Origin of the sequence: Aliivibrio sifiae (assembly GCF_002954715.1) — a bacterium.
GTDB classification, from domain to species: Bacteria; Pseudomonadota; Gammaproteobacteria; order Enterobacterales; family Vibrionaceae; genus Aliivibrio; species Aliivibrio sifiae.
This window is the reverse complement of sequence record NZ_MSCP01000003.1, coordinates 223,390-281,060: the sequence shown is the minus strand read 5'-3', so window position 1 is coordinate 281,060 and position 57,671 is coordinate 223,390. Positions and strand designations below refer to the sequence as shown.

The 57,671-nt window shown below is 39.8% G+C and carries 48 protein-coding genes (1 of these 48 running past the window's edge); 27 read left to right on the top strand and 21 right to left on the bottom strand.

Annotated elements, in window-relative coordinates; all coding sequences use genetic code 11:
- The 4 genes from BTO23_RS19665 to fre form a co-directional block, all read left to right on the top strand.
- On the top strand, positions 1-485 hold the end of the coding sequence (locus BTO23_RS19665) for a hypothetical protein (protein ID WP_105064383.1). The gene continues 511 nt to the left of window position 1, outside the view; the window shows 485 of its 996 coding nt (coding positions 512-996); its start codon lies off the left edge, out of view; it ends in the stop codon at positions 483-485.
- 99 nt (positions 486-584) lie between these two features.
- Entirely contained in the window at positions 585-2,426 is a 1,842-nt protein-coding gene (gene ubiD, locus BTO23_RS19660) for a 4-hydroxy-3-polyprenylbenzoate decarboxylase (protein WP_105064382.1), read from the top strand.
- The gene (locus tag BTO23_RS19655) at positions 2,423-2,686 is read left to right on the top strand and encodes a 2Fe-2S iron-sulfur cluster-binding protein (protein WP_060993413.1); all 264 of its coding nucleotides are present in this window, start codon (positions 2,423-2,425) and stop codon (positions 2,684-2,686) included. The genes ubiD and BTO23_RS19655 overlap by 4 nt, the downstream gene beginning before the upstream one ends.
- Before the next feature lie 98 nt (positions 2,687-2,784).
- Complete coding sequence (gene fre, locus BTO23_RS19650) at positions 2,785-3,495, top strand: NAD(P)H-flavin reductase (protein ID WP_105064381.1); 711 nt, start codon at positions 2,785-2,787, stop codon at positions 3,493-3,495.
- A gap of 88 nt (positions 3,496-3,583) precedes the next feature.
- On the opposite strand, the gene BTO23_RS19645 is transcribed toward fre, so the two are convergent.
- Genes BTO23_RS19645 through hemC form a run of 4 tightly spaced genes read right to left on the bottom strand, consistent with a single transcriptional unit; the run spans position 3,584 to position 7,683 of the window.
- Positions 3,584-4,768, bottom strand: a complete 1,185-nt coding sequence (locus BTO23_RS19645) for a heme biosynthesis HemY N-terminal domain-containing protein (RefSeq protein ID WP_105064380.1) — start codon at positions 4,766-4,768, stop codon at positions 3,584-3,586.
- Entirely contained in the window at positions 4,765-5,988 is a 1,224-nt protein-coding gene (locus BTO23_RS19640) for a uroporphyrinogen-III C-methyltransferase (RefSeq protein ID WP_105064379.1), read from the bottom strand. The genes BTO23_RS19645 and BTO23_RS19640 overlap by 4 nt, the downstream gene beginning before the upstream one ends.
- Entirely contained in the window at positions 5,985-6,746 is a 762-nt protein-coding gene (locus BTO23_RS19635; RefSeq protein ID WP_061013277.1) for a uroporphyrinogen-III synthase, read from the bottom strand. The genes BTO23_RS19640 and BTO23_RS19635 overlap by 4 nt, the downstream gene beginning before the upstream one ends.
- 1 nt (position 6,747) lies before the next feature.
- Positions 6,748-7,683 (bottom strand): hydroxymethylbilane synthase, encoded by a 936-nt coding sequence (gene hemC, locus BTO23_RS19630; protein WP_061004992.1) that lies wholly within the window; start codon positions 7,681-7,683, stop codon positions 6,748-6,750.
- 257 nt (positions 7,684-7,940) lie between these two features.
- On the opposite strand from hemC, the gene BTO23_RS19625 reads away from it, so the two are divergent.
- Both BTO23_RS19625 and uvrD read left to right on the top strand, forming a co-directional pair.
- On the top strand, positions 7,941-10,463 hold the full coding sequence (locus BTO23_RS19625; RefSeq protein WP_061005097.1) for a class I adenylate cyclase: 2,523 nt from the start codon (positions 7,941-7,943) through the stop codon (positions 10,461-10,463).
- A gap of 151 nt (positions 10,464-10,614) precedes the next feature.
- The gene (uvrD, locus tag BTO23_RS19620) at positions 10,615-12,819 is read left to right on the top strand and encodes a DNA helicase II (RefSeq protein WP_105064377.1); all 2,205 of its coding nucleotides are present in this window, start codon (positions 10,615-10,617) and stop codon (positions 12,817-12,819) included.
- Positions 12,820-13,223: 404 nt separating this feature from the next.
- Here uvrD and rarD read toward each other — a convergent pair whose 3' ends face one another.
- On the bottom strand, positions 13,224-14,138 hold the full coding sequence (gene rarD, locus BTO23_RS19615) for an EamA family transporter RarD (RefSeq protein WP_105064376.1): 915 nt from the start codon (positions 14,136-14,138) through the stop codon (positions 13,224-13,226).
- Positions 14,139-14,319: 181 nt separating this feature from the next.
- On the opposite strand from rarD, the gene recQ reads away from it, so the two are divergent.
- The 5 genes from recQ (at position 14,320) to spfP (ending at position 21,049) form a co-directional block, all read left to right on the top strand.
- Positions 14,320-16,155 (top strand): ATP-dependent DNA helicase RecQ, encoded by a 1,836-nt coding sequence (recQ, locus tag BTO23_RS19610; protein WP_060993405.1) that lies wholly within the window; start codon positions 14,320-14,322, stop codon positions 16,153-16,155.
- Positions 16,156-16,158: 3 nt separating this feature from the next.
- Positions 16,159-16,449 carry a DUF3630 family protein gene (locus BTO23_RS19605; RefSeq protein ID WP_060993404.1) on the top strand — a complete coding sequence of 97 codons (291 nt, stop codon included), beginning with the start codon at positions 16,159-16,161 and terminating at the stop codon, positions 16,447-16,449.
- A 138-nt stretch (positions 16,450-16,587) separates the two neighbouring features.
- A complete protein-coding gene (locus tag BTO23_RS19600; RefSeq protein WP_060993403.1) occupies positions 16,588-17,259 on the top strand; it encodes a 7-cyano-7-deazaguanine/7-aminomethyl-7-deazaguanine transporter in 672 nt (223 codons plus the stop codon).
- Positions 17,260-17,958: 699 nt separating this feature from the next.
- A complete protein-coding gene (polA, locus tag BTO23_RS19595) occupies positions 17,959-20,763 on the top strand; it encodes a DNA polymerase I (RefSeq protein WP_061013324.1) in 2,805 nt (934 codons plus the stop codon).
- A 238-nt stretch (positions 20,764-21,001) separates the two neighbouring features.
- On the top strand, positions 21,002-21,049 hold the full coding sequence (gene spfP / locus BTO23_RS21675) for a small protein SpfP (RefSeq protein WP_438616993.1): 48 nt from the start codon (positions 21,002-21,004) through the stop codon (positions 21,047-21,049).
- Between the two features lie 435 nt (positions 21,050-21,484).
- Here spfP and yihA read toward each other — a convergent pair whose 3' ends face one another.
- Positions 21,485-22,132 (bottom strand): ribosome biogenesis GTP-binding protein YihA/YsxC, encoded by a 648-nt coding sequence (yihA, locus tag BTO23_RS19590; RefSeq protein ID WP_060993402.1) that lies wholly within the window; start codon positions 22,130-22,132, stop codon positions 21,485-21,487.
- Positions 22,133-22,420: 288 nt separating this feature from the next.
- Here yihA and BTO23_RS19585 point away from each other — a divergent pair, with 288 nt between their 5' ends.
- From BTO23_RS19585 to hemN, 5 genes are all read left to right on the top strand, one after another.
- Positions 22,421-23,038, top strand: coding sequence for a c-type cytochrome (locus BTO23_RS19585; RefSeq protein ID WP_060993401.1), 618 nt, complete (start codon positions 22,421-22,423; stop codon positions 23,036-23,038).
- A 153-nt stretch (positions 23,039-23,191) separates the two neighbouring features.
- Entirely contained in the window at positions 23,192-23,833 is a 642-nt protein-coding gene (locus tag BTO23_RS19580; RefSeq protein WP_060993400.1) for a class I SAM-dependent methyltransferase, read from the top strand.
- Entirely contained in the window at positions 23,833-24,387 is a 555-nt protein-coding gene (gene yihI, locus BTO23_RS19575; RefSeq protein ID WP_061004986.1) for a Der GTPase-activating protein YihI, read from the top strand. Before BTO23_RS19580 ends, yihI begins: the two co-directional genes overlap by 1 nt.
- A 2-nt stretch (positions 24,388-24,389) precedes the next feature.
- Entirely contained in the window at positions 24,390-24,881 is a 492-nt protein-coding gene (locus tag BTO23_RS19570; protein WP_061004984.1) for a DUF2489 domain-containing protein, read from the top strand.
- A gap of 94 nt (positions 24,882-24,975) precedes the next feature.
- Positions 24,976-26,361: an oxygen-independent coproporphyrinogen III oxidase gene (hemN, locus tag BTO23_RS19565; protein WP_172795091.1), complete on the top strand. Its 1,386-nt coding sequence runs from the start codon at positions 24,976-24,978 to the stop codon at positions 26,359-26,361.
- 465 nt (positions 26,362-26,826) lie between these two features.
- Here hemN and asnC read toward each other — a convergent pair whose 3' ends face one another.
- A complete protein-coding gene (gene asnC, locus BTO23_RS19560; protein WP_060993396.1) occupies positions 26,827-27,288 on the bottom strand; it encodes a transcriptional regulator AsnC in 462 nt (153 codons plus the stop codon).
- Between the two features lie 152 nt (positions 27,289-27,440).
- On the opposite strand from asnC, the gene BTO23_RS19555 reads away from it, so the two are divergent.
- Positions 27,441-28,223: a class I SAM-dependent methyltransferase gene (locus BTO23_RS19555; protein ID WP_060993395.1), complete on the top strand. Its 783-nt coding sequence runs from the start codon at positions 27,441-27,443 to the stop codon at positions 28,221-28,223.
- Here the strand turns inward: BTO23_RS19555 and BTO23_RS19550 are convergent.
- Positions 28,220-28,645 carry a universal stress protein gene (locus tag BTO23_RS19550; protein ID WP_060993394.1) on the bottom strand — a complete coding sequence of 142 codons (426 nt, stop codon included), beginning with the start codon at positions 28,643-28,645 and terminating at the stop codon, positions 28,220-28,222. The genes BTO23_RS19555 and BTO23_RS19550 overlap by 4 nt on opposite strands.
- A gap of 182 nt (positions 28,646-28,827) precedes the next feature.
- Here BTO23_RS19550 and ftnA point away from each other — a divergent pair, with 182 nt between their 5' ends.
- The 4 genes from ftnA to BTO23_RS19530 all read left to right on the top strand — a co-directional run bounded on the left by ftnA (position 28,828) and on the right by BTO23_RS19530 (position 33,638).
- On the top strand, positions 28,828-29,355 hold the full coding sequence (gene ftnA / locus BTO23_RS19545) for a non-heme ferritin (RefSeq protein WP_060993393.1): 528 nt from the start codon (positions 28,828-28,830) through the stop codon (positions 29,353-29,355).
- A gap of 103 nt (positions 29,356-29,458) precedes the next feature.
- The gene (uspB, locus tag BTO23_RS19540) at positions 29,459-29,797 is read left to right on the top strand and encodes a universal stress protein UspB (protein ID WP_060993392.1); all 339 of its coding nucleotides are present in this window, start codon (positions 29,459-29,461) and stop codon (positions 29,795-29,797) included.
- Between the two features lie 50 nt (positions 29,798-29,847).
- Complete coding sequence (locus BTO23_RS19535) at positions 29,848-31,032, top strand: BaiN/RdsA family NAD(P)/FAD-dependent oxidoreductase (protein WP_060993391.1); 1,185 nt, start codon at positions 29,848-29,850, stop codon at positions 31,030-31,032.
- A gap of 119 nt (positions 31,033-31,151) precedes the next feature.
- Positions 31,152-33,638 carry a bifunctional diguanylate cyclase/phosphodiesterase gene (locus BTO23_RS19530; protein ID WP_060993390.1) on the top strand — a complete coding sequence of 829 codons (2,487 nt, stop codon included), beginning with the start codon at positions 31,152-31,154 and terminating at the stop codon, positions 33,636-33,638.
- A 36-nt stretch (positions 33,639-33,674) separates the two neighbouring features.
- Here BTO23_RS19530 and BTO23_RS19525 read toward each other — a convergent pair whose 3' ends face one another.
- Both BTO23_RS19525 and BTO23_RS19520 read right to left on the bottom strand, forming a co-directional pair.
- Complete coding sequence (locus tag BTO23_RS19525; protein WP_060993389.1) at positions 33,675-34,268, bottom strand: tRNA-uridine aminocarboxypropyltransferase; 594 nt, start codon at positions 34,266-34,268, stop codon at positions 33,675-33,677.
- Between the two features lie 2 nt (positions 34,269-34,270).
- Positions 34,271-35,284, bottom strand: coding sequence for a COG3650 family protein (locus BTO23_RS19520; protein WP_105064375.1), 1,014 nt, complete (start codon positions 35,282-35,284; stop codon positions 34,271-34,273).
- A gap of 146 nt (positions 35,285-35,430) precedes the next feature.
- Here BTO23_RS19520 and BTO23_RS19515 point away from each other — a divergent pair, with 146 nt between their 5' ends.
- Positions 35,431-36,066, top strand: a complete 636-nt coding sequence (locus BTO23_RS19515; RefSeq protein ID WP_061004979.1) for a bifunctional 4-hydroxy-2-oxoglutarate aldolase/2-dehydro-3-deoxy-phosphogluconate aldolase — start codon at positions 35,431-35,433, stop codon at positions 36,064-36,066.
- A gap of 60 nt (positions 36,067-36,126) precedes the next feature.
- Here BTO23_RS19515 and BTO23_RS19510 read toward each other — a convergent pair whose 3' ends face one another.
- The 7 genes from BTO23_RS19510 to glnA all read right to left on the bottom strand — a co-directional run bounded on the left by BTO23_RS19510 (position 36,127) and on the right by glnA (position 47,707).
- Entirely contained in the window at positions 36,127-38,670 is a 2,544-nt protein-coding gene (locus BTO23_RS19510) for a bifunctional diguanylate cyclase/phosphodiesterase (RefSeq protein ID WP_105064374.1), read from the bottom strand.
- 195 nt (positions 38,671-38,865) lie between these two features.
- Entirely contained in the window at positions 38,866-39,867 is a 1,002-nt protein-coding gene (add, locus tag BTO23_RS19505; RefSeq protein ID WP_060993385.1) for an adenosine deaminase, read from the bottom strand.
- A gap of 134 nt (positions 39,868-40,001) precedes the next feature.
- On the bottom strand, positions 40,002-42,554 hold the full coding sequence (gene gepA / locus BTO23_RS19500) for a phosphodiesterase GepA (protein ID WP_060993384.1): 2,553 nt from the start codon (positions 42,552-42,554) through the stop codon (positions 40,002-40,004).
- 206 nt (positions 42,555-42,760) lie between these two features.
- Positions 42,761-44,158 carry a nitrogen regulation protein NR(I) gene (glnG, locus tag BTO23_RS19495; protein WP_061004975.1) on the bottom strand — a complete coding sequence of 466 codons (1,398 nt, stop codon included), beginning with the start codon at positions 44,156-44,158 and terminating at the stop codon, positions 42,761-42,763.
- Positions 44,159-44,214: 56 nt separating this feature from the next.
- A complete protein-coding gene (glnL, locus tag BTO23_RS19490; protein ID WP_060993382.1) occupies positions 44,215-45,258 on the bottom strand; it encodes a nitrogen regulation protein NR(II) in 1,044 nt (347 codons plus the stop codon).
- Between the two features lie 120 nt (positions 45,259-45,378).
- The gene (locus BTO23_RS19485; RefSeq protein WP_061013266.1) at positions 45,379-45,918 is read right to left on the bottom strand and encodes a DUF4124 domain-containing protein; all 540 of its coding nucleotides are present in this window, start codon (positions 45,916-45,918) and stop codon (positions 45,379-45,381) included.
- A 379-nt stretch (positions 45,919-46,297) separates the two neighbouring features.
- A complete protein-coding gene (gene glnA, locus BTO23_RS19480; RefSeq protein ID WP_060993380.1) occupies positions 46,298-47,707 on the bottom strand; it encodes a glutamate--ammonia ligase in 1,410 nt (469 codons plus the stop codon).
- A gap of 558 nt (positions 47,708-48,265) precedes the next feature.
- Between glnA and typA the strand changes: the two genes are divergently transcribed.
- From typA to BTO23_RS19460, 4 genes are all read left to right on the top strand, one after another.
- A complete protein-coding gene (gene typA, locus BTO23_RS19475; protein ID WP_060993512.1) occupies positions 48,266-50,101 on the top strand; it encodes a translational GTPase TypA in 1,836 nt (611 codons plus the stop codon).
- Positions 50,102-50,236: 135 nt separating this feature from the next.
- Complete coding sequence (locus BTO23_RS19470) at positions 50,237-51,169, top strand: virulence factor BrkB family protein (protein ID WP_060993379.1); 933 nt, start codon at positions 50,237-50,239, stop codon at positions 51,167-51,169.
- Complete coding sequence (dtd, locus tag BTO23_RS19465; RefSeq protein ID WP_105064373.1) at positions 51,141-51,575, top strand: D-aminoacyl-tRNA deacylase; 435 nt, start codon at positions 51,141-51,143, stop codon at positions 51,573-51,575. The genes BTO23_RS19470 and dtd overlap by 29 nt, the downstream gene beginning before the upstream one ends.
- Before the next feature lie 150 nt (positions 51,576-51,725).
- Positions 51,726-52,625: a bifunctional GNAT family N-acetyltransferase/hotdog fold thioesterase gene (locus BTO23_RS19460; protein ID WP_105064372.1), complete on the top strand. Its 900-nt coding sequence runs from the start codon at positions 51,726-51,728 to the stop codon at positions 52,623-52,625.
- A gap of 308 nt (positions 52,626-52,933) precedes the next feature.
- On the opposite strand, the gene trmH is transcribed toward BTO23_RS19460, so the two are convergent.
- From trmH to gmk, 4 genes are all read right to left on the bottom strand, one after another.
- On the bottom strand, positions 52,934-53,623 hold the full coding sequence (gene trmH, locus BTO23_RS19455; RefSeq protein ID WP_060993376.1) for a tRNA (guanosine(18)-2'-O)-methyltransferase TrmH: 690 nt from the start codon (positions 53,621-53,623) through the stop codon (positions 52,934-52,936).
- Between the two features lie 186 nt (positions 53,624-53,809).
- Positions 53,810-55,936: a bifunctional GTP diphosphokinase/guanosine-3',5'-bis pyrophosphate 3'-pyrophosphohydrolase gene (spoT, locus tag BTO23_RS19450; RefSeq protein ID WP_060993375.1), complete on the bottom strand. Its 2,127-nt coding sequence runs from the start codon at positions 55,934-55,936 to the stop codon at positions 53,810-53,812.
- 53 nt (positions 55,937-55,989) lie between these two features.
- Complete coding sequence (rpoZ, locus tag BTO23_RS19445; protein WP_060993374.1) at positions 55,990-56,262, bottom strand: DNA-directed RNA polymerase subunit omega; 273 nt, start codon at positions 56,260-56,262, stop codon at positions 55,990-55,992.
- Between the two features lie 108 nt (positions 56,263-56,370).
- Positions 56,371-56,994 carry a guanylate kinase gene (gene gmk / locus BTO23_RS19440; RefSeq protein ID WP_060993373.1) on the bottom strand — a complete coding sequence of 208 codons (624 nt, stop codon included), beginning with the start codon at positions 56,992-56,994 and terminating at the stop codon, positions 56,371-56,373.
- Positions 56,995-57,224: 230 nt separating this feature from the next.
- On the opposite strand from gmk, the gene BTO23_RS19435 reads away from it, so the two are divergent.
- Positions 57,225-57,653 carry a phosphate-starvation-inducible protein PsiE gene (locus tag BTO23_RS19435; RefSeq protein WP_060993372.1) on the top strand — a complete coding sequence of 143 codons (429 nt, stop codon included), beginning with the start codon at positions 57,225-57,227 and terminating at the stop codon, positions 57,651-57,653.
- Positions 57,654-57,671: the final 18 nt, after the last annotated feature.

The following is a 57,671-nucleotide window of genomic DNA, read 5'->3' as shown; positions in this document are numbered from 1 at the left end:
CGATTGTTCTTGCTGAATTAGACAGTTTAACGCCAGAAGCGTTAGATTATTTGGTTTCTCAAATTACGAACGATCCATTATCGGTATGGTTACCAACGACTGAAGTTATGGTTCGTTTAGCGCAGTTATCTAAAAATAGTGATATGTATAAAATCTTATGGAAAATGCGTACAGATCAATACAGCATGGCTGAGTTGGAACGATTATCGAATATAGCTCCTGAGCCATTTGCGACTCAGCAGTTAATGGCTGCAACAAATAATCCTTCTCTAAAGCAGAATGCGTTTGCTTCACTCGCGCAACTACATCCACTTCCTCAAGAGGTTCAAACCTTTTTATTAGCTAAGATTGATCATATTCAAGATGGCGGTGCGGTTGCTATGCATCTGGCTAATTATGGTCATGCTTCATGGTTAGAAAGTTTATCGACAGCGAGAAACAAAGTACGCCAACAACATGTACGTTTGGCATTGTCGCAACGTTAGCGTAATTAGACTTAACTCCAGTTAATGGCTGTGAAGTAGGTTGGGGATATGAGGCAGTTTGGGTATAATCTATTCAAACTTCACTACATGTAGATAGCGATGCAATATAAGGATTTACGCGATTTTCTTGACCACTTGGAAAAGATAGGACAGTTAAAACGCATTTCACACCCCATTGACCCTCATTATGAAATGACTGAGATCAGCGATCGGACTTTACGTGCGGGTGGTCCAGCATTGTTGTTTGAAAATCCTATTGGTTATGATATTCCCGTATTAACAAATTTATTTGGTACTGCAGAACGTGTTGCGATTGGTATGGGGCGTAATGACGTTCTTGAACTGCGCGAAGTGGGCAAGTTATTAGCGTATTTAAAGGAACCAGAACCACCAAAAGGCTTTAAAGATGCATTGGATAAATTGCCAGTATTCAAACAAGTGTTAAACATGCCAACTAAAAAAATTCGTAAAGCGGCGTGTCAGCAGATTGTTTGGCAAGGTGATGAGGTTGATTTAGATAAAATTCCAGTAATGAGTTGTTGGGCCGATGATGTTGCCCCTTTATTAACTTGGGGATTAACTATCACCAAAGGGCCAAATAAAAAACGTCAGAATTTAGGTATCTATCGTCAACAGAAATTAAGTAAGAATAAAGTGATTATGCGTTGGCTTGCTCATCGTGGTGGCGCTTTAGATTTACGAGATTGGATGGAAACTAACCCTGGTGAACCTTTCCCTATTTCTGTTGCTTTTGGTGCTGATCCTGCCACGATTCTTGGTGCGGTGACACCTGTGCCTGACACCTTATCTGAATATGCTTTTGCTGGTCTTTTACGAGGCAGCAGAACTGAAATTACTAAATCCATTAGTAATGACTTAGAAGTCCCTGCGAGTGCTGAAATTGTACTTGAAGGCTATATTGATCCAACAGAATTTGCTGATGAAGGGCCTTATGGTGATCACACTGGGTACTATAATGAAGTTGAAAAACATCATGTATTTACTATTACTCATATTACGATGCGTAAAGACCCAATTTACCACAGCACCTATACTGGTCGTCCGCCAGATGAACCCGCGGTATTAGGTGTGGCATTAAATGAAGTGTTTGTCCCTATTCTACAAAAGCAATTTCCTGAGATTATCGACTTTTATCTTCCTCCTGAAGGGTGTTCGTATCGCATGGCGGTAGTGACGATGAAGAAGCAATATCCAGGACATGCAAAACGCGTCATGATGGGTGTGTGGTCTTTTTTACGTCAGTTTATGTATACTAAATTTGTGTTGGTATGCGAAGAAGATGTGAATGCTCGAGACTGGTCACAAGTGACTGCTGCCATGGCTCAGTATATGGATCCATCACGTGATAGTTTGATGATAGAGAACACACCAATTGATTCATTAGATTTTGCTTCGCCAGTCGTTGGGTTAGGCTCAAAAATGGGCTTGGATATCACGAAAAAATGGGATGCAGAGTTAGCCTTGTCACCCGATGTTGAATCACTATCAACAGATAGAGAAAATATTGAAGGCTGCTTAGCTGAGATAACAAAAGAATGTCCTGAAATTATCGATATCCATTTACAAAACGACAATGCCAGAATGGTTGTGGTATCTATTGATAAACAAGTTTCAGGTAATGGTAAGAAAATCATGGAGGCTGTTTGGTCTCAGTTTGATGAGAACAAGTTTGTTATTGTGTGTGATGGTGATGTCGATGTCAGTGACTGGAATGACATTATTTGGGCAGTGACAACACGAATGGACCCGGCAAGGGATACGCTATTTTTACAAAATGAAACGGGTCACTCAAAAATGGGTCTAGACGCGACCAATAAATTGGAAGATGAGTGTCTTCGTGAATGGGGAACACCAATCAAAAAAGATCCTGACGTTGTCGCGAAAATAGATGCTATTTGGGATGAGTTGGCTATCTTTTGAAAAAAATAACCTTACTACCACAACAAAAAGAGTTCTGCATTGAAGAGGGGCAAACCATCTTAGATGCAGCATTAGAAGCGGGAATTAATTACCCGAATCGATGCCAAGTAGGTGCATGTGCTATGTGCCTATGTAAAAAGTTAGAAGGGGAGATTGACTACGATTTAGAGCCGCTTCTAACCGATAAAGAACAACAAGAAGGGTGGATATTTGCGTGTCAGGCTACAGCAAAAAGTGATTTAGTGCTGTTGTTAGAATAAATCCTCCCCGTATAATTAGAGTTTACTGCTCAATACTCATAATAATTACAGCGTATAAATATCATTTAAAAATAGATATCAGCTGAAAAAGGAAAGTCATGCCAATCAATTGCAAAGTAAAGTCTATCGAGCCGTTGGCTTGTAATACTTTTCAAATATTACTTCATCCAGAACAACCAGTAGAGTTTAAAGCTGGTCAATACTTAATGGTTGTAATGGGAGAGAAAGACAAACGTCCATTCTCAATCGCAAGCAGCCCTTGCCGTCATGAGGGTGAAATCGAACTTCATATCGGCGCAGCTGAGCATAATGCTTATGCGGGCGAAGTGGTTGAATTAATGAAAGCGGCACTAGAAAACGGGGGAGATATCCAAATTGATGCTCCTCATGGTGAAGCGTGGATCCGTGAAAATAGCGAGCGTTCAATGTTGTTGATTGCTGGTGGTACAGGATTTAGCTACGTACGTTCAATACTGGATCACTGCATCAGCCAACAGATTCAAAAACCAATTTATCTTTACTGGGGTGGTCGTGATGAGCGTCAGCTGTATGCAAAAGCAGAGATAGAAGCCATAGCAGCAGCACATGAGCATATTACGTTTGTACCAGTAGTCGAGCAAACAGAAGGCTGGACAGGTAAAACGGGTAATGTACTTGAAGCGGTAAAAGCCGACTTTAACTCATTAGCAGAAGTGGATATTTACATTGCAGGTCGCTTTGAAATGGCAGGCGCAGCTCGTGAGCAATTCATCACTGAAAAACAAGCAAAGAAAGATCAGTTGTTTGGTGATGCATTCGCATTTATCTAATCTAGAGCTTTAGTTACATTGGAATTAATACCAATAAAAATGCCACTTCAAAAGAGTGGCATTTTTTATGATATTTAATAGCTCAGGGTTAAGCTTGGTTATCTACCATAGTCAACGCTTTACGAGACAGATCCGCCGCCGCTTGTTTACGGTTTTGTTTCTCTAAAACGCGCGCAAGATAAGCATAATCAGACATGTTTTCACGAATAGCTAACGCCGCTTCAAAGTGGTCGCGTGCTGGCTGCCACTTTTCAGTGCGCATATACAGCTGAGCTAACGTACTTTGAATCACAGGGTTACGAACATCGTAATTTGCCATGCCTTCCAACAGTACCGTTGCTGGGTGATAATCTGCTAGGTTTAAGGTTGGTAATAGCTCTACCAAGCGATCATCGCTGCGCTTTTTCAAGTTATCACGTAAGAGAATGTAGGCTTCAGAATCCGCTTTACGTGCGTGTAGTTGCTTGATTAAACAAACCAATACAGGAACGTGCTTTTGTAGCTTCTTAGGTAAAGAATTCCAATGATCTAATAACCCTGCAGTGCCCTTATTTGTCGCTATAAACGCCATTAATCCACATTCTGCTTTTTCTTCTAATTCCAACGCCTGCTGCTCTGAAATAAGGTTTGCTTTAGTGAGAGGGTGAATAATGTTTTTCAGTGGTTGCCATTCATTTAGGGCTAAATAACATTCTTTTAGTAGCTCAAGCAATACAGGGTTGCGAGGATAATCAACTTTTACAGACTGAAGCGTAGCAAGAGCTAATTCATATTGCTCTTCGCGCATTTGCAGTTTTGCGCTAGTGAGTGCAACCGCAAGCGTACTCTCTGCTTGCTCTGATGCCAATTGTAGATAGCGGTCACGTTGTTCTATTTGTTGGCGGCCTTGTGCTGCTTCTGCTGCCGCAAGGTAATTAAGTAATGGAAAGTCGTTATGACGGCCGCCTTTTGTGATTAGACGCTCTGCTTCTTTCCATTCACCTTCATGCAGTTTAATCATTCCTTTAAACGTGTTGTAGCGTGCTTTGCGTAAATGACGCGCACTAAACCAACCACGGGTAAAATTACTGACAGAGAGAATACGTTTAACCACAATCTCTAATAAGAATAACCCAGCGATCAGCGCACCGATAAAGAGAACTAATGTTGTTAAGCTCATTTCAATCGTTGTATTTGAGACTGAAATTAATACATAACCTTGTTGATCGGCAAACGTCGTTCCTACGATTAATCCACCGACTAAGACGATTGCCAGAAGCAGTAATCGGATCATGACTTACCTCCTTCAACCGTTTCAGTTTTCTTTATTGGCGCTGCTTTTACTGGAGCTGTGCCAACGGCTTGAACATTTCGGCGCAAACGTTCAGAAATGAAGTCTGATAATAAAGCCTGTGTTTCCATTTTTTGTGGGTAGCGAACATCCACTTTGAATTTTGCTAGTGAATCTAATTGAGCCATGAAACTCTTAACAGCAGGGTCATCTTGTTGGAAGTATTGAGAAGACCATAACTTCGCACTTTCTAATGAGGTTGCATACACTTCGCTTTGTTCACGATATAAGGCTTTAGAAGCAAGAAGTAGCTTACCTTTGATGTTCTCTTTTAGGTAAAAATGCTGTTCGGGACTAAGCAAAGGAATGACATTGCCTTCACGTACTCGGTAAGTAATGAAATGACCTGCAAAGTCATCCAAAGACTGCATTAAGTTTGATTGCCAATCATTAATGTTAGTTGATACTTTCTTCTGTTCTACTGCATCAGCTTCAGGAAGTACCGCACTAGCAAGAGGCAATTTATTAATTTGTTGTTCTAGGCTGTTTAGTTTAAGAACTAAGCCATCACGATCAATTAATGGAATGGCTTTCAATGTGGCAATGTCATCTGCCATGGCGCGACGAAGAGGGGTTAAACTTGGGTCATTAAGTGCAGAGATACGTTGGTCGGCATTTTCCATTAAACGTGTAGCACTAACTACATCATGTTCAAGCCATAATTTACGACCTGCCATTTTTACTAAATAATCAGCTTCTGCCAATAGCCAATCATTAGGGCGACGACCTTTAACATCGGCAATTGCCAGTTGAAGGCTTGCAATGCTTTTATCTTGCTGTTGCATTAATACTGTAGCTTTACGAACAATCTCATCTGCTTTATCTGTAATGCGTTGTTCTGCTGTGACTAATTTTGCGTCAAAAGTACTGTCGGCACTTTTTAATTGTTGTTCAAGTTGAGCTATTTTTATTTGTTGCTGAGTTACTTGCTGTTGCGACGCTAAAAAAGCCCCGCCACTTAATAGAATAGAAATAATAATCGCGACAGTGCCTAAACGACGGCCTTTTTTATCGACAAGCTCTTCTTGTTTTTTCGATGTTGTAGCAGAAGTTGAATGCGTAGTTTGATTTGTTTTTTTCTGCTCTTGTGTTACCAAAGACGGTGCGATAACAGATGCTGCGTTTTCTTCGGCAGACTGTGGCTTATTGTTATTTTTTGTCATTTGAAAGTCCCATCATGATGATGCTCACTGAGATAGTGCAGCAAGTCGGAATTAGAGGCTCCGCCAACCGTTTCAATATGTTGATAACCAAGTTGTTGTCCAATTTGGTTAATTCGTTCGCTAGGCACTAATAATCGACATGTTAATACCCAATCTAAATCTGTGCTGGTAAATTGCGAGGTGAAAAAAACAAGTTGTTCACCGCTGGTTACCACCAGTGTATCTACGTTTTGTGCTTGCCATTCTTCGGCTTTTATTGAACCATTAAACGACGTCGACTGTCGCTGATAGGTTTCACAATAAGTGACCTTTACCCCAAGGTCTTCGAGTGCTTGATAAATAAGATCTCGTCCGCCATTACCTCTTAGAATTATAGCTCTTTTTCCAGCAACGTTTTTTAAGACAGGAAGTGCGAGTAAATGTTCACTGTCGCTCGGTGTGGGAAAGTGTACTGGATCTGAGATATAGGTTTTGAGGTGTTGAGCGCTCTTTTGACCAACCGCTATATAATTAACGCCTTTTTTCCACTCTTTTCGCTGTTTTTCAAGGTAGCTTTGTGCATGTTCTACGGCGTGTTGACTGACAGAGATGATAAAGTCACCATCAGATAAAGACGAAAAAAGAGAAGGAAGTAGAGAGAGTTCTCGGCCTGGATGTATGGTTAACAAAGGGTGAGAAATAGCGTGATGCCCCATTTGATATAAGGCATCACAGAGTGCTTGGCTCTCTTGCTCTGGGCGAGTCACCAATATGGTCATATTATGCGTCTGCGTATAGGCGATCTAAAATGTCTTTCGCACCGTCATTAAGCAATTGTTCTGCTAATTGTGTACCTAGTGCTTCTGCATCAGATACTGAACCTGAAATTTCACCACGAACCATAATTGAACCATCAGGCTCTCCAACAAGAGCGCGTAACCAAATTTTGTCGCCGTCAATTAATGAATAGCTTCCGATTGGCACCTGACAACCACCTTCAAGACGGTTGTTCATTGCTCGTTCACATAGAACTCGATGTGCTGTTTCTGGATGGTTTAATGGCGCAAGTAAAGCTCGGATACGATCGTCATTCAGACGAGTTTCAATACCTACTGCGCCTTGACCTACTGCAGGTAAAGATTGTTCTGGTTCAATTGAGCTTTTAATTCTTTCTTCTAAGCCTAAACGGATAAGACCAGCACAAGCAAGAATGATTGCATCGTAATTACCATCGTCTAATTTTTGTAGGCGAGTGCCAACGTTACCACGAAGGTCTTTAATGATTAAATCAGGACGAGCTTCTTTTAACTGGCATTGACGGCGTAAGCTACAAGTGCCAACAACCGCACCTTGTGGTAATTCTTCAATGTTGTTGTAGGTATTGGAAACAAATGCATCACGTGGGTCTTCACGCTCACAAATAGTAACTAAACCTAAGCCTTCTGGGAACTCAACAGGTACGTCTTTCATTGAATGAACGGCAAGATCAGCACGACCTTCTAACATTGCAACTTCAAGTTCTTTTACGAATAATCCTTTTCCGCCCACTTTTGCTAACGGCGTATCAAGAATAATGTCGCCTTTCGTTACCATTGTAACGAGTTCCACTTCCAAACCAGGGTGAAGAGACTGTAGTGCATCTTTAACAAAATGAGCTTGCCATAGCGCTAAAGGGCTTTTACGAGTGGCAATACGAACTGGTAATTGCTGTGACATAGTAGTATCCGATCAAAATAATTACCTTATCCTACCACTACTTGAGGGTGAGGTGAAAATACAGGATGACAACAGTGTGATTATAGGTTAAAAACAACACCGCAATTGGTAGGGGTATCTACGATTGTGCTTAATGCGTAAACTTTACGCCAGTAATGAAAAGTGTTATCTTGATCACGTTTTATAGTCGGTATTGAACGAGTTATGTTCAATATGAATCGTCATCATTGATGACAAAGATGAGCCAGGCTTTCTATTTGCAAACCTATATTGAAACATTAATCGCTCGACAACAGCGTCTTACCGAACAACGTATAGATCGCGCGTTAGCATTAATGAAACCACTTGGGCAAGAGATCTTCCATCAATTGCCATTGCTGCTGCATTTCAATCACTCGGAACTTCCGGGGTTTATTGAAGGTGCACCTAGTGGTATTAAGCAATTTCATGCAAATAAGAAACAGCGTGAGTGGATGGCTCAACTGACGCTTCGTTATCCTCTTTCTACCTCTAATCAAGGAAACATCCTTGGTTTGTATTCTATGGGTAGTACTTCATCTATCGGGCAAACTGTCGCCAGTGATCTTGATATATGGGTATGCATACCTGAACACCTTCCTGCTGAGAAAAAAATCCTCTTGCAACAAAAATGCGATGCTCTGACTGAGTGGGCTGCGCAGTTTTATATTGAAGCAAACTTTTTCTTGATGGAACAAACTCGTTTCCGTGACACTTATTCTGAAGAAATGACGGGAGATAACTGTGGGTCTTCACAGCATCTGTTGTTACTTGATGAGTTTTATCGAACCGCAGTATGTCTTGGTGGGCAACAATTATTATGGCAGATCATTCCTCCAGAAATGGAAGAAAGCTATGACGAATATGTTGATCAGCTTTGTCAGCAAGGTGTAATTAGAAAAGAAGAGTGGATTGACTTTGGTCGTCTAAATCATATCCCTGCTGAAGAGTATTTTGGGTCTAGCTTGTGGCAACTTTATAAAAGTATCGACTCACCATTCAAATCGGTATTAAAAGCGATTTTATTGGAAGCCTATTCTTGGGAATACCCACACACTCAATTATTAAGTATTGATAGTAAACGTCGTTTTTTTGCCGATGAGCCAGATCTCTATGGTATGGATGCGTATTATTTAATGCTAGAAAAAGTAACGCGTTACCTTGAGCGAACCAATGATATGGCTCGTTTAGAACTTGTACGCCGTAGCTTTTATTTAAAAACTCATGAGAAACTGTCTCGTAAGCAAGGGCAGGGTTCAGTTGAGTGGCGTCGTAAGGCGTTAACAGAGCTAACATCACAATGGGGGTGGTCTCAAGCAACGATAGTTGAGCTTGATTCTCGTCGTACATGGAAGGTTGAGCAAGTTAAAAAATCACATAATGATTTGCTTGAAGCCTTAATGCAAAGTTACCGTAACTTGATCCGTTTTGCGCGTAATAATGACATAACATCGTCGATTAGCCCTGAAGACATCAGTATTCTTGCTCGTAAGCTTTACGCTGCATTTGAAGAGCTTCCTGGCAAGGTTACTTTACTTAATCCACAAATTTCCCCTGATCTGCATGAAGCTGATTTAAGCTTTATTGAAGTGCAAGATACTGGCGTTAATAAAGCGGGTTGGTATGTATACAAACAGCCACTAATAGCAAAAGAATTGATGGGTGCAAAGCATTTAGAGCACAATAGATACTTAAGTAAATTGGTGGCGTGGGCATTCTTTAATGGGTTGCTGACGGAATCAACACGATTAGATGCGGTTGTACGCCAAGCTGATCTGAACATTGATAAATTTTACCAAATGGTAAGCGACTTAAGAAATACGTTTTCTGTTCATATGCCACAGCCTACCAAAGAAGAGTTAGCAAGCCCGTGTGAAGTTCGTCAATTATCTATATTTATCAATTTAGAAAGTGATCCGACTGAAACTTTGAAGATGAAGCCTGAGCGAATGAATCAGACGGACGCTGATATTTTTAGTTGTGGTAGCAATCAAAATAATTTGATTGGTAGTGTTGATTTGGTATACCGAAATTCATGGCATGAAGTGAGAACACTTAACTTCAGCGGTGAAACGGCGATTCTTGACGCGTTGAAAACTGTACTATGTAAAATGCACCAAGATGCGGCTCGTCCTGAATCTGTCGATGTATTTTGCTACAGTAAACAAATGCGTGGCATCATCCGTAATAACATTTATCAGTTATTGGCTGAGTGTATCGAACTTCGTTTAAAACCAGTTGAAAATAACGAAAAACGTCGTCGTTTTAAAGGCATTAAAATTGGCTCAACTATGTATGGCTTGTTCTTTGAGCGTCGTGGTGTATCGATTCAGAAGTTAGAAGATTCAGTACAATTTTACTCAAGTATTTCAACCAATAAAGCGATTGGCTCAACCACGATACCTTTAGGAGATAGTAGCGGCGTTGTTATTCCTGATGTGGTGGATTCGTTTGCGAGCGAAGGGTTAATTCAATTCTTCTTTGATGCATCAGAGCATAATGATGATGGTTTTAATATCTACGTTTTAGATGAAGATAATAAAATTGAAATTTATCATGAATGTTACGGCAGTAAAGATGACATGGTAAACAGTATTAACCACTATTACACTTCAAGTCGCAATAACATTGATTTAGAATTCCCTGATAAAGTGAACTTCAACCTGCCTCAATTTTATGAAGTGGTGTATAACGAAGCAAAAGAAGCCTCAGTGCTTTCTTATCGCAGTGGTCAGCAACAGTGTAAATCAAAACAAGCGTAATTGATTTCTAAATAAAACATAAAATAACAAAGCTAAGCGCTTATTCTGTCTTAGCTTTGTTCAATTCAAAAGCAAATCTAGCCTCTAGGTTGGGTCTCACTTCATTTCAGTATATACTTCACTCACATGTATAAATAACCAGTGTGATGTGATGGACGTTTCTTTTCTTCTTGATGGTCTTAATGACAAACAGCGCGAAGCCGTAGCCGCTCCGTTAGAAAACATGCTTGTACTTGCGGGTGCCGGTAGTGGTAAAACTCGAGTACTTGTTCATCGTATCGCATGGTTAATGCAAATCGAACAAGCGTCTCCTTTCTCTATTATGTCAGTGACATTTACTAACAAAGCGGCGGCAGAAATGCGTGGCCGTATTGAAGAGTTAATGCATGGCAGTGCGGGCGGAATGTGGAACGGTACTTTCCATGGTATCTGCCATCGTATTCTTCGTGCTCATTACCTTGATGCTAAATTACCTGAAGGTTTCCAAATTATTGATTCAGATGATCAGCAGCGTTTATTAAAGCGTTTGATCAAGGCTCAAAATTTGGATGATAAAAACTGGCCTGCACGTCAAGCCGCTTGGTTTATTAATGGTAAGAAAGACGAAGGTTTGCGTCCTCATCAAATCAATACCTTTAACGACCCTATCGCTCAAACGTGGCTAAAAGTATATACGGCTTATCAAGAAGCGTGTGATCGCTCTGGCTTAGTTGATTTTGCTGAAATCTTACTTCGATCTCATGAATTGCTGCGTGATCACAAACACGTTCGTGAACATTATCAAGCGCGTTTTAAACATATCTTGGTCGACGAATTTCAAGATACCAACAACATCCAATATGCATGGTTACGCATGATGGCGGGTCCTGATTGTAAAGTGATGATCGTTGGTGATGATGATCAGTCTATCTATGGTTGGCGTGGTGCTCAGATCGAAAATATTCAGAAGTTCTTAGATGAATTTGTGGGTGCGAAAACCATTCGTTTAGAGCAAAACTATCGCTCAACCGCCAATATCCTAAACGCCGCCAATGAACTGATCAGTAATAATACTGAGCGCATGGGTAAGAAGTTATGGACAGAAGACGCTGATGGCGATCTGATCTCTATTTATTCTGCTTATAACGAAATGGATGAAGCTCGTTTTGCTGTTGGGAAAATTAAAGAGTGGCGCGATAATGGTGGTGCTCTGCAAGATTCTGCATTTTTATACCGTAATAACGCCCAATCTCGTGTATTAGAAGAAGCCTTAATCCAAGCAGGACTGCCGTATCGAATTTATGGTGGTATGCGATTCTTCGAACGACAAGAGATTAAAGATGCCTTGTCTTACCTACGCTTAATGAATAACCGTCATGATGATGCGGCTTTTGAGCGAGTAGTAAACACACCAACGCGTGGACTTGGTGATAAGACACTAGAAACCGTACGTTTTGCTGCGCGCGAACGTGGAGCCACCATGTGGCAAGCCAGCCTTGCTTTGATTGAAGAGCAAGTATTACCTGGTCGTGCTGCGGGTGCATTAAGCCGTTTTATCGAACTAATTAATGCATTAGAGGACGATACTCGTGATTGTCGTTTATATGAACAAACGGACCAAGTGATTAAAAACTCCGGTCTGTTTACGATGTATGAGCAAGAGAAAGGCGAAAAATCAAAAGCACGTATTGAGAACTTGGAAGAGCTGGTAACGGCGACTCGTCAGTTTGATAAGCCAGAAGAAGCGGAAGAGATGACCGATTTAACGGCTTTCTTAACTCATGCTGCATTAGAGGCTGGTGAAGGCCAAGCTGATGAGTTTGAAGATGCCGTTCAGTTGATGACATTACACAGTGCTAAAGGCTTGGAATTTCCACTGGTCTTTATGGTGGGCGTTGAAGAAGGTATGTTCCCAAGTCAAATGTCAGCAGAAGAAGCGGGGCGTTTAGAAGAAGAGCGTCGTCTTTGTTATGTCGGTATGACACGTGCGATGGAGAAATTGTATATTATTTATGCTGAAACTCGTCGAGTATATGGTCAGGAGAAATATCACAAACCGTCGCGTTTTATTAAAGAGCTACCAACTAACTGTGTTGAAGAAGTTCGAATGAAAGCCAAAGTAAGTCGAACGGGGTCTTATGGCAGCTATGGGTCTCAAGACAGTTCATCTGAGGGGCGATTTGGTCAGAAAGCGATTAATAATAACTTTAATGAAACCGGTTATGCATTAGGTCAGAGGGTGAAACATCCTAAGTTTGGTGAAGGTACGATCATTAACTTTGAAGGTGCTGGCGCACAAGGCCGAGTACAAGTCGCCTTTAATGGTGAAGGTATTAAGTGGCTTGTGACTCAATATGCCAAGTTAGAGTCAATGTAATATAAAGTTATACGTAGAGTATAAAAAAAGAGAGCGAATTCGCTCTCTTTTTTTATTTCGCCATGTCTGTTTTTACTGAATCAAAGGGACTCGTAAATTGTAATTCATTACATTCATGACATTTAAATTTCTTTGTGTTGCGTTGCGTTATATGTCTTTCTACAAAGCTTCTCTTAGATGGTAATAACGGTAATTCCGCTTTACAATTTTTACACCTAGCCATAGTTCTAACCTATTTACAATATTGTCAATTATTTATAATGTTATTATTGACTTAGTGTCACATATTAAGAAATAAATTTCACGGCTAGGTTTGGTTTTCTTTGTTAAAATAACAAAAATAAAACATAAATCGAAAAAATACAGTATAAATGTTGTAATTTTGTTTGCTTATTGTTTTTGCATTAGAGTTGTATTTGTTTTTTCTTTTTGTTAATGATAAATGCATCAGTTGTAAAGGTAATCAACGCACACCAAATAAACCCAAAAGTGATGGCCTTATCCGTACTAAAAATCTCATCATATAGACCTACTGCTAGAATAAACATCAAGCTTGGTCCAACGTATTGGAAGAAACCTAAGGTTGATAATTTTAATCGTGTAGCAGCACCAGTAAAGCAAAGTAAAGGTACGGTTGTTATGATCCCGGCGGCAACTAATAATAAATTTAAATTTGTAGAATTAGTGGCGAAATTAGAGGTTGGAGAGTTTGCGATAAATAATAAATAAGTTGCAGCTATTGGGAGTAAAACCAAGGTTTCAATAAATAAGCCTGATTGTGCATCCATAGCGACTTTTTTTCGTAATAAGCCATAAAAACCAAAGCTACAAGCCAAAGCTAATGCCACGATAGGGATTGAGCCAAAGGTTATTAGTTGAATTAGCACACCAATCGCGGCAAAAATCACAGCAAGCCACTGCAATTTACGTAACCGTTCCCCTAAAAAAAGCATTCCTAACATGACATTAAAAATAGGGTTGATGAAATAACCAAGACTGGCATCAAGCATGTGGTCTGCGGTTACAGCCCAAATAAAAATCAACCAATTAGCCCCTATTAATACGCTACTTGTCATAAGGTAGCCCATTTTTCTTTTATCTTTTAGTGTGTTGATTACGGTTTTCCAACCTTTAGATAAGCACAATAATCCTGCAAGAAAAAAGAAAGACCAAATAACTCTGTGACTTAGGATCTCAAAAGGAGAGACTTCACTGATAGTTTTAAAATAAATAGGTGCAATGCCCCACATGGTATAGGCGCTAAGAGCAAAAAAAACACCCTGACGAGTGCGCTGTTGTTCGAGTTCAGTGGTTGGCATAAGCAAATTCTTAACGATGTAATGTAATAGGAAAGGTGTTTTTATGATCACACCTTGTATGAATTGTTGTGGAATGGAGTATAGGGCTCAGTATCGAATGTGCCTAGTATTTTCCTATTGCTCTTTTCCTCACCAATAAGCATAGGTAGAATGAGCCTCCCACATTATTGATGAGTTTTTTATGTCCAGCATTATCGCAGAGCAGCCAATGGAACAGGTATCGCAGAGTTACACTGTTTTAAAAGACGTTTTTGGCTACCAAGAATTTCGTGTTGGGCAAGAAGAAGTCATCAATGCAGTCCTTGATGGTCAAGATAGCTTGGTTATTATGCCTACTGGTGGTGGTAAATCACTGTGTTATCAAATTCCAGCATTGGTATTTGATGGATTAACGTTAGTTATTTCACCATTAATCTCATTAATGAAAGACCAAGTTGATCAACTTAAGGCTGATGGCGTCAAAGCGGAGTGTTTGAACTCAACGATTGATCGTGATGAGCAGGTCGCGATTTGGAATCGTATTAATTCGGGCCAAGTTAAGATGTTATACGTCTCGCCTGAGCGTGTGATGATGCGCGATTTCATGGAACGTCTTGAATCGTTAAATCTTTGCATGATAGCGGTCGATGAAGCGCATTGTATCTCACAATGGGGGCATGATTTCCGTCCAGAATATGCGTCACTTGGACAAATAAAACAGCGTTTTCCTAATGTTCCAATTATGGCACTGACGGCGACGGCTGATGAAGCTACTCGTAAAGATATTTTAAATCGTCTCTCATTACCTAATCCTCATGAGTATTTGGGTAGTTTTGATCGTCCTAATATCCGCTATACCGTGTTAGAAAAACATAAACCAGTCAGCCAAATAGTTCATTATCTTGCGACACAGAAGAACCAATGTGGTGTTATTTATTGTGGTAGCCGTAAAAAAGTAGAAATGCTGACAGAGAAGCTCTGTAATAACCATATCCGAGCTGCGTCTTATCATGCTGGTTTGGATTTGGATGAGCGAAATTATGTTCAAGAAGCGTTTCAGCGTGATGATATTCAGATCGTTGTAGCCACGGTTGCGTTTGGTATGGGGATCAATAAATCAAACGTACGTTTTGTAGCGCACTTTGACATTCCAAAGAACATTGAATCTTACTACCAAGAAACAGGACGAGCAGGGCGTGACGGTCTACCAGCAGAGGCTGTGATGCTGTACGATCCTGCTGATATTGTGTGGTTACGTAAACTTGTTGAAGAGAAGCCAGAAGGGCCTCAAAAATTGGTTGAGAGCCATAAGCTTAATGCCATGACTGCTTTTGCTGAAGCGCAAACGTGTCGTCGCCAAGTTTTGTTGAATTACTTTGGTGAATATAGTCCTAAACCGTGTGGTAACTGTGATGTTTGTTTAGATCCACCAAAACAATTTGATGGTACAGAAGCCGCGCAAAAAGCGTTATCGTGTGTTTATCGAGTGAATCAAGGCTTTGGTGTTGGTTATGTGGTGGAAGTATTGCGAGGGCTAAAGATTGCACGAATTCGAGAACATGGTCATGATAAATTATCGACCTACGGTATAGGTAAAGAGCACAGCCATGAATATTGGGTCAGTATTATTCGTCAATTGATTCATAAAGGCTTACTAGCTCAAAATATTACCCGAAACTCGACACTGCAATTAACTGAAGAAGCTCGCCCTATTTTAAAAGGACTGGAGGCATTAGAGCTTGCTGTGCCACGACTTGATACCGCAGCGAAAACGGCGAAGTCAGAAAAATTAAATAATCGTCATTATGATAAACAGTTGTTTGCTAAGTTACGAAAATTGCGTAAATCGATTGCCGATCGTGATGATTTACCCCCTTATGTTGTCTTTAGTGATGCCACATTAATGGATATGGCTGATATTACTCCCACTTCATATGGTGAAATGCTGGCAGTTAATGGTGTAGGACAGAAGAAGTTAGAAAAATACGCCGATCCATTTTTAGATTTAATTGAAATGCACATTACCGGACAAGGGTAAGTCATGAGTTTATTTTCAGTCGTTGAGTTTGATAAAGAAGCTGGGCGCATTATTTTTTCTGTGCCTGAATTTTATTTTGATTCATTTGAAGTCATTGGTAAGCAATTAATTACAGCAATGGACGCCAGAATAGTGGAACAACAGATGGATGCCGATCTTCATTCTTGGTTGATTGATTTTGAAGGTGCACAATTTATGTTACGTGCTGAGCATTATTCTAACTCAGTGTGGTTAGAAGCATTAGCACGAACTGAGCATCAAGAAGAGTTAGCATTTATTGCGGGTTTGTTTTAAGCGGCTCTTGTGATCAAAAGCGGTTAATGTATAATCACCGCCCTGAAAATTGGCTAGAGTCATTATGTAAATAAACGGTGATTTTAGCTTTGTGTTTAATTTGGGTTCCCTCGCCCCCAATGACAAAAAGGTACTTATATGAGTACATTTACGCCCGCGCAACAGCGCAATGCTTTATCCTTCCTTGTAGTATTCCACCTTGTAATTATTGCATCAAGTAACTATTTGGTTCAGATCCCATTCACTTTGTTTGGGTTTCATACCACGTGGGGTGCATTTACCTTCCCATTTATTTTCTTAGCAACAGATTTAACGGTTCGTATTTTTGGTGCGAAAATGGCAAGAAGTATCATCTTCTTTGTTATGTTGCCAGCCTTAGCTGTTTCTTACTTTTTATCCGTTGTCTTTTTTGAAGGGCAGTATCAAGGTTTTTCACAACTTGGTGAGTTTAACTTGTTCGTTGCACGAATTGCGATTGCAAGTTTTATGGCTTATTTACTTGGACAGATATTAGATGTTCATGTGTTTAACCGCCTTCGTCAGTTAAAACAATGGTGGATAGCACCAACGTGTTCAACTCTGTTTGGTAATGCAATTGATACTCTAGCGTTTTTCGCTATTGCGTTTTATCAAAGTCCTGATGCTTTCATGGCTGAGCATTGGACAGAAATCGCGTTGGTGGACTATGGCGTTAAACTGGTGATTAGTTTGGGCTTGTTTGTTCCTATGTATGGTGTATTACTGAATTATCTAATTCGTAAATTAACCTCAGAAGGGCATCAATTAGCGACTCAACCTTCTCAATCGTAGAATTAAGATAAAATGAATAACAAGGCCAACAATTAGTTGGTCTTTTTTACTTCTTATCTTATTGATTTTTAATGGTTTGTAAAATTAAGTGAGATCTTTTCTCATTTAACTATTGCAAAGCAAATGAGAATGGTTATTATTAACTTGTCTTCAGGGAATAACGCAAACGCAAGTTACCCCGCACTATTTCAAGAAGGCACGACATTGCTCACATTGCTTCCAGTGTACATCAGCTATATGAGTAGTGGTGACGTTTCTAAGTTAACGACAGCCATTATTCTCTTTTTGCTGAGCGGCGCTTCTTTACGAAGACGCCGCTTTTTTTGTCTTTTTTTTGAGTTTACAACCAATTTTTTCGCAAAATATGTACTTTAAAATGATCAGTTTTTTAATAGAAAATTGCATGGTTAATATTATTGTCCACAAAGGATGATCAAGTAAGGATCTACTTGTTGATCGTTTTTTTTGATCTAAGCTTTTGATTTTTTGGTTTTTAATCCACTTTTTTTGAACTAATAAAATAGTTATTAATTATACAAAAAATAATTACAAACAGAGTTATCCACAGATGAGTTAGACATGTAACGTTGAACTTTTGATAAATAAAATGAGAAAAAAGGAATGAAGAGCAGCATTTTGATGTGGCTTGGGTATAAAATGAAACTCATTGATCATAATAACCTCTGGATAATACCGACTATGGCAAGAATTCCTGATAATCCATTCATCCTAGTGGATGGCTCTTCGTATCTTTTCCGTGCGTATCACGCAGCGCCTAACTTTACTAATGGCGATGGCCAACCAACAGGCGCAGTGTATGGCGTTATCAACATGCTACGTAGTCTTCTAAAACAATTTGAGACGGATCGTGTTGCGGTTATTTTCGATGCGAAAGGAAAAACCTTCCGTAATGATATGTATCCAGAGTACAAAGCGAATCGTCCGCCAATGCCAGATGATTTACGTTGCCAAATAGAACCATTGCATAAGCTGATCAAAGCAATGGGCTTACCATTGATCTCTATCTCAGGTGTCGAAGCCGATGATGTGATTGGTACGTTAGCATCTCAAGCATCAAAAGCAGGTATTCCAGTACTGATCAGTACCGGCGATAAAGATATGGCGCAATTGGTTGATGAAAACGTCACTCTTATTAATACCATGACAAATGTGATTATGGGGCCTGAAGGTGTTGAAGAAAAATTCGGTGTTCCACCTGAACTGATTATTGATTACCTAGCACTGATGGGTGATACCTCTGATAACATTCCTGGCGTTCCTGGCATTGGTGATAAAACAGCAAGAGCACTATTGCAGGGCGTTGGTGGTTTGGATGCACTTTACGCTAACCTTGATGATATTGCGCCATTAGGTTTCCGTGGCTCAAAAGGCATGGCGAAGAAGTTAGAAGAGAATAAAGAAGGGGCTTATCTTTCTTATGAATTAGCAACAATTAAACTTGATGTTGAATTAGATCAAAAACCTGAAGAACTAGTGAAACAAGAACCAAATGTGGATGAGTTAATCCAAATGTTTGGTCAAATGAATTTCAAACGTTGGCTAACCGAAATGTTGGATGGTAGTGACGGTAAGATCGTTTCACATGAAACATCAGCAAATCGAACAGTAAGTTCCTCATCAGATAGTAATGATGAGGTTGAAGAAGGCGTAATTGTTGCTGCTCAAGTTGACCGTTCAAAGTATGAAACTATTTTAACCAAAGAAGCTTTTCTATCTTGGTTAGAAAAATTAAATAATGCAGAAGTCGCTGCATTTGATACAGAAACTGACAGTTTAGATTATATGGTTGCCAACCTTATCGGTCTGTCGTTTGCTATCGAAGAAGGTGAGGCGGCTTATGTTCCTGTCGCTCATGATTATCTTGATGCACCAGAGCAACTGGATCGTGATTGGGTTATTGAACAATTAAAACCGTATTTAGAAGATGACAACAAAGCAAAAGTTGGTCAAAACTTAAAATATGATGCGAGTGTATTAGCTCGTTATGATATAGAAATGAAAGGTATTAAGTTTGATACCATGCTTGAATCTTATGTGTATAACAGCGTTGCTGGTAAACACAATATGGATAGCCTAGCGCTGCGTTATCTTCAACATAACACCATCTCCTTTGAAGAGATCGCTGGTAAAGGTAAGAAACAGCTTACGTTTAACCAAATCGCTTTAGAGCAAGCGGCGCCTTATGCGGCTGAAGATGCAGACATCACACTACGTTTACATAATGTATTGCACGCAAAATTAGTGGCGGATGAGAAATTAAATACCGTCTTTACTGATATTGAGCTTCCTTTAATCTCTGTACTTTCTCGCATGGAAAGAAAAGGGGTTTATATTGATGACATGCTGCTTTCTGCACAATCACTTGAGATTGGCCAACGTCTTGATGAATTAGAAAAAGCAGCGTATGAAGTAGCAGGACAAGAGTTCAACATGAACTCTCCGAAACAGCTTCAAGCGATTTTATTTGAAAAAATGGAATTGCCAGTTATTAAGAAAACACCATCAGGCGCCGCTTCAACCAATGAAGAAGTACTGCAAGAATTGGCGTTAGAGTATGAATTACCTAAGTTGATTTTAGAGTACCGCGGTTTAGCTAAACTAAAATCTACTTATACCGATAAGCTGCCGAAGATGATTAATCCATCTACGGGTCGTGTGCATACTTCTTATCATCAAGCGGTCACAGCGACGGGTCGTTTATCATCAACCGATCCAAACTTACAAAATATTCCAATTCGTAACGAGGAAGGCCGTCGTATTCGTCAGGCATTTGTTGCCCCTCATGGTTGGAAAATTTTAGCAGTCGATTACTCTCAAATCGAACTTCGTATCATGGCGCATCTGTCTCAAGATAAAGCGTTATTAGAAGCGTTTTCTGCTGGTAAAGATATTCACGCAGCAACCGCGGCTGAAGTGAAAGGTGTATCTATTGAAGAGGTAACATCGGAAGATCGTCGTCGTGCTAAAGCGATTAACTTTGGTTTGATTTATGGCATGAGTGCGTTTGGTCTTGCAAAGCAGATCGGTATCTCTCGTGGTGAAGCACAAGATTACATGAATGTGTACTTTGAGCGTTATCCTGGAGTGATGCAGTATATGGAAGAGACTCGTTTACTGGCAACTGAGCAAGGCTATGTTGAAACCTTATATGGTCGACGTTTGCACTTACCTGAAATCAATGCGCGTAATGCGATACGTCGTAAAGCCGCGGAACGTGCCGCGATCAATGCTCCAATGCAAGGCACCGCTGCGGACATTATCAAAAAAGCGATGATCCTAGTAGATAAATGGATTGAAGAAGAAGGTGATGGCCGAGTTAACTTATTAATGCAAGTACACGATGAATTAGTATTCGAAGTGAAAGAAGATGCATTAGAAGAAGTGACTCAAAAAGTGACGGAGTTAATGGAAGGCGCAGTGACTCTTGATGTTCCACTCGTTGCCGACAGTGATTTTGGCGATAACTGGGATGAAGCGCATTAATCAATAATGTTAATCTGAAATGTGGCTAAAGTGTTACTGATTAAATTGTAATTCAGTTACACCTGAAATTAAAACTATGAGCCAGCGCACGCGTTGGCTTTTTTTTACCTCAAATAAAGTGAGCTATGTCAGGTGTTTGTTGTGTTTTTATGAACGAAACTGAAAAAAAATTACAAAAAAAGGTTTTCAAAACTGTTCGTTTGTTGTACATTTATATGCGTAGGGTACAGAGGTAAAGATGTTCTATCTTTCAGACCTTTTGTTTCACGTTATTGGATTTGGCTAAATTCAGCCGCCTCAGTCAACCTTTTTGACTGGGGCGTTTTTTCTTTCTAGGCCTTCAAAAAATACGTTCTCACTTTCTTCTAAAATACTTCTTTTTGTAATTTTCCCACGAAATGTAATTTTTACTACACGTTGCGATATTGATAATTCACTTGCATTATTATCTTAACTATCTGTTTATAAAGGATTGATTCTGTATTTTGTATCAACTTTTAGATGGGTTTAAAGACTGTGTGAGGTTTTGGAACATTAGAGAGAGAATTGCTAGGAGTGGTGTTTGTTTCACAAGAAGGTTTGGTGCATTATGCGCGACAGAAAAATAATAACACCTCTTTATCTCTCCCATTTCCCCACCTGTTAAGGTGGGGGTTTTATTTCTTACAGGCTACGCCTGCTAATCAATCAATAATAAGTTTGACTTAAGTATATAGAGTGATTATTCAGCATCTATGTTTTCAATGAATTCTTCATCAATTTCAAACGCTGGTGCAAACCATGTGTCTAGCTTAGCTCGAAGGATATCAACGCCAATTCCCTTCAATGAAGAAAACGCATCAACAACCACTTCACCACCAAAATCAACTGCCGCTTCACGTACTTTAAGTACTTGAGCTTTACGCGCGCCGCTTTTTAGTTTGTCTGCTTTTGTTAACAAGATTTGTACTGGAATATTTTGGTCAACCGCCCAAAATACAAGTTGTTGGTCGATGTCTTTTAACGGATGACGGATATCCATCAATACTACTAAGCCTTTTAAGCACTGACGTTTTTGTAGGTATTCACCTAAAGACTTCTGCCATTTCTTCTTCATCTCAATAGGAACTTGAGCAAAGCCGTATCCTGGTAAATCTACGATATGGCAGTTTTCATCAACTTTGAATAAGTTAATCAACTGCGTACGACCAGGAGTCTTAGACGTTTTTGCTAAGCCTCTTTGGTTTGTTAAGCGGTTTAATGCGCTTGATTTACCCGCATTCGAACGGCCAGCGAAGGCAACTTCAATACCTTCATCTTCAGGTAGATGGCGAATATCTGGTGCACTCGTAATGAAGTGCGTCTTTTGGTAGTGAATGATTTTGCTCACTGTTAACTCCGTCTCGAAGGAAACCAAGCTGTAGATAATGATCCAAGTAGGATTATTGTAGTCAGCTGATTACTTTTTTGTGAAAATGTGTAAAATAACCGCAGTAAGGATGTCACAATTAACGTTGTAGTGACAAACTTGTAATAAAAACGGTAAAGGTCGCTCATTGTACCATGCTGTAGCCAATTTAGAGCGGTACTGGAAGCTTAATATCCAACACAATGTAAATAAATCCTGTTTACAAGGATAACTCATTGTGAGGGAACGATAATAATAAAATGGAATGTCATGAAAAAATTAGCGCTGATATTAACTCTCCTAGCTAGTTGCTCAACATGGGCTCAAGGAGATATCGAAGCTGGAAAGCAAAAATCTGCAACATGTACAGCTTGTCATGGTCAAGAAGGTAACAGTACTTTGACTCAATACCCTAACTTAGCAGGCCAACATGCAGGCTATCTTGAGAAGCAAATCAATGAATTTAAATTGGGCATGCAAACTCAAGGTAAACAAGGTCGTATGGATCCTGTAATGGGTGCAATGGCAATGGGTGTTGATGAGCAAGGAGCAAAAGACATCGCAGCGTATTATGCTTCTTTACCAATGGCCGATAATACAACGCCTGAAGAATCTATCCCAGAAGGCAAAGCTTTGTATTTAGCGGGTGATATGGAGCGTGGAATTACAGCGTGTGTTGCTTGTCATGGACCTCGTGGCAATGGTACATCACTGTCAGGATTCCCTAAAATCTCAGGTCAACATTCTGATTATGTTAAGGCACAGTTAGAAAAATTCAGAGCGGGCGATCGTGCAAATGATATGAATGGCATGATGCGCGATATCGCGAAAAAGCTGACTGATGAAGATATTACAACATTATCTAAATATGTTGGTGGCCTACATTAATTGTTAATGTAAGCTCGATAATTAAGACCAAATTTGAAGAAGCAGCTCTCGTAGCTGCTTTTTTTTATGAAAAAGGCGTTAAAACGATTATCTTTGCACCAGTATCGGGTATACTTCCCGCCCTAGAATTTTCAGGCAGTGGAGTGAGTTTATATGCAATCTTGCCCTTTGTGTCAGCATTCACAGGCTGATGACTTCCATCAAGATAAGCGTCGACGTTATTATCGTTGTCAGCAATGTTATCTTGTTTATGTGGATGAGGCGGATCGTTTAGACCCAGAGACAGAGAAAGCTCACTACGATCTCCATGAAAACAATCTTGACGATGAAGGGTATAGAACCTTCTTATCACGATTTGCTGAGCCTTTGTTATTGCGTGTTGGTGAGACACCTCAACAGGGACTAGACTTTGGATGTGGCCCTGGACCATTGCTTGCTCATATGATGAGAGAAGCGGGTCACCATGTCGAACTCTATGATATTTATTACGCCCCAGATAAGCACGTGCTTACTAAGCAGTATGACTTCGTCAGTTGTACAGAAGCGATTGAGCATTTTTATCAACCTCAAAACGAATTGGAATTGTTATTGAGCTTGGTGAAACCTGGTGGTTGGTTAGGTATCATGACGAAACTAGCCAGGGACGAAAGCGCGTTTGCCACTTGGCATTACAAGAATGATTTAACCCATGTCAGCTTTTTCAGCAGAGAAACGTTTGAGTTTGTAGCAAAGCGCTACCAACTTGACCTAGAGTTTGTTGGAAATGATGTCATCTTACTGAGGAAAACCCAGTAATGAGCCGTACTAAAAAAGCCCGTACTCCGGGAATGGCGAGTGAGCCAGTTGTTGTTACACGTAACCGTACCGATCGTGACGTAGACAGTCGTGAAATTAAGCGTAAAAGAAAACGTAAAGGCCTAAAAGCCGGTGCTCGTAATGCTGAAAGCAATGCAGAACAAGCGCGTCGTTTCGCTCAGAAAAAAGATCCTCGTATTGGTAGTAAAAAACCAATTCAACTTATTGTTGAAGAGAAGAAGAAAACAAGCAAGCAAGAGCGTCGTCTAACTAACGAGCAAGAATTAGCGATGTTAGAAAATGATGCACAGCTAATGGTTCTTCTAGACCGTATCGATAATGGTGAAAACCTAGGTACAGGTCTTCAAAAATACGTGGATGAGAAATTAGCACGTATTGAACACTTAATGGGTCGTTTAGGCTTATTAGATGATGAAGAAGCTGAATCAGAAGACGAAATTGCAGAATTCCCAGAATTTGAAGATCGTAAAGCGAAAAGCGATGACGATCTACTAGCGGAATTCGATAACTTCAATATGGATGATTTTAAATAATTATGTCTACAGTAACCCTGTTGGTACTGCTTGGCGGTGCAATTATTCTTGCGTTGGCTAGTTATGCTGGCAGCTTACTGATGAAGTTAAAAAAGCAGAAGGAACTGCAAGCACAACACAGAAAATTGGCGATACAAAAACGTAACGCCAATATTTTTGATAATGTGGTTTTACTTTGCCAAGCCGGAATGCAAGAGCAATGTGATTACTCAGAGCTGTCTATTCGTTTGTACTGTATTATGGATTATCTTCAAGAAGATGATCGTATTGATGTCGAAGCAGACTACCCAGCATTATCTGAGCTGTATCATGTAGTGAAAGATATGCCGCGTGGTGATGAGCGACAAGAATTAGCGAAACAAGATCGAATGAAAGACAATTTAGTTCGAACTAAAGCTGAGGCTCGTTTGCAAGATACGATTAAAGTAGAGATCCAGCAATTACATGATCGTATTAAGCCACTGAATCAAAAAATCGATATTAAAATGATCTGATCGACACTTCTATTTCTTATTGCATTGAAGTCATCGGCTTTATGAAGCAAATGTTTTATGATGCAAGGAAGAGTGTCAATGCAGATATAAAGAGATGGAAGTAGTCATGTCAAATCAACAAATAGTATGGGATCAAGAGATCATCGAGAAGTATAACTACTCTGGTCCGCGTTACACCTCTTACCCAACCGCTTTAGAGTTTCACGAAGCCTATACTCCTGCTGAATTCGATATGGCATGTACTCAGTATCCTGAGCGCCCATTATCTCTTTATATTCATATCCCATTTTGTCACAAGCTATGCTATTTCTGTGGCTGTAATAAAGTCATCACTCGTCATCATCATAAAGCAGATATCTATTTAGATTCATTAGAGCTTGAGATCCGTCAGCGTGCTGCACTCTTTACTGAGCGCAAAGTAACACAGCTGCATTTTGGTGGCGGTACTCCTACCTTCTTAACTAAAGTGCAATTTACACGCCTTATGAGTTTATTGCGTGGAGAGTTCACGTTTGAAGAAGGTGCAGAGATCAGTATCGAAGTTGATCCGCGTGAAATTGAGCTAGATATGCTTGACCACTTGCGTGATGAAGGCTTTAACCGTCTAAGCATTGGTGTGCAAGATTTCAATAAAGAAGTTCAGCATTTGGTTAACCGCGATCAAGACGAAGATTTTATTATTTCAATGGTACAACGAGCAAAAGACTTAGGTTTCCGCTCAACCAATCTTGATTTGATTTACGGCTTACCAAAGCAATCCGCTGAATCTTTAGCATTAACGATTAAGCGTGTGCTTGAAATGGAACCGGGTCGTTTGTCTGTATTTAATTACGCACATATGCCAACGTTGTTTGCTGCGCAGCGTAAAATTAAAGATGCTGATTTACCCGCTCCTGCAGAAAAATTAGTCATGCTACAAGAAACCATCGAAAACCTAACGGGTGCTGGTTATCAATTCATTGGTATGGATCACTTTGCTCTTCCTGATGATGAGCTTGCTATTGCACAACGTGAAGGCATTCTTCATCGTAATTTCCAAGGTTACACAACCCAAGGTGAGTGTGATTTATTAGGAATGGGTGTGTCAGCTATCTCAATGATTGGCGACAGCTACGCACAGAACAAAAAAGACTTAAAAGAATACTACGCACAAGTTGACGAGAAACGTCATGCTCTGTGGCGCGGAGTTGCCCTTGACCAAGATGATTTAATCCGCCGTGAAGTGATTAAACAGCTGATCTGTAATTTCACACTAGATACAAAAGCGATTGAAGCCGAGTTTAATTTAGACTTTGATAAGTATTTCGCTGAGGACATTAAACTTCTACAAACGTTTATTAACGATGAGTTAGTAACAATGCATGAAGGCCGTATTGATGTTGAATTGCGCGGTCGTTTATTGATCCGTAATATCTGTATGTGTTTTGATAAGTATTTACGAGACCGTGCGCGTCAGCAGCAGTTTTCTAGAGTTATCTAAGAGCGGATAAAGCGGGGAAGAGCGGTCCTATGGTCCTGTGAAAACCTGATTGTTTATCTGAAAATTTGAAACCGTAGGTGTTGATGCATCTGCGGTTTTTTGTTTTTAAGAGCAAGGTTTCAGGATTGGTTATTTTTAGCCTTGGTACTAGCAACCCCCTTCTAGCTCCCCCTTATGTTGACTTAGTAAACTTCAATGATTCAGCGATAAAGGGGGAGAACCTTCTTTGATGCTGTAATTACAACGATCACAATACAGTTCCTCCCCTTGAGAGAGAAACTAATGAGATTAGTAATGTTGATATAAGGGGAGGTTAGGAGGGGTTGGTTATACATAACTAGAAACTATGCTCAGTTCTAAATTTCAGGAAATAAGCTCAAGAGTTCTGTTTTATACTGTGATTACAGCGAGCACCTCTGAATCTTTTAAGGGAGCTTGCGACCGATCTGAACCCTGCTCTTACCTTTACGGCTTCACATTCCTACTGATCGGGTTTTGCAACGAGATCAGCGTCTCAGTCGACTGTACTTCCTCAATCGCTTGTAGCTTATCAATCAATACATGCTGTAGTTCTTGAATACTCTTACACATCAGCTTAACGAAGATATTATAAGCACCTGTCGTGTAATACGCCTCAACCACTTCTTCTAGCGCATCTAATTTAGCTAATGCCGAATGATAATCACGAGCAGCGTATAAATTAATACCAATAAAACAACACACATCGTAGCCTAAGGTTTTGGGATTCACGATAACTTCAGTCCCCTCGATGATTTTTGCCGCTTTCATTTTTTCAATTCGCACATGAATAGTTGCAGGGCTCACATCGAAACGCTTAGCTAATTCAGCATAAGGAGTTCGAGCGTCATTCATCAAAGCTTGTAGAATTGCTCGGTCAAGATCATCGATTTTACTAGTGTTGTTCATGAGGTGCTTTATCCCTGTGCCTAAAAGTATCTAACTATTTAAACTACCCTAAGATAAAGCGTTCAGCGAGCACTTTATCTAGTCGTTTTTATTAATATCTATTACCATAGGCGCTTGCTGTTCCTAATTGATTAAGCTTGTTGGAGTGCCCTGTGCAAATAGCGTTATTGTGTGAAGACCCAAATCGTCAACCTGAGTTAGAGGCTATTGCCACTCGCTGGGGGTTAATGCATGACGAAGATAATGTTTTTGCGTTGATACTAACCACAGAACAGCTTGAGTTGCGTAAACGGGATGAACCTAAACTTGGTGCCATCTTCGTTGATTTAGTTTCAGGTGCAGTTGGACACCGCCGTAAATTTGGGGGTGGTAAAGGGCAATCAATAGCTAAAGCAGTAGGGCTAAATAAAGGGGCAACACCAGTTGTCTTGGATGGTACTGCAGGCTTAGGTCGTGATGCGTTTGTACTGGCATCTTTAGGTTGTAAAGTTCAAATGGTAGAGCGCCACCCAGTGGTAGCAGCTTTACTTGATGATGGGTTAGCTCGCGCAAAACAAGACGCAGATATTGGTGTGTGGGTCTCCGAGCGTATGTCTCTACTTCACGCTTCAAGTCATGATGCGCTAGAGCAATTAATGGCACAGGATGATTTTATTCAACCTGATGTGGTTTATCTTGACCCTATGTATCCGCACCCTGAAAACAAAAAGAAAAGCGCATTAGTGAAAAAAGAGATGCGAGTCTTCCAATCATTGGTGGGTGCAGATAACGATGCCGATGCATTATTAACACCGGCATTATTAATGGCAACAAAACGTGTTGTCGTTAAGCGACCTGATTACGCTGAATGGCTAGATAATCAAAAGCCTTCAATGGCAATCGAAACGAAAAAGAACCGTTTCGATGTGTACGTAAATGCAAGTATGAAATCTTAGTCTTTAAATGGCACAACCAAGACATCAATTGGGCAAGTATTAATAACTTGTCTGGTTGATGACAGTAATTTACTCCAGAAATCTTGGTGATGACCACACACTACAAGGTCAACATCAAGATCATCAATTGCCTCGCATAATTCATTACTTAAATCACCACTACTAACTAATGTCTTGTGGATTGGGTACTCAGCAAACTCAACCAAGTGTTTCATTGCTTCTTTCGATGCTTCCATTGCTTGATGTTGTGTCTCAGCAAGGTTGATATCAATTAAGCCGGTATATAGCTCTGCATAGCTCACATCAATGTGAATAAAAGAAACTTTAGCTTCTAGCGCTTTGGCTAAGCCCGCAGCTTTAGTGACCAATGATTTACTCTCTTCTGTTAAATCGACAGCGACAAGAATATGTTGGTAACTCATGATGTTTCTCCTATAAATCCAATATGGAATCTGTTCATAAACATAGATTAGCACCAGATCTATTCTTTTTTTGTCGTTTAGATCTCGTTCTGATTGATGATTATTGATTAATCAAGTCATGGGTGAGTTATGTTATAGTTGTATGGATTTTGAATGTAAATAGCTCATAAAGGAACCTGAATATGTTAGCTAAAACGATGGTCGATCATCTAAATGCACAAATTAACCTAGAATTTTTCTCATCTAACCTATACTTACAAATGAGTGCTTGGTGTGAAGATAAAGGATTTGATGGTGCTGCGTCATTTTTTAGAGCGCATGCAACAGAAGAAATGGAACACATGCAGCGTCTATTTACTTATGTAAGTGAGACGGGTGCAATGCCTATTTTAGGAGCGATTGAAGCACCACAATCAGAGTTTTCTGGTTTAGGTGATGTATTTCGTACCACGTTAGAGCATGAGCAAATGATCACACAAGAGATCAATAAACTGGCTCATGTTGCCTTTACTTCACAAGATTACTCGACGTTTAATTTTCTTCAGTGGTATGTGGCAGAGCAGCATGAAGAAGAGAAATTATTCAAAGGTATTTTAGATAAAATTGACTTGGTAGGTGAAGACGGTAAAGCGTTATTCTTTATCGATAAAGATTTAGCGGTATTAGCAAAATCTGGCTCTACATCTATTATGGATAACACTGCTGGGTAGGTTTCATCCCACACGTAGTAAGCGCGTTATGTTTTCTATAGATACATAAGCGCATAGGGTCGTTACTTACCTAAGCACACAGACAAGTATGTCAGAGGTGATTATGATAAGTGGCGACCTTATATTATTAGCATTATTTTCAGTAACGGGTATCAATATTATTCGTTATTTGAGCACATTAAAAACACTCCTTTTTGTTATGAAAGAAGCTCATCCAATGCTATACCAACAAGTGGATGGCCGAGGTTTCTTTACTACTCACGGTAACATCGGTAAACAAACCAAACTATTTCAGTATCTCTGGCAAGAAGAGTACTTGGATCATTACGACACCCTTTTTGTATTTAAATGTGAAAAAGCCCGTTATCTTTTCATGCTGTCGAGTGCTTTATTACTAGTGAGTGTTGCTGTGTTTTTCTTAGTAATTAGTTTGGGCATCTAGCGCTGATAATAGTACACTCCCTGCCAATTGAATTTGTGGTTGAGAGTGACATGAAAAAAGTAGACGTAGTAGTTATCGGTGCCGGTGCTGCGGGATTAATTTGTGCAGCAGAAGCAGGTAAGAGAGGCCGCAGTGTATTAGTGGTTGATCATGCTAAAAAACCTGGCCGAAAAATCCTGATTTCAGGTGGTGGTCGCTGTAATTTTACTAACTACGATGTTACTGCTCATAACTATGTTTGTAAGAATACGCATTTTGTAAAATCTGCCTTGTCTCAATACACTAACTGGGATTTCATCTCGTTGATTTCTAAATACGGTATTGAGTTTGAAGAGCGCGATCATGGGCAATTATTTTGCGTTGATTCAGCGAAAGAAATTGTCGATATGCTACTTAAAGAGTGTGAATTAGCAGGGGTTAATTATCGTTACCGTTGTGCTATCTCAGACATTACTAAGAAAGACTCTGGTTTCTCATTAAAATTAGATACCGATACTATTGAATGTGAGTCTCTTGTTGTTGCAACAGGAGGTTTATCTATGCCTAAACTTGGAGCTACTCCGTTTGGTTATCAATTAGCAGAGCAATTTGGTCTGGCTATGATACCGACAACGGCTGGTCTTGTTCCATTTACCCTTCATAAAGAAGATAAAGAGGCTTTTTCTGAGTTATCAGGGATAGCAATTCCTGTTGTTGTTGAATCAGAAAGTGGTGATTCTTTTAAAGAAAATTTACTCTTCACTCACCGTGGTTTATCTGGCCCATCTATTTTACAAATTTCTTCATATTGGAACGCAGGTCAAAAAGTAATGATAGATCTATTACCTAATGACGACTTATCTGAAGAATTAGATAAGATGCGTGAAGTCCATCCAAATCAAAGCGTTAAAAACTCATTAGCTAAGCTTTTACCAAAAAGAGTCGTAGAAACGTTATTAAATAAGACGATTTTTCAAGAACGCTCTTTGAAGCAAGTGAATCATAAAGAGCAAGAGCAATTGTGTTCTTTAATTCATCAATGGAAAGTATTACCAAACGGTACTGAAGGATATCGTACTGCCGAAGTTACTCTAGGTGGTGTAGATACTGATGAGTTGTCATCAAAAACGATGGAATCGAAAAAAGTACCCGGTTTATACTTCGTTGGTGAAGTGATGGATGTGAGTGGGTGGCTTGGTGGCTATAATTTCCAATGGGCATGGTCAAGTGGTTACGTTGCCGGGATCAATGTGTAAGCTTATCGAATTATTGCTAAGTTAATATAGGTTGATTCTGGAAATAGAGGTGCGCGCGTGCCTCTATTTTTATGCGACGTATTAAACAGATATTTACAATAATAAGGGCTTAATTAACAATGCAAACTCTCTCGTTTAGTGTTCAAGGACTTAAACAACTTAAAGAGGAGTGTGATTCCCTGTCTATAGAATTGGGAACTGCGTGTTTAATTCAACTATTTTCTTCTCAACAACCAGAGATTGTTGACGAATATTATGCTTATCTACAGCATTTTTTCCCTAATGCGGAAGTGATTGGACTCAGTGTCATTCACTCCAGTATTGGTGCTTCTATTTTTACTGATTCAACCGTAATCAGTGTTTCTATTCTCAATGCAACTCAGCTTACTTCTGCTTCAGTTTTCCATTCTCAAGATGAAAATCGCGTCGGTCATCATTTATTAAAACGACTTTCTATTGATGACAAAACAAAAGCTATCATTGCTTTTGGTTGTCACGGTTCAGCAAGTAATTACCCTCTTTTTGATGCATTTTCTGAACATGAGAATCAAGTTCCTGTTTCTGGGGGCGTCGCTGCTGATACTGGAAAAGGAACGTGGGTATTCTTAAATGGTCAATTTTACCACGATCAAATTGTTGCTGTTGCAATGCATGGAGAGCAGCTACAAGCGTGGTCTGAAGCGTTTGTAGAGTGGAATCCAATTGGTAAACGTTTCCGCATTACCTCATCAGAAGGTAATGTAGTAAGAACAATTGATAACATTTTAGCTTATGATTTTTACTGCAAATACCTTTCGGATAAAAAATCGACGCAGCTAAGTCAAATCCAAGCTTTTCCTCTAATGCAAGAAGAAGACACTGCGCGTTATATTAACGCTGTAGAGGAAATAACAGAAGAAGGTTACCTTAAATTTGCTTCAGCCGTTCCTGTAGGGAAAGAGGTAAGGTTATGTTATTACCATCCTTCTCTAACCCAAGAACAAGTAAATCAAGGTGCAATGAGACTTGCACAAAAGCAGCCTGAATCTATTTTTATTTATAATTGCGAATCTCGAATAGAAAGCAGTTCGGAATCGACTGAATTACAAACCTTCTCTGATATTGGTCCTTGCCAAGGCATTTATGGGATGGGGGAGTTTTTTCGTTCCCATAAGCAATTAATTCTGCATCATAGCTTAACGTATTTGGCATTAAGAGAATCTGAATTAACGACAGTTGATCCTTTGTATTCTCATTCACCAAGGGAGCATAATTTAACGCCACTATTTTCATTAATAAAAAACTCAATTCAAGATGTCGATCAGATGACACTTGCGATGGAGAAAAAAATTAGTGATCAGTCGATGCGTTTGATGCATACCTATCGTACGGACAGACGTACAGGACTATTCAATCGAATGGTCTTAAAAGAACGTCTTGAAAGCATAACTCGAACAGATCATTTACTGTCCTTTAAGTTGACTAATTTGAGTCAAGTTAATGAGAAGTATGGCTATCAGGTTGGGGATAAATTACTGCAAGACGTAAGTCATTACTTAGATACTCACTTATCCGATGCGGTTCATACACCAATAGAGCTTTATAGTATTGGTATTGCTGAATGGGGAGTCGTATTTAATAGTGATACTAATAGTGAAGTGCTTCGTAAGTACATTACTGATTTTATAGAAGATATTGAGCACTTCAGTTTTGAGCCTTATGGACTTAGTGATGTCGATTATCTTAGTGTTTCTATTTCAGGCGGTCTGATCAGTCGTCGAGATTTTATAAACACTGCGGTAGAAGAATTAATTTTGAAGACGGTAGAAGCTCGTCGAATTGCGATGCGTAGAAATCGTCATCTGTGTAATGCGCGTGATTTATTAAAAGAAGAACGTTTACGTCAAAGCCAATTAGATTGGTTAACAAGCGTCAACCGAGCGATTTCTCAGAAAGGTGTGTTGGTGTATGGACAACCAATCTTTAGTGCTGGTGAGCATGAATTGGTATCTACGGAATGCTTAATGCGTATTTGTGAAAATGGGCAAGTGTTTGCTCCGGGGCAATTTTTGCCTGCGGTTGAGGGAACTCATCTTTATACTCGTTTAAGCAGAGAAATGATCACCCGTACTTTTGAAATAATGCAGTCGAATGATATGGACTTCTCTATTAATCTTTCTCCTCAAGATTTAATGAGTGACCGAACGTTAGATTTATTAGAATCCTCGATCATTCGTTTGGATAACCCTTTTCGAGTTGGATTTGAAGTATTAGAGACTGAGCAAATTCAGGATTATGACCGTATGATTGAAGTGTGTAATCACTTTAAGCGCTTAGGTGCTCGCATCATTGTTGATGATTTTGGTTCCGGTTATTCCAATGTTGATGAGATCATGAAATTAGAACCTCAAGTGATTAAGCTTGATGGTTCAATCATTAAAAATGTACATCAAGATAAGCGCCAACGTTTGATATCCCAACAAATGGTACAGCTTTGTCATGCACTGGAAGCCAAAGTAGTTGCTGAGTTTGTGCATAACAAAGAAGTTTGTGACATTGTTGAAGACATGGGTGTTGATTACTTGCAAGGGTACTTCTTAGGAGCGCCTAAATCACTCATGCAATAAAGCTGTTTGGTGTTACTGTTTGATTTTTATGGGCATCTACAATTGATGCCCACTTCGTTCTGCTTGAAACACGGTTAGAAACCGCTCGTAATAATAAGCAACAGCCTGAGCATGTTCAGGCTCTTTCACCATATTTAGTATCTCGATCCCCGCCTCACAAGTACACAGATTACCTTCACTTTGATTTCGACGTAAATGATAACAAGAGCTTGCCGTTGCTTGTATTTCGAGGCAAGGCAGATTTTTAAGCCAAGGGCTTTTATTGACCATTTTTTTTGCTTCTTGCCATGTTGCATCTAAAAAAATAAAAAGTTGTTTCTTATTTGAAGAGTAGTTAGCTAGGTAATCAGAACTTAGCGTTGATTCGTTACTTGGGAACAATAACCAAACTTCAATATTCTCCTGATTAATTTTAGTAATTAAGGCTTCAGGTTGTTCTTTTCTTTTCCATAAATAGCTTTTGGCATTAGGTAGGCTATTTAATAATAAACGACCCGTATTCGTCAGTTTATTCAGCTCGTTTTCGTGATAAAGCAATGCAAATTCAACTTGTGAATCTAAGGTTGGCTGATGGTCGCAGATGCAATTATGGATAAAGCCACATTTTGAACAGGGTTCTTTTTTGTTCATTGTTATTTATTTAATTCCGTTGCTGTTGAGTAGAGAGTTAATCCTGATTGAATAGGGAAGGTTACGCCATTGACGGTCTCATTCTTGGTGGATAGTGTGTTTTCATCTTTTGAAAATGTTCGTTCTGAAATCATATATTGGCGCTGATGACGACTCATTAATACATGAACCTTATCGTCATTCGTTGCTTGCCACACTCCGGTTTCAATGAGTTGAGGCTCATCGGTATTGTAATCATAAGTTGTAATTGCAGAATGATCAGTGTTTAGTGTTAATCCAACTGTTAAGCCTGAATCACCAGTGGTACTCGCTCCGGTATAGGTATTTACCCAGTTAAGAGTGGTATCTTTAGCCGAAATCGTAGCGCAACCTTGATATGTCTTATCGTTAATCTCGACTTCTGAATGCCATCCATAAATTGATTCAACCATGTTGTCTTTGCAGATCCCTTTAGTCATGGTTAATGAAAAATCATCACTTTGATAATGACGTTTATTCACTGAAAATTCTTGCTCAGTAATTGGTTGCTGTTGTTTTGATTTCCCTATTTCAGAGAAGATGAGAGAGCCATTAACGACTTGAAGGTTCCAAAATGGTTCGTTACCAAATGCTTTGGTTGGTTGAATGCCTTTTTGGCAAGATGCCTCTTCACCAGCAACTAAGGTGTTGATTTGAGAGACGACAAAACGTGCTGGATAATCATTAGCAAACCCACCTTTAGGTGGCGCTTCGAAATGGCCAATCAATTCACCATACATTTCTTGATAAGGGGTAGATTGAATATCATTACCCATTTGCCATTGCTCTGGTGTTAGGTTTATCCAATATTGTTGATCACTTCCACAGGGTTGGATACTTTGAGATTCATGCCCAATGACCACAGTTCCACGCAGTGTAAAGGTATGAGGGTTTTTGGTGTCATTTTTAGATGGCGAGTTTGATGCTTCTGTTGAAAATTGTTGGCTGCACCCAGCTAAAAATAATAAAGAACCCAAAGTCAGTAGTGATTTTTTCATCCTATTTTCCTGCATGATTAACATAAAGATTAGTATGCCATATGACACTAAAAATAGATTGGAATTCACCTTTATCAGAGCTATTGATAATAAATTAGCGTAAAATAGTAGGGTTATTTAAATAAGCAAAGAGAGCTAAGAGCAATATGAGTTGGAACCTTTCGCCTTCAGACGTATTTAGCGCATCACCAGTTGTTCCAGTTATGGTTATTGAACAGCTTGACGATGCCGTGCCAATGGCTCAAGCATTAGCCGCTGGTGGCATTAATGTATTTGAGATTACCCTACGAACCGCGGTTGCTTTAGAGGCGATTACCGCAATTCGTAAAGCAATGCCAAAAGCACTGGTTGGTGCAGGTACAGTGATCAGTACTCAACAATATGACCAAGCTGTTGAGGCTGGTGCTCAATTTATTATTTCACCAGGATTTACTCCAAGCTTATTAGCACACGCAAAAACTGCTGATACCCCATTAATCCCTGGTGTAGCAACACCATCAGAAGTGATCCGAGCTATTGAGCTTGGTTATGCTCACCTAAAATTTTTCCCAGCAAGTGCATTCGGTGGTCCGTCGGTATTAAAAGCGATGGCAGCACCATTACCTCAAGTTCAATTTTGCCCAACAGGTGGCATTAATCCACAGAATGTTAATGATTATACGGCATTAGATTGTGTTGCGACGGTTGGTGGCTCTTGGATGCTACCAAAAGAAGCGATTGCCAATAAAGATTGGGCTCAAGTAACAAAATTAGCGAAAGAAGCGGTTGAATTGATTAATTAGATATTTTCTCTTCTTTTAAAAAAGGCAATGACTGAAGCAGTCATTGCCTTTTTTTATGGACTATATTTTCTCTGCTGAGAAGAGTGCCAAATTATCAGGCCAAGCGTCTAGTGGGAGAGCTTTACTGTATAAAAAGCCTTGTGCAATATCGCAACCCATTGTCTGCAGGATATTTGCTTGCTCTATTGTTTCTATCCCTTCAGCTACGATCGAGACATCAAACCCTTTGGCTATGCTCACAATTGCATTAGCAATAGAGTTATCAGCATTACTGTGGGTAAGACCTTCTACAAATGAGCGGTCTATTTTAAGACAATCAAAAGGTAAGGTGTGCAAATAAGATAAAGATGAATACCCTGTACCAAAATCATCGATAGCTAAGTGAACCCCTAGAGTTCTGATTTTTTTAAGTAACTCGATAATAAAAGGGTCGTTACTTAATAGCCGAGATTCAATGATCTCTAAGCTTAAATTATGAGGGGCTAGCCCAGAGTCATTCAATACATCGAGTAAACGTTGATAAGCGTTTGAGTGATGAAGTTGCTCTGTTGATACGTTGACATGAATAATAAAATTTTGAGGCCATTCTCCAGTCTTAATCTTGTTGGCTGTATCAATACAAGCTTGCTTTAAAATAGTATAACCAATGCTAATGATCATACCGTTGTCTTCAGCAAGGGGAATAAACCTGCTTGGTGAAATTAGTCCATGGAGAGGGGATTGCCAGCGGATTAAAGCTTCAGCGCCTTGTACTTTTCCGGTAGTAAAATTAATTAGTGGTTGGTAATAAGGAATGAGCTCATTGTTTTTAATTGCTTGAGCAAGCTCAGTTGTCAGCTGAGTTTTTTTGATTGATGCTTCGGCCATGTAGGGCTGAAAGAGTGCAATGTTATCGTTTGTTTGCTGAGCATAGGCGAGAGCAAGGCTAGCGCTACGTAACCAGTGCATCGTGTTGAGATTATCGAGTTGATACACTATACCGATTGAGAGTTGAATGACGACTTTCCCTGAGGTTGATTGGATTGGTGTATTAAAAATGGATTGCAGCTGCTTAGCGTAACGAGTTAACTCTTCAACATTGTCGATTGAATAGAAAAATAGAGAGAATTCAGCCCCCCCAATACGTGCAACTTCAATATTCTCATCCTGATAATGCGTTTTTAAACGTTGGGCAATATCTACTAATAAATGATCACCGCTTAAATGTCCGACAGAATCATTAATGTCTCTAAATCCATTTACACTAAAAGAAAGTAACCCAGATTGTGGCGAAATTGAGGTTGAAATAGCCTCAGTTAATCCGACTCTACTGTATAAATTAGTTAATGTATCGTAGGTGACTTTGTCCTGTAGTTCTTGGAAAGAGCGTTTTAAATTATGTGCCATTAACTTAAAAGAGCGAGTCAGGGTCATGACTTCTTCTGTACCACAATGGTTTGGTAATGGAGTATCCCAATTACCTTCTGAGAGTGCGTGTGCAGATTTAGCGGTATCTATGATTGGTTGAATGAGTCGACGAATAATGTACATCGCTAAAATAAAGGCGGCTAAACTAATGGCGATCATGATAAAAATCGATTGATTTCGCTGTTCAGGTAGCTCTCCAAGTAATACTGATTCGGGAATAGACGCAATAATGAAGGCTTTAATCGGAATATTGCCAGTAAAAGGCTTAACGATCATAAAATGCTTTTCTCCCTCAATATTAAGGGTGATTATTTTTTCTTGAAGAACATGATTAAACCCAACACTGTTAATGTAACGAACGGTTTCTTTCGTTACTGGATCTTTTATTGAATCCAAGCGGTCTATGCTGTGGTGGAACGGAGCATTGGGGTTATGATTAGAGTGAAGCCATATCATTCCTGAAGCATCAACAATGGAAATGTTGCCAGAGATTTCTTTTGCTTCTTTATTAAGAAATATATTGAAAGAACGTAACATGACATCTGTTGTAAGTACGCCTTCTAATTTTTTATTTTTATTATAAACAGGCGCGATTGCAGAAAGTACTGATGATTGTTTGTCTTCAATATGTGAGTAAATATCACTCCATAATGCGCGAGGATTCGTTACTGATTTGATGTACCAAGGACGTTGGCGAGGGTCATAATTATTAATGCTACGAAGGAGTGTCGTGTTCGACTCCTCTTCTTTATACACGTTTAATTGGTTTGGTATTAACGGGTCACTCAGATATAAAAAAAGAGGCTTATCTGTTAGGTTTTTTTTGAGTCCAATATAACTACCGTCTTTATTCCCAAAGCCAATACTATCGACTTGATGCAGTGTTATAAGCTCATTATTGAAGTGCTGTTTTAAATAAGCTTTCAGTGAATCTTGCTTTTCTGGCAGATAAAGTGCTTCACGCTCTATGGTATGGCGCATGTTGATATTGGCACTAAGCGGATCTTCTAATAGGTGAAATAGAGCAAGATTGATACTACGAGAAGATGAGTTAAGTAGTTTTTCACTCACATGACTAATCATATGATTATAGCTATTACTTTGTTCATTTAAGGCGACGGTTATGATCAATGTAAAGATGAACATAAACGGAATTGTAATCGCAAATTTTAACGAGATTTTTTGTTTACATGACATAAAGCAATGACCAAAAAAGTTATCGTCCATGGGGGAAAGTTGAGTGGCGTATGCTATCAAGTTTATTGGTAATAAGATGTCTTGAAAATAAGATGGCTATTAATTGGTTTTTTATATGGGGTGAAAGTGATTTATGGTGGAAAGTATCGCTACTCAATAACGTATTAAGTAGCGACAAGTCGGTAGAAGGTGTAATTATCGTTTAGCAGCGATTTCGCGTAATGCTTGTTTCTCTGCTTCTGATAAGAATGCTAAATCTAAACCGTTAATTTGAATTTGACGGATTTGCTCTTGAGTTAAACCTACTTTTGGCGCGGCTACTTCGTATTCATGAGGAAGCTCGATGCCTTCAACTGCAGGGTCATCTGTGTTTAAGCAGACTTTAACACCATGGGCAAGGAAGGTTTTGATTGGGTGAGATTCAAATGAAGCCACAGTGCTTGTTTGGATATTTGATGTTAAACATGACTCAATACCGATATTATTCTTCGCTAAGAATTCCATTAGTTTTGGGTCTTCAATGGCTTTTACACCATGACCAATACGCACGGCACCAAGCTCATTGATTGCTTGCCACATGCTCTCAGCTCCGGCAGCTTCACCAGCGTGAACGGTTACACGTAAATCGGCATCACGTACTTGCTTAAAGTGGCTAACAAAGCGATCGCCTGGTTGACCTAATTCATCACCAGCAAGATCGATAGCAACCAGTTTGTTCTTTTGAGTCAATAGACCATCAAGCTCTTGCTGACATGCTTCTTGGCCGAAAGTACGGCTCATTATACCGATTAGATTTGCTTTTACACCAAAGTCACGACAACCCGCTTCAACGCCATCGACAACAGCTTCAACAACACCTGCAATTGACAGGTTATGTTTCATTGCCATGTAGTATGGTGAAAAACGTAGTTCTGCATAATCAATTTGTGCATTCATTGCATCTTGTACGTTTTCATAAGCGACACGTCGACAAGCATCTAAATCGCCTAATACCGCAACACCCCAATCTAATTTAGAAAGAAAAGCAACTAAGCTAGGCTCAGCTTCAACGATCTGAACGTGTGGACGTAGCGCTTCTAAGTCATAAGCGGGTAGTGCAAGACCAAATTTTTGGCCTAGATCTAAAATGGTTTCAATGCGAATGTTGCCATCAAGGTGACGGTGAAGATCCGTAAGAGGGAGTGTTTTAGTTATCATTATTGGACTATTCCTACAAAGAAGACATGAATGCGTATAAATATTAAGAATGAGTATAGAGAGTCATGATGATTATGTCAGCAGTAAAACGGGTGAAAACAGCGCAATTTTAGCGATTGCGCCGTGATGTTAACTTATTCTGTTGGCCATTCCGTTAATGGTAATGGTCGACTGTAAAGAAAGCCTTGAGCGTGGTTATAATTTAATTTTGCTAAAAGTTCGGCTTGTTCTTGTGTCTCAATACCTTCAGCAACAAGAGTAATGTTAAAGCCTTTAGTCATGTTATAGACCGCTGCAGCAATCGACGATTCAACATTCTCAGCAGTCAGATCTTTAATAAAAGCACGGTCCACTTTTAATACATCAAAAGGTAATTTATGGATATAGGCTAATGAAGAGTAGCCTGTGCCGAAGTCATCAATGGCAATTTGAATCCCTAAATCACGAATTTTTTGCATGGTGTTAGTGGTGCTTTTATCATGATTCACTAAGCGAGATTCGGTGATTTCAAGAGTTAAATTTTGTGCTGGTATCTCTGTTTTTTGAAGAATGTTTTCTAGCTCATCTAAGAAATTATCTTGCGTTAGTTGGCAAACAGATAGATTTACGTGCATATGGAAATCTTTCGGCCATAGTCCTTTATTAATTCTATCTACTGTATCTAAACAAGCCTGAGTTAATATCTGAGTACCTATTGGGATAATCATGCCGTTGTCTTCTGCAAGAGGAATAAAGTCTAACGGAGAAACTAAGCCTCTTCGTGGGTTTATCCAACGGATTAGAGCTTCTGCACCAATAATTTCCCCTGTTTTTATATCAATAATCGGTTGATAAAAAGGCAGCATTTCGTTGTTTTCTATTGCTGAAGCCAGTTCTGCTGTGATGTTCGCTTTGTGCTGTGAAGCGACCGCCATCTCTGGGGTATAAAGAGATGTGTCTAGATTGTTTTTCTTTGCTTGGCTTAAAGCAATGCTGGCATTTCTTAACCATAAAGTCATTGCATCACAACTTAAGTCATCGTAGACCAGTCCAATAGAAATTGAGACTAATGTAGGATTAGCGCTGATATGGAAAGGTGTCATAAAGCAAGCGTGTACGTCGAGTGCATGTTGTTGTAATTGCTCTATATTATCTAAATTAGAAAAGAACAATCCAAATTCATCACCACCAACACGAGCAATTGCTATGTTAGAGGTGTGGAAACTGGCTTGCAGGCGCTCGGTAATGCGTTGTAGTAATTGGTCACCTTCTAAGATGCCTAAACTGTCGTTAATGTCTCTAAAATTATCGATGCCAATCAATAATAAGCCTTGCTCACATTCTTTTTGTTTACTAAGCATAGTGCGACTATGTTCGATAAGACCTTGTCTACTGAGTACTTGAGTTAGAGGGTCAAAGATTATCTGTTGGCGCATTGCTTCAAAAGAAGATTGTAGTTTATGAGTCATATCATTGAAGGCGTTCATTAGCATGGTTGTTTCATAAATGCTGCCTTTGGCTTCAACGTTATTATTCCAATTTCCACTGGCAATATTTCTAGCGGCATTGGCTGTTGTAAAGATCGGCTTTGTGACTTGAGTGATGGTATAGATGCCGATAAGTAATCCGGTAAAGGCAAGCAATATACCAAAGAGCAGTCCTTTACGTTGTTCTTGTTGTAAATGACCTAGCAAATCACTTTCTGTAATAGAAATAACGATATACCAATCGAGTCCATGATTATCTCGGTATGGAGTAATTTGGCTAAAGTAGCGTTCTCCTTTGTAGGAGAAACAAAATACGGTTGCAGCTTGATTGTTGACCAGCTTTTTTTCTTGGATGTATTCCGCGCTTTTTTGTATGGCAATATCAGGGCTTTCTATTGCTAGTTGGCGCGTTCCATTAGGGCTTCTTGGTGAACCAAGCGAAATAACACTGCCAGGATTTGAATGGGCAATGAGGCGTTGTTTATTATCGATAAGATAAATAGAGCCTTTAGTATGTTCTGTTTCTTGATAAAGAAAAGCGTTAAAAGAATCTAATTTTACGTCTGCCGCGAACACTCCGATAAAGTCGTTGCCGTAAAAGACAGGGTGCATCGTCGAAATCGTGATTTCTTTGCGTTCATCAACATTGGTATAAATTTGAGACCATGCAGGGTCTAATGTATTCGCTACGGGGCTATACCAAGGTCGTTGACGGGGATCGTAATTTGGAATGATAGAGCGAATGTCTTCGGATATTTGATTGCCACGATAAATAACGAGATCATTTCCCGTTCTCTTATCTTGAAGCATCAAAGATATTCCTTTATTGCTCTCTCGACGAAAGCCAATGTATTCTTTTTGTTCTCCACCAAATGAGAGTACATCAACTTGTTGTAAATCGGTATATACCTCAAGTAGGCTGTGTCTTAAGTAGTGTTGGATGTTTTTTGTGTTATTTGGCTGGTACATTTGATAGCGCTGTATTTGGTCTACCATATTTTGAACCGCCACATAGGGCGCTTTTAAAAATATATTAAGATCAGCGTGAGTATTTTGGGTATAAGATGTGAGTATTTTTTGGCTTACATCATCAACCAATTTTTCATAACTTTTGTTTTGGGTGTAAAAAACCACACTGAGCGTTAACAGTAGCACCGTAATGAAAGGAAGCATTACGGCGGTTCTTAAAGAAAACTGTTTTTTTGTGGTTAAATTCTTCATAAAGCTCTTTTTTACACCATCCAATTCTGTTTATTGCGAACGATTCATTCTACCGAAAAGTAGAATATGTCTACTTATATAGCTTTCATCTACATAAGTAAGTTATCGACGACAATGAAGAAAACTTCAGTGGAGTTATCGTGTTATCTAAGCCACTATCCCTTTTTATATTATATCGGTTTGATTAACTTATTGTTTAAAAAGTACTATTCAATCTCTTTTAATTTTCTGGTTAGCGTGTTTCTTCCCCAACCAAGCAGCTTTGCTGCATCTTGTTTATGTCCGTGGGTATGATGGAGCGCCTTCTCTAGTAAAATACGTTCCACGTTAGGAATTACTTTATTTAAAATATCAGCTTCTCCTTGAGACAGTTGTTCTTCTACCCATTCACTTAATTGGGTTTGCCAATCTAATGCGATTTGTATGGTACTGGTTGTTGTGAATAGTTCTGGCGGTAAATCAGAAGCAAGAACTTCTTGGCTGCTTGCCATTACGGTTAACCAGCGACAGGTGTTTTCTAGCTGTCTTACGTTACCTGGCCATGCGCATTCACTGAGCTTTTTACTCGCTTCTTTGCTGAGGGTTTTGCATTCAATCCCTAGCTCTTTAGAAGCTAAATGCAAGAAGTGTTCTGTTAGTTTCGTAATATCTTCTCGACGTTCACGTAATGCAGGGATATGCACCCGAATAACGTTTAATCGATGATATAAATCTTCTCGAAATCCGCCATCAGAAACTAATTTCTCTAAGTTTTGGTGTGTCGCGGCGATGATGCGGACATCGACTTGAACAGGAGAGTGCCCGCCTACACGATAAAATTGCCCGTCAGCTAAAACACGAAGTAATCGAGTTTGAATATCTAATGGCATATCACCGATTTCATCTAGAAATAAGGTGCCGCCATTGGCCTGTTCGAATCGACCTTTACGGACTGAATTTGCACCAGTAAATGCCCCTTTTTCATGACCAAATAGCTCTGACTCAATTAAGTCTTTTGGAATCGCGGCCATATTAAGAGCGATAAATTCATTATTTGAGCGTGGGCTGTGGCGGTGCAGTGCGTGAGCTACTAATTCTTTACCAGTTCCGGATTCCCCATTAATCAATACTGAAATGGAAGAGCGGGATAAGCGCCCAATGGCACGAAATACTTCCTGCATTGCAGGTGCTTCCCCAATAATTTCAGGAACATGATGTTCTTTATTTGGTTTATTACTGCTTTGTTTTTTTTGTTCTTGGCTATGAGCAAGTGCGCGCTCAACAAGTGTGAGTGCTTCATCAATATCAAATGGCTTTGGTAAATATTCGAATGCCCCTTTTTGATAAGCGCTGACAGCAGCATCCAAATCAGAATGGGCCGTCATGATGATAACGGGTAATTCAGGGTAGTTCTCTTGAACATGGTTTAACAGGGATAAGCCATCCATCCCAGGCATTCTAATATCTGAAATAATCACATCAGGAACATTGCGTTCTAATGCTTGAATAACGCTTTCTGCATCGCCAAAACTTTCACACATCATATTAGTGCTTGTTAATGTTTTTTCTAATACCCAGCGAATAGAGCTGTCGTCGTCAACAACCCAAATAAATCCTTTACTCATAAATTTTTCTCCGTAATCCACTTATAAATTTATCTTCATTGTGGTGGTTATTTTTATTATTTAAGTGGTAGGTAAACTGTAAATGCTGTTTTTCCTGGCCAACTGGTGACATCAATTTTACCGTTGTGTTGGTCGATTAAGTTTTGTGAAATCGATAGGCCAAGACCTGTACCTCCTTCACGCGCACTGACCATGGGGTAAAAGAGGGTGTCTTGGATATGACTTGGAATACCTGGACCGTTATCGATGATCTCTATTTTGACTGCAAGTCGATGGCGTTGACCATGAATATTAGTTTGATAATCAGTACGAGTTCGCAGCGTAATGGTGCCATCAGGTTGCTCTTTTAATACTTCTGCCGCATTACTGATGATATTTAAGAGTGCTTGTTCTATCTGTTCTGCATCCATATCAAAGTCAGGCAGACTTGGATCGTAATCTCGAATGATACGAACCTGATAACTTGAGTTTAATTCTATTAATTGGCGTACTTTTTCGATAATCGCGTGTAGATTTTCAGGCTTTTTTTGTCCCGGTTTTTGTGGGCCTAGTAAGCGATCAACGAGATTACGTAATCGATCGGCCTGTTCGATTATTATTTGGGTATATTCATGTAAATCAGGGTTTGGCAGCATTCGCTCTAGTAATTGAGCAGCACCACGTAAGCCACCTAAAGGGTTCTTTATTTCATGCGCCAAGCTACGTACCAATACTTTGGCTGCTTGTTGCTGAGCATGCTGGTTAATTTCTTGAGATAAGCGACGTTGTTGTTCTATTTGGCGAATTTCAACCAAAAGATACAGTGATTTCCTTATCTCAATGGGGCTTGAGGTGACTTCGATGTATAACGGACTGTTGTTGACTATCATACAAACATCGCTGTCTGTGACGCTTTGTCCTGTATCTAAAGGGATCATTAATGTCGATAAATCAAATTTAGTATGTTGGAAAAGATCATCAAAGACATGTGCAGCCATTCGTTGAGCGCTTTGTGAAAAGAGTTGCTCCGCAGCAGGGTTGGCATAATGAATATTACGTTGGTCATCAAGTAATAAAATAGCGGTTACTTGGTTATCCAGTAATTGTGTTGAAAAATCCATAATCAGAGCCACATCCTTGTCATCACATTTGAATGCACCATTCTAGTGCATCATTACCTTTCTTAAAAGGCAGTGACTCTCCAAATTACGTGAATTTATACGCTCTATTCACTATGTAGCTTATAGTTTGGATGGTCGATGCAAGTGCACAGTCAGTATCTTAGATGATGCAATTCTCTTGCCGTCTTTTTGTGCGACAACGGTAATGATGTGAGTGCCTCTTTCTATATTTGTTAGTTTCCATTCTCTAGATGTCTGAGGCAAACCATAAGGTGAACCATCGAGTATTAATTGAAGTTTTTCACCAACAGTGAGCTTGCGAGTAAGATCTGTGAGCACCATGATATGGCCTCGTGAACTGCGAATTGTTTCTTCTTGAGATAGGTTACTTATAGAAATATCTAGTGGGGTTAAGGTCTCTTTAGATTTGCTTCTTGTCTTTTTTGTGGTGGTTTTTTTTGAGGCCGAAGGTACTGGAATGTTTTCAATTTCATTTGGTGTTGAAGAAAATGAGAGTTGCTTTGATTTTACACTGCTAGGAGGTGGGGTATCACTGAAATGCCTAACGCCTTTACTGTCTTCCCATGTATATACGGCATCCGCCATTGCTGGAAGAGAGAAAAGACTAACAAATAAAAGAATTATGTAGGTATGAAGCATAGTTCCACCATTGATGATGGTTATTATTTGATTTCAAAACGGCTTTATATATGAAATCTCGTTTAGGTTATGTAATACCAATCCCATTAATTACCTGGTCATTATTACTGGTTAAATAACTCAATAGTTGCGTTAAAAATTATTATTGTAGAATAACTACTTATAAGAATTTTTGTCTTACTCTTAAGTGATTTTCCTGCGTAATAAATAGATCATCTAATTAGTTACATTGGTATAATTCGATGCAATAAGACGTCATTATTTATTGTATGAATAGGAGTTAGTGTTGCGCGTAAATGAGGTTTTGCCAATATAAAAAAGGCCCGCTTGTGAAGCGAGCCTAAAAACATCAATATGATTTCAATTTGTTACGTCAGAATTAAACTGAGTAATACATTTCAAACTCAAGTGGATGAACTGCAGTGTTGATAGCAGCAACATCTTGAGCTTTAAGATTGATGTAAGAATCAATGAAGTCATTAGAGAATACGCCACCAGCCGTTAAGAATTCACGATCTGAATCTAGAGCTTGTAATGCGATATCTAGAGATTCTGCAACTTTTGGAATTTCTGCCGCTTCTTCCGCGGGAAGGTCATATAGATCTTTATCCATTGCTTCGCCTGGATTGATCTTGTTCTTAATGCCGTCAAGACCAGCCATTAGCATTGCAGAGTAACTTAAGTATGGGTTAGCTGCTGGGTCACCAAAACGAACTTCGATACGACGTGCTTTCGGGCTTGGTACCACTGGGATACGGATAGAAGCCGAACGGTTACGCGCAGAGTATGCAAGCATAACAGGTGCTTCAAAGCCAGGGACAAGACGTTTGTATGAGTTAGTTGTTGGGTTAGCAAATGCATTAATTGCACGAGCGTGTTTAATGATACCGCCAATAAAGAAGATAGCCATTTCAGATAGGCCGCCGTATTTATCGCCAGCAAATAAGTTTTGTCCATCTTTGTTCAATGACATATGAACGTGCATACCTGAACCGTTGTCACCAACAAGAGGTTTTGGCATGAAAGTCGCTGTTTTACCGTAAGCGTGAGCTACGTTATGAACAACATACTTATAGATTTGAGTTTCATCTGCTTTATTTGTTAGCGTATTGAAGCGTGTTGCGATCTCATTTTGACCGGCAGTTGCTACTTCATGGTGGTGTGCTTCAACCACAAGCCCCATTTCTTCCATGATTAAACACATAGCAGAGCGGATATCTTGCGATGAATCAACTGGAGCTACTGGGAAGTAACCCCCTTTAACGCCAGGACGGTGGCCTTTGTTGCCGCCTTCGTATTCCGTGCCTGAGTTCCATGCCGCTTCAATATCATCAATCTTAAAGAAAGAGCCTGACATATCAGTATTGAAACGAACATCATCAAATAGGAAAAATTCTGGTTCTGGACCAACTAAAACGGTATCAGCAAGACCTGTTGAACGTAGGTAGTCTTCAGAACGTTTTGCGATTGAGCGAGGGTCACGGTCGTAACCTTGCATTGTTGTTGGTTCAAGAATATCACAACGAACATTTAATGTTGGATCAGCAGTAAACGGGTCAAGAACCGCACTTGCTGCATCTGGCATCATTACCATGTCAGATTCATTAATGCCTTTCCAGCCTGCAACTGAAGAACCGTCAAACATTTTGCCGTCTTCGAAGAAATCTGCATCAACTTGATGAGAAGGAATTGAGATGTGTTGCTCTTTACCTTTTGTATCGGTAAAGCGTAAATCAATAAATTTTACTTCGTTCTCTTGAATTAGAGCTAATACGTTTTCTACTGACATGTAGGATAACCTCCAGTGTTATAATATAAATATTGGCCAGCTAAGCTGTTATTTACTATATAGCCAGAACTGTGCCAAAAGTAATAATCCTTTAATATTAGTGACTTATGTATTTTCTTCTTGTGAAAAACGTTAGTTTTGCACCAAATTGATCTCTGTTTGCACTGTTGTGGTGCAGGTTTGGTTTGAGATAAGTAAAAAATAAATAGTCACTAATTTACTTCTAGCTGCTATTCAGCAGTGAAATCGTATATTTGTCAATCTAATTCCCTTGTCTAATTCATTGCAAAATAAATAATTTCAATGTAACCAATTGAATATAAATGTTTTTTGTTTTTTGTTTAAAAAAATAAAGTGAAGAATAAAATCGAATAAATTGTGACGTATTTGGTCGTTTTTTCGTCGTTTTTGTGGGCTTGATTAAATTAATTGAAAAAAAATTGTGTCTTCAATCACATATTTCGTGGGTTTTGCTCTAAAATCTGTTAAATTATTGACCGTTTTTAAACCAAAGTAGCGCCAATGGTGGCTCTACACGCTCTGAGTGAATTTGAATCCATGTCTACTCCACAGATTGATAAACTAAGAAATATCGCAATTATTGCGCACGTTGACCACGGTAAAACAACGTTGGTTGATAAGCTATTACAACAATCAGGCACACTAGAATCATCTCGTGGTGAGACTGAAGAACGCGTAATGGACTCGAACGACATCGAGAAAGAGCGTGGTATTACGATCCTTGCTAAAAATACAGCAATTAACTGGAACGATTACCGCATCAACATCGTAGATACTCCTGGACACGCCGATTTCGGTGGTGAAGTTGAGCGTATCATGTCTATGGTTGATTCAGTTCTTCTTATCGTAGATGCAGTTGACGGCCCAATGCCTCAAACGCGTTTCGTTACACAAAAAGCATTCTCACACGGCCTTAAGCCAATCGTTGTTATCAACAAGATTGACCGTCCTGGTGCTCGTCCTGATTGGGTTATGGATCAAATCTTTGACCTATTCGACAACCTAGGCGCAACAGATGAGCAACTAGACTTCACAGTTGTATACGCTTCAGCTCTAAACGGTTGGGCTACAATGGAAGAAGGCGAAGTTGGCGAAAACATGGAACCATTGTTCCAAGCAGTAGTTGATAACGTAGAAGCTCCAAACGTAGATATCGACGGTTCTCTACAAATGCAAGTTTCTCAACTAGATTACAACTCTTATGTTGGTGTTATCGGTGTTTGTCGTGTTACTCGTGGTTCTGTAAGAGCAAACCAACAAGTAACTATCATCGGTGCTGATGGTAAGCAACGTAACGGTAAAGTAGGTACAGTTCTTGGTTACCTAGGTCTTGACCGTCATGAAGTTGAAGTTGCAAATGCTGGTGACATCATTGCAATCACAGGTCTTGGTGAGCTGAAAATTTCAGACACAATCTGTGACGTAAACAACGTTGAAGCGATGAAGCCACTGTCTGTTGATGAACCAACAGTTACAATGACTTTCCAAGTAAACAACTCTCCTTTCGCTGGTAAAGAAGGTAAGTTCGTTACTTCACGTAACATCCTTGAGCGTCTAGAAAAAGAACTAGTTCACAACGTAGCATTACGTGTTGAACAAGCTTCAGATCCAGATAAATTCCGCGTATCAGGCCGTGGTGAACTTCACCTATCTATCCTGATCGAAAACATGCGTCGTGAAGGTTTCGAGCTAGCAGTATCTCGTCCTGAAGTTATCATCAAAAATGATGAAAACGGTAACCTAACAGAACCGTTTGAAACAGTAACTATCGATGTTATGGAAGAGCACCAAGGTGCAATCATGGAAAGCATTGGTATCCGTAAGGGTGAGCTAACAGATATGGCTCCAGATGGTAAAGGCCGTGTTCGCATGGACTTCATGATGCCTTCTCGTGGTCTTATCGGTTTCCAAACTGAATTCCTAACAATGACTTCTGGTTCTGGTCTAATCTACCACTCATTTGATCACTACGGTCCACACAAAGGCGGCGAAATTGGCCAACGTGCTAACGGCGTATTAATCTCGAACGGTATGGGTAAAGCAGTAACTTACTCTCTATTCAACCTTCAAGAGCGTGGTCGTCTATTTGCTGAACACGGTGATGAAGTATACGAAGGTCAAATCATCGGTATTCATAACCGTGCTAACGATCTGACTATCAACTGTCTACGTGGTAAGCAACTGACTAACGTACGTGCATCTGGTACTGATGAAGCACAAACGCTTTCTCCTGCTATCAAGTACACACTTGAGCAAGCTCTAGAATTCATCGATGATGATGAGCTAGTAGAAGTAACACCAGCAAGCATTCGTATCCGTAAGCGTCATCTTACAGAGAACGATCGTAAGCGTGCAGGTCGTGCTCCTAAGTAATTATTGATTTAGAGATTTAGCTTTCGTTAAATCACAAATCGAATAAAATTTAAAATCCCTTTGTAGGCAACTACGAAGGGATTTTTTTTATCTGTTATGATGTATTCAAGATTGGAATTTAGTAAGAGTTCATAAATGGAAGACAAGATTAAACATACGCTAAGGATTAGCTGGTCATACTTTTTATTTTTAAAGCAGCGTATCATTCATGACAGGTTGACTGTTAGTGCTGGTTATATGGCTTACATTACGTTGCTATCATTAGTGCCTTTGATTACCGTGTTACTTTCTGTGCTTTCTCAATTTCCTATTTTTTCAGGAGCAGGAGAGACAGTCCAAGCGTTTGTGATTCAAAATTTTGTCCCTGCTGCCAGCGATGCGGTGGAAGGGAGCCTTAAAGAATTCATTTCCAATACAGGGAAGATGACTGCTGTCGGCTCTGGATTCTTATTTGTTGCCTCTGTGATGCTGATATCAGCAATTGATCGCAGCCTGAATTACATTTGGCGAGTGAAGAAAAAGCGTCGTCCAATGTATTCCTTTTCTCTTTATTGGATGATTTTAACTTTGGGACCATTATTGGTAGGAGCGAGTATTGCTGCTACTTCGTATGTGACCTCACTAAAAATCATGGACGATGAAATAGTATCGAGTTTTTATCGGACTTTATTAGGTTGGTTACCTATCATATTGTCATTCTCAGCATTTGTTGGTTTGTATCTATTGGTACCCAACAAAAAAATACGAATAAGGCACGCTCTTGTCGGTGCGATGTCTGCAGGGTGTTTGTTTGAAATCAGTAAAGTGGGTTTTGCTCAATATATTACGCAATTTCCTTCTTATCAGGTGATTTATGGCGCGCTAGCTGCCGTACCGATTCTATTTGTTTGGGTTTATTTGTGCTGGATTATTGTTTTGATCGGTGCAGAGATCACCGCTAGCTTAGGCGAATTTGATGAATGGTTAGCCGGTAAAGTAAGCACAAATGTATTGGAATCTGATATAAAAGCATTAACAAAACAGCAAGGATTTATAGAAAGTGATAGCACTGATCCAGAGAGTAAGTGAAGCCGCAGTAAAAGTTGACGGTGAGATCACGGGCGAGATTAATCAAGGGTTATTAATCTTACTTGGTGTAGAGAGAGAAGATGATGAAGCCAAAGCAAAACGTTTAATGGAACGAGTTCTGACGTATCGAATCTTTGAAGATGACGACGGTAAAATGAACTTAAATGTGCAACAAGTGAATGGTAGTGTGTTGGTGGTTTCGCAATTTACGTTACCAGCAGATACAAAGAAGGGCACTCGCCCAGGCTTTTCTAAAGGCGCTCACCCTGTTGATGCCGAGCGTTTGTATGATTACTTTTCAGATTTATGTGAAGAGAAGATAAATACGCAAAGAGGACGATTTGCAGCGGACATGAAGGTGTCGCTAGTGAATGATGGACCAGTGACGTTTTGGTTGCAGGTTTAAAAGTAGGGATGATGAAAAGCGAGGCTATACGCTCCGCTAACTAGAAACCTCGCTTTTTGCTCTTATAGTCTCTAGTTAGCGCAGCGTATAGTATCTAGTCTCACCACGATCCCCCCTGAACCCTGCTCTAATTTTTATAAAAGGATTTATATGTTTCGACTGATCACCCCAACCACAGAGGCTGAACTAAAAGCCTACTACCATTTCCGTTGGCAAGTATTACGTGAGCCTTGGCGTCAGCCTGAAGGTTCAGAGCGCGATGCGTATGATGACATGAGCCAACATCGAATGATTTTGGATGGGCGAGGTCAACCTATTGCTGTCGGACGTTTATATTTAACCCCCGATAATGATGGTCAAATCCGCTACATGGCCGTTTCTTCTAATTATCGAGGGAAAGGTATAGGTGCATTGATCATGGTCGCTCTAGAGTCTTATGCGCGCCAAGAGGGTGCAAAGCGTTTAGTTTGTAATGCACGAGAAGAAGCCATTCCTTTTTATATTCGTAATGGGTTTGAAAACCAAGGTGAACTCAGCGATGAGCGTGGCCCGATCCGTCATCAACAAATGCTTAAGCAGCTTGACCCTCTTGCTGATGTATTACGTCGCCCAGATTGGTGTGCAGAATTACAAGACAGATGGGAGAAAGAGATCCCAATTAGCGATAAAATGGGCATCAAAATCACGCAATATACAGGCTATCGATTTGAAGTGAGTGCGGTATTAAATGCGAACTTGAATCCACACAACACCATGTTCGCTGGCAGCATCTTTACTATGGGAACGCTCACAGCATGGGGAATGGTGTGGTTGCTCCTAAAAGAACGTGGCCTAGATACAACGAGTATTATGTTGGTTGATAGCCATATTCGTTATCGTCAACCGATCACTGAAAGCCCGAAAGGCATTACGTCATTAAACTGTTTACAAGGGGATTTTGGACGTTTGAAATCAGGTAAACGAGCTAGAGTCAAAGTGACGGTTGATTTGTGTAATGGGGATCAGCCAGCCGCTGAGTTTTCAGGAACGTTTATGTTGATGAGAAACTAGAAACGATACGCTGTGCTAACTAGAAACTATAAGAGCGAGTGTATTAATGTGGTGAGTTTTTAGGTTTCAGGAAGAGCTAAAAAAGCAGAGTTCAGAGGCGAACGTTGTTATGACATCGACAAAGAATGGTTCTCCCCCTTTAGCGCTATTGCTATGAGATCGATATAGTTGATACAAGGAGGAGTTAGAGGAGGTTGGTTACATTGGTGAAAAAGGGGAGGAACAGTATTGTGAACGCAGTGGTTATAACGATCATCCCTGAAATCTGCAAGGGAGCTTGCGACCGATCTGAACCCTAAGTCTCGCTCTTAATCCGCCGCCTGCATTCTTGCCCACCAAGCATCATCAGCAACAATCTGTCCTGTCTCATCTAATTGAGGATAAGCAAGGCCTTTACGCTTTGCTACTTTAGCAAGAACAGGGTGGCCACGTTCAAACAAGACATTATTAATATACTCTGCTGGCAGCGCACTCTCTTCACGGTCATACATCCCCGCTAAATCACGCTGACGCTGTGCTTCATATAAAATCAAGGCACTTGCTACAGATACATTTAAAGACTGCACCATACCAACCATAGGGATAATAATGTCATGATCAGCCATTGCTAATGCTTTTTTGCTGATCCCTGTTTTCTCACTACCTAAAATAATAGCCGTTGGTTTGGTGTAATCAATTTCACGAAAATCAACGGCAGTATCAGATAAGTTCGTTGCAAGGATTTGCATGCCTTGGCCTTTTAATACAGCAAAAGCATCATCAATGTTTTTGTGAGTTTCAACATCAACCCAGTTACGGGCGCCAGCCGAAGTGTGTCCTAACATTTGCATTTGCTCTGTTGGCCATACAGCATGAATTTTATGTACGCCAGTTGCATCAGCAGTACGAACAATCGCAGAGACATTATTGGCTTTATGTACTTCTTCTAAACAGAGAGTAAGGTCAATTTGACGAGATTTTAAGACAGAAGTAATTCGTTGGTAGCGTTCTAGATTCATGATTTTAATTTCTTGGGATAGGTTAGAGGGACTAGGGACGAGTAAGGATAAGCAAGGATTCAGGGCTCAGGTTTCAGCAAGATCAAAAGCAAGTGCACCTGAACCCTGCAAGCGAAGCGATCTGAAACCTAGCTCTACTAAAAGGACGAAGTCCGTATTCGAACCTCGTCCCTTCATTTTCTGCTTCTAGTTCTTATGTCTACGAACTTTAAGTGCGTGTGGCATGACACGAATACGGCGCATGATTTCAGCTAAATGCTTGCGATCTTTTGCCGTTAACTCGATGGTTATCGTATATAAACGACCATCTTTTTCTTCGGTTGTAATACCACGAATATTAGAGCCAGTACCTGCGATTACATTAGCCAAATCTGCTAGTGCACCTTGATGGTTCTGAATATCAATATCTAATGCAGTAGCAAACTCTTGATCAAATTCATCAGCCCACTCAACACCCATGTATTTATCAAGTTCTTTTTGATAACCACGAACGTTCGCACACTCTTCCATATGAACCACAAGGCCACGACCTGGACTAACATGAGCAATAATGTGATCACCAGGAATAGGGCGACAACAATTTGCAAACGTTAGCAAAATACCGTCCGCACCACGAATTGGTAATTTCTTACCTGTAGACGTTTCGATATTTGAAGAGTCTTGCTCTGTTAGTTCATCCGCATCACCAAGAAGACGGCGAGCAACCACAATGCTCATTAACTCACCTAAGCCAATGGCTGCGAGTAAATCATCAAACTCAGCAAGTTTTAGATCAGAAAGAACATGGTTGATGTTGTCCTGTGAAACATCATCAAGCGATACATTATGACCAAGCGCATGATTAAGTAGACGGCGACCTAAAATCACAGAATCTTCTTTACGCATTGTCTTAAGTACTTGGCGGATCTTAGTTCGAGCTTTAGAGGTCACGACATAGTTTAACCAAGCCGCATTTGGACGCGCACCCGGAGCACTAATGATCTCAACCGTTTGACCGCTCTTTAGTGGTTTACTTAGAGGGTAGGGTTGGCGATTAACACGAGAGCCAACACAGCTATTACCAACATCAGAGTGAACCGCATACGCAAAATCAACCGCGGTTGCACCAACGGGTAATTCAAAAATACGGCCTTTTGGCGTGAAGACGTAAATTTCATTCGGAAATAAGTCCGATTTTACGTTTTCAATGAATTCAAATGAACTACCTGCACTTTGTTGAAGTTCCAGTAAGCTTTGCATCCAACGTTGAGCGCGGATCTGGGCCGTAGTACTTGAGTTATCACCCTCTTTGTACGACCAGTGTGCTGCTACACCTTTATTCGCCATTTGTTCCATATCTTCAGTACGAATTTGCACTTCAACAGGGACGCCGTGAGGACCGACCATTGAGGTGTGAAGAGATTGGTAACCATTGGCTTTTGGTACAGCAATGTAATCTTTAATACGACCAGGACGAGGTTTATAAATACTATGAACCTGACCTAGTGCGCGATAACAAGTATCGACATTGTCTGTAATCACTCGGAACGCGTAGATATCCATAATAGTATGGAAGCGCTGCTCTTTATTCTTCATTTTATGATAAATAGCGAACAGGTTTTTCTCACGACCAACCACTCGACCTTTAATGCCAGCTTCAGCAATACGGCCTTCAATTTCAGAGTGGATTTTTTGGATCATCTCTTTACGGTTACCACGAGCCGACTTCACTACTTCTTTTAATACGCGATAGCGATTTGGGTAAAGGGCTTCAAAACCTAACTCTTCAAGTTCAGTTTTAATATTATGGATACCAAGGCGATGCGCCAAAGGAGAGAAAATTTCTAGAGTTTCACGGGCAATACGACGGCGCTTATCAGGGCGTAATGCACCTAATGTACGCATATTGTGGGTACGGTCAGCAAGTTTGATCAAAATAACGCGGATGTCTTGCACCATCGCCATGACCATTTTTCGGAAGTTTTCAGCCTGTGCTTCTTTTTTATCGCGGAACTTAAGTTTGTCCAGCTTAGAAACACCATCCACTAGTTCGGCAACAGTTTCGCCAAATTGTTCTGCCAGCTCTTCCTTGCTAACTTCTGTGTCTTCAATAACATCATGAAGTAGTGCAGCCATTAGCGTTTTATGGTCGAGTCGCATTTCTGCAAGGATTCGAGCCACAGCTACTGGGTGAATGATATAAGGTTCGCCGCTTGAGCGAGTCTGCCCTTCATGGGCCTCTTTTGCTACCAGGTAAGATCGACGAAGAGCCTCAATGTGAGGCTCTGGCAGGTAATCTTTGGCAACATCTTTCAGGCTATCGAATAAATCCAAATTTCGCCCCGTCAGGTTTGCTGTAATTTATAATCTATAAAAGATTATAGAGATTAACGATTGTGAGTGATTGAGCTTACTGCTGCTAATTCAGCGGCATCTTGCTCTTGTTGCTCTTGACGTTCACGAGCATCAAGTAATTCTTTAGTGATCAGGCCTTCTTCAATTTCACGAAGAGCGATAACAGTTGTTTTATCGTTCTCTTCAGGCACTAGCGCATCTTTACCACCAGTTTGCATTTGACGTGCGCGACGAGATGAAACTAAAACAAGGTCGAAACGGTTGCCGATTTTTTCAACTGCGTCTTGAACGGTTACACGTGCCATGAGGACTCCAATTTATTAACAAAAATAGTTATATGTTGAGAAAGTATACAAGTAACCGGTATAAGTTTCTAGCTAGGGTTACGAGATACTAATAGAAATACGAAGAAATTAATCAGCTAACAATGCTTCTAACATGCCTTTGTATTTCATGGTTTGTTTGTCTTGCTTTAAGCGCTCTGCACGAATAATGGCACGGAAGTCCATTTGTGCAGTATCAAAGTCGTCATTAATAATCACATAATCGTATTCATTATAGTGAGATATTTCAGACTTTGCTTCACTCATGCGCTTAGCAATAACAGCATCGCTGTCTTGACCACGTGCATTTAAGCGTCGTTCTAATTCCCCATTTGAAGGGGGAAGAATGAACACGCTTTTTGCTAAAGGCATTTGTTCACGAATTTGACGAGCACCTTGCCAATCAATATCCAAGAACACATCAATGCCTTTATCAAGAGTATCTTCGATCCATACACGAGAAGTACCATAGTAGTTACCAAACACTTCTGCGTATTCTAAGAATTCACTTTTTTCGATCAATTCTTCAAAATGCTCTTTCTGAATGAAGTGATAATGTACACCATCAGATTCTCCTGGACGCATACCACGAGTAGTATGAGACACAGAGACTTTCATAGCATAAGTTGGGTTGCTTTCTAACAGTGCCGAGATCAAACTCGACTTACCAGCACCACTTGGCGCTGACACAATATAAAGTGTACCTTTACTCATGATAGATTCTCTTGGGAGTTATGGCATTTCACTCTAAATTACGCTTTAGCTGTAAAATAAAGATGAATGCGAAGCATAGAAAATTGGGTGGCGAAGAATAGCACAATCAAGAATTAATTTGAATGAAATAAATACACTAATTGAAATAATAATTTTGTGTTAGCTTATCTTAGCACTATCATTAGAAGTTCAATTAATCCTCAACCTTAATAATAGTGGATATTTTAGTTATGCCTTCTCATCTGCCAAAATCATTTAGTAAACCGTTTTTAAAAGTCTTCCATATTTTAGAAGCTATTTTATTGGTTGCTATCACGCTAGCAACCTTGTTTGCTATGGTAAACGAATTCATTCATGTCTTTACTGAGCAGCAAATTCAGTTAACCGATATTCTTTTAATGTTTATTTATCTTGAAGTGCTAGCTATGGTGCAACAGTTCGTGATGAACGGAAAAATCCCAGTTCGCTATCCTATTTATATCGCAATGATGGCCATCGCGCGTTATATCACTTTAGGGATGAAGGAGATTGATGCGGTATTAGTGGTTTGGTTAGCGTTAGCCGCATTCATTCTTGCTGCGGCAACATTATTGATCCGAGTTGGACATCATTACTGGCCGTATGAGATCCATGATAATAATAAAAAATACGACGAGTAATACTTACGTATCATTAGA

Excerpts from the sequence above, each read along its gene's own strand:
- glnG (WP_061004975.1), bottom strand. The coding sequence starts at position 44,158 with ATGAGTAAAGGATTTATTTGGGTTGTTGACGACGACAGCTCTATTCGC.
- ftnA (WP_060993393.1), top strand. The coding sequence starts at position 28,828 with ATGTTAGCTAAAACGATGGTCGATCATCTAAATGCACAAATTAACCTA.
- BTO23_RS19510 (WP_105064374.1), bottom strand. The coding sequence starts at position 38,670 with ATGTCATGTAAACAAAAAATCTCGTTAAAATTTGCGATTACAATTCCG.
- BTO23_RS19435 (WP_060993372.1), top strand. The coding sequence starts at position 57,225 with ATGCCTTCTCATCTGCCAAAATCATTTAGTAAACCGTTTTTAAAAGTC.
- BTO23_RS19460 (WP_105064372.1), top strand. The coding sequence starts at position 51,726 with ATGTTTCGACTGATCACCCCAACCACAGAGGCTGAACTAAAAGCCTAC.
- uspB (WP_060993392.1), top strand. The coding sequence starts at position 29,459 with ATGATAAGTGGCGACCTTATATTATTAGCATTATTTTCAGTAACGGGT.
- hemC (WP_061004992.1), bottom strand. The coding sequence starts at position 7,683 with ATGTCACAGCAATTACCAGTTCGTATTGCCACTCGTAAAAGCCCTTTA.
- BTO23_RS19570 (WP_061004984.1), top strand. The coding sequence starts at position 24,390 with ATGTCTACAGTAACCCTGTTGGTACTGCTTGGCGGTGCAATTATTCTT.
- BTO23_RS19520 (WP_105064375.1), bottom strand. The coding sequence starts at position 35,284 with ATGAAAAAATCACTACTGACTTTGGGTTCTTTATTATTTTTAGCTGGG.
- recQ (WP_060993405.1), top strand. The coding sequence starts at position 14,320 with ATGTCCAGCATTATCGCAGAGCAGCCAATGGAACAGGTATCGCAGAGT.
- BTO23_RS19600 (WP_060993403.1), top strand. The coding sequence starts at position 16,588 with ATGAGTACATTTACGCCCGCGCAACAGCGCAATGCTTTATCCTTCCTT.
- trmH (WP_060993376.1), bottom strand. The coding sequence starts at position 53,623 with ATGAATCTAGAACGCTACCAACGAATTACTTCTGTCTTAAAATCTCGT.
- glnA (WP_060993380.1), bottom strand. The coding sequence starts at position 47,707 with ATGTCAGTAGAAAACGTATTAGCTCTAATTCAAGAGAACGAAGTAAAA.
- fre (WP_105064381.1), top strand. The coding sequence starts at position 2,785 with ATGCCAATCAATTGCAAAGTAAAGTCTATCGAGCCGTTGGCTTGTAAT.
- polA (WP_061013324.1), top strand. The coding sequence starts at position 17,959 with ATGGCAAGAATTCCTGATAATCCATTCATCCTAGTGGATGGCTCTTCG.
- BTO23_RS19550 (WP_060993394.1), bottom strand. The coding sequence starts at position 28,645 with ATGAGTTACCAACATATTCTTGTCGCTGTCGATTTAACAGAAGAGAGT.
- uvrD (WP_105064377.1), top strand. The coding sequence starts at position 10,615 with ATGGACGTTTCTTTTCTTCTTGATGGTCTTAATGACAAACAGCGCGAA.
- BTO23_RS19635 (WP_061013277.1), bottom strand. The coding sequence starts at position 6,746 with ATGACCATATTGGTGACTCGCCCAGAGCAAGAGAGCCAAGCACTCTGT.
- hemN (WP_172795091.1), top strand. The coding sequence starts at position 24,976 with ATGGAAGTAGTCATGTCAAATCAACAAATAGTATGGGATCAAGAGATC.
- rpoZ (WP_060993374.1), bottom strand. The coding sequence starts at position 56,262 with ATGGCACGTGTAACCGTTCAAGACGCAGTTGAAAAAATCGGCAACCGT.
- gmk (WP_060993373.1), bottom strand. The coding sequence starts at position 56,994 with ATGAGTAAAGGTACACTTTATATTGTGTCAGCGCCAAGTGGTGCTGGT.
- ubiD (WP_105064382.1), top strand. The coding sequence starts at position 585 with ATGCAATATAAGGATTTACGCGATTTTCTTGACCACTTGGAAAAGATA.
- typA (WP_060993512.1), top strand. The coding sequence starts at position 48,266 with ATGTCTACTCCACAGATTGATAAACTAAGAAATATCGCAATTATTGCG.
- BTO23_RS19585 (WP_060993401.1), top strand. The coding sequence starts at position 22,421 with ATGAAAAAATTAGCGCTGATATTAACTCTCCTAGCTAGTTGCTCAACA.
- asnC (WP_060993396.1), bottom strand. The coding sequence starts at position 27,288 with ATGAACAACACTAGTAAAATCGATGATCTTGACCGAGCAATTCTACAA.
- rarD (WP_105064376.1), bottom strand. The coding sequence starts at position 14,138 with ATGCCAACCACTGAACTCGAACAACAGCGCACTCGTCAGGGTGTTTTT.
- BTO23_RS19485 (WP_061013266.1), bottom strand. The coding sequence starts at position 45,918 with ATGCTTCATACCTACATAATTCTTTTATTTGTTAGTCTTTTCTCTCTT.
- BTO23_RS19605 (WP_060993404.1), top strand. The coding sequence starts at position 16,159 with ATGAGTTTATTTTCAGTCGTTGAGTTTGATAAAGAAGCTGGGCGCATT.
- gepA (WP_060993384.1), bottom strand. The coding sequence starts at position 42,554 with ATGAAGAATTTAACCACAAAAAAACAGTTTTCTTTAAGAACCGCCGTA.
- yihI (WP_061004986.1), top strand. The coding sequence starts at position 23,833 with ATGAGCCGTACTAAAAAAGCCCGTACTCCGGGAATGGCGAGTGAGCCA.
- add (WP_060993385.1), bottom strand. The coding sequence starts at position 39,867 with ATGATAACTAAAACACTCCCTCTTACGGATCTTCACCGTCACCTTGAT.
- glnL (WP_060993382.1), bottom strand. The coding sequence starts at position 45,258 with ATGGATTTTTCAACACAATTACTGGATAACCAAGTAACCGCTATTTTA.
- BTO23_RS19530 (WP_060993390.1), top strand. The coding sequence starts at position 31,152 with ATGCAAACTCTCTCGTTTAGTGTTCAAGGACTTAAACAACTTAAAGAG.
- BTO23_RS19515 (WP_061004979.1), top strand. The coding sequence starts at position 35,431 with ATGAGTTGGAACCTTTCGCCTTCAGACGTATTTAGCGCATCACCAGTT.
- BTO23_RS19535 (WP_060993391.1), top strand. The coding sequence starts at position 29,848 with ATGAAAAAAGTAGACGTAGTAGTTATCGGTGCCGGTGCTGCGGGATTA.
- BTO23_RS19580 (WP_060993400.1), top strand. The coding sequence starts at position 23,192 with ATGCAATCTTGCCCTTTGTGTCAGCATTCACAGGCTGATGACTTCCAT.
- BTO23_RS19645 (WP_105064380.1), bottom strand. The coding sequence starts at position 4,768 with ATGATCCGATTACTGCTTCTGGCAATCGTCTTAGTCGGTGGATTAATC.
- BTO23_RS19470 (WP_060993379.1), top strand. The coding sequence starts at position 50,237 with ATGGAAGACAAGATTAAACATACGCTAAGGATTAGCTGGTCATACTTT.
- BTO23_RS19525 (WP_060993389.1), bottom strand. The coding sequence starts at position 34,268 with ATGAACAAAAAAGAACCCTGTTCAAAATGTGGCTTTATCCATAATTGC.
- BTO23_RS19640 (WP_105064379.1), bottom strand. The coding sequence starts at position 5,988 with ATGACAAAAAATAACAATAAGCCACAGTCTGCCGAAGAAAACGCAGCA.